The sequence below is a fragment of the Jannaschia formosa genome (assembly GCF_003340555.1).
GTDB lineage: Bacteria > Pseudomonadota > Alphaproteobacteria > Rhodobacterales > Rhodobacteraceae > Jannaschia > Jannaschia formosa.
The window spans coordinates 1-52,633 of the sequence record NZ_QPLJ01000025.1 but is presented as its reverse complement, the minus strand read 5'-3'; the positions used below and the strand labels follow the sequence as shown (position 1 = coordinate 52,633).

The 52,633-nt window shown below is 69.6% G+C and carries 47 protein-coding genes, 1 tRNA gene and 1 pseudogene; 15 read left to right on the top strand and 34 right to left on the bottom strand.

Features of this window, described 5'->3' with window-relative positions; all coding sequences use genetic code 11:
- The 5 genes from DR046_RS24930 to DR046_RS18745 all read right to left on the bottom strand — a co-directional run.
- On the bottom strand, positions 1-138 hold a 138-nt coding region (locus DR046_RS24930), incomplete at its 3' end, for a helix-turn-helix domain-containing protein (RefSeq protein ID WP_135227332.1).
- 417 nt (positions 139-555) lie between these two features.
- Positions 556-2,559, bottom strand: a complete 2,004-nt coding sequence (locus DR046_RS18760) for a UvrD-helicase domain-containing protein (RefSeq protein ID WP_115383907.1) — start codon at positions 2,557-2,559, stop codon at positions 556-558.
- The gene (locus DR046_RS18755) at positions 2,556-5,459 is read right to left on the bottom strand and encodes a site-specific DNA-methyltransferase (protein ID WP_115383906.1); all 2,904 of its coding nucleotides are present in this window, start codon (positions 5,457-5,459) and stop codon (positions 2,556-2,558) included. Before DR046_RS18755 ends, DR046_RS18760 begins: the two co-directional genes overlap by 4 nt.
- Complete coding sequence (locus DR046_RS18750) at positions 5,459-6,385, bottom strand: hypothetical protein (RefSeq protein WP_115383905.1); 927 nt, start codon at positions 6,383-6,385, stop codon at positions 5,459-5,461. The genes DR046_RS18755 and DR046_RS18750 overlap by 1 nt, the downstream gene beginning before the upstream one ends.
- A complete protein-coding gene (locus tag DR046_RS18745; RefSeq protein ID WP_115383904.1) occupies positions 6,382-9,438 on the bottom strand; it encodes a BPTD_3080 family restriction endonuclease in 3,057 nt (1,018 codons plus the stop codon). The genes DR046_RS18750 and DR046_RS18745 overlap by 4 nt, the downstream gene beginning before the upstream one ends.
- Positions 9,439-10,031: 593 nt before the next feature.
- On the opposite strand from DR046_RS18745, the gene DR046_RS18740 reads away from it, so the two are divergent.
- The gene (locus DR046_RS18740; protein WP_370816352.1) at positions 10,032-10,274 is read left to right on the top strand and encodes a TraM recognition domain-containing protein; all 243 of its coding nucleotides are present in this window, start codon (positions 10,032-10,034) and stop codon (positions 10,272-10,274) included.
- 349 nt (positions 10,275-10,623) lie between these two features.
- Here the strand turns inward: DR046_RS18740 and DR046_RS18735 are convergent, their stop codons facing one another.
- From DR046_RS18735 to DR046_RS18720, 5 genes and pseudogenes are all read right to left on the bottom strand, one after another.
- Positions 10,624-12,429 carry a site-specific integrase gene (locus DR046_RS18735; RefSeq protein ID WP_167767177.1) on the bottom strand — a complete coding sequence of 602 codons (1,806 nt, stop codon included), beginning with the start codon at positions 12,427-12,429 and terminating at the stop codon, positions 10,624-10,626.
- A gap of 24 nt (positions 12,430-12,453) precedes the next feature.
- A pseudogene (locus tag DR046_RS24925) lies at positions 12,454-12,615 on the bottom strand (DUF6538 domain-containing protein); the annotation flags it as partial.
- A gap of 157 nt (positions 12,616-12,772) precedes the next feature.
- Positions 12,773-12,847 (bottom strand) — tRNA-Gln (locus DR046_RS18730).
- A gap of 68 nt (positions 12,848-12,915) precedes the next feature.
- Positions 12,916-15,060, bottom strand: a complete 2,145-nt coding sequence (scpA, locus tag DR046_RS18725) for a methylmalonyl-CoA mutase (RefSeq protein WP_115383902.1) — start codon at positions 15,058-15,060, stop codon at positions 12,916-12,918.
- A complete protein-coding gene (locus DR046_RS18720; protein WP_115383901.1) occupies positions 15,014-15,964 on the bottom strand; it encodes a hypothetical protein in 951 nt (316 codons plus the stop codon). The genes scpA and DR046_RS18720 overlap by 47 nt, the downstream gene beginning before the upstream one ends.
- A 168-nt stretch (positions 15,965-16,132) precedes the next feature.
- On the opposite strand from DR046_RS18720, the gene DR046_RS18715 reads away from it, so the two are divergent.
- Positions 16,133-16,606: a DUF4174 domain-containing protein gene (locus DR046_RS18715; protein WP_115383900.1), complete on the top strand. Its 474-nt coding sequence runs from the start codon at positions 16,133-16,135 to the stop codon at positions 16,604-16,606.
- Between the two features lie 373 nt (positions 16,607-16,979).
- Here the strand turns inward: DR046_RS18715 and DR046_RS18710 are convergent, their stop codons facing one another.
- From DR046_RS18710 to DR046_RS18680, 9 genes are all read right to left on the bottom strand, one after another.
- A complete protein-coding gene (locus DR046_RS18710; RefSeq protein ID WP_115383899.1) occupies positions 16,980-18,998 on the bottom strand; it encodes an acetyl-CoA carboxylase biotin carboxylase subunit in 2,019 nt (672 codons plus the stop codon).
- A 120-nt stretch (positions 18,999-19,118) separates the two neighbouring features.
- On the bottom strand, positions 19,119-19,310 hold the full coding sequence (locus DR046_RS18705) for a hypothetical protein (protein ID WP_115383898.1): 192 nt from the start codon (positions 19,308-19,310) through the stop codon (positions 19,119-19,121).
- A 352-nt stretch (positions 19,311-19,662) separates the two neighbouring features.
- Positions 19,663-20,055 (bottom strand): hypothetical protein, encoded by a 393-nt coding sequence (locus DR046_RS18700; protein WP_115383897.1) that lies wholly within the window; start codon positions 20,053-20,055, stop codon positions 19,663-19,665.
- 69 nt (positions 20,056-20,124) lie between these two features.
- The gene (locus DR046_RS23790) at positions 20,125-20,268 is read right to left on the bottom strand and encodes a hypothetical protein (protein WP_167767176.1); all 144 of its coding nucleotides are present in this window, start codon (positions 20,266-20,268) and stop codon (positions 20,125-20,127) included.
- A gap of 237 nt (positions 20,269-20,505) precedes the next feature.
- Positions 20,506-20,637, bottom strand: a complete 132-nt coding sequence (locus DR046_RS24700) for a hypothetical protein (RefSeq protein ID WP_280652856.1) — start codon at positions 20,635-20,637, stop codon at positions 20,506-20,508.
- Positions 20,638-20,746: 109 nt separating this feature from the next.
- Positions 20,747-21,106 carry a DUF6497 family protein gene (locus tag DR046_RS18695; RefSeq protein WP_280652857.1) on the bottom strand — a complete coding sequence of 120 codons (360 nt, stop codon included), beginning with the start codon at positions 21,104-21,106 and terminating at the stop codon, positions 20,747-20,749.
- An 11-nt stretch (positions 21,107-21,117) separates the two neighbouring features.
- Complete coding sequence (locus DR046_RS18690) at positions 21,118-21,381, bottom strand: DUF7218 family protein (RefSeq protein WP_115383895.1); 264 nt, start codon at positions 21,379-21,381, stop codon at positions 21,118-21,120.
- A gap of 48 nt (positions 21,382-21,429) precedes the next feature.
- The gene (locus DR046_RS18685) at positions 21,430-21,792 is read right to left on the bottom strand and encodes a hypothetical protein (RefSeq protein ID WP_245191004.1); all 363 of its coding nucleotides are present in this window, start codon (positions 21,790-21,792) and stop codon (positions 21,430-21,432) included.
- Complete coding sequence (locus DR046_RS18680) at positions 21,789-23,321, bottom strand: acyl-CoA carboxylase subunit beta (RefSeq protein WP_115383894.1); 1,533 nt, start codon at positions 23,319-23,321, stop codon at positions 21,789-21,791. Before DR046_RS18680 ends, DR046_RS18685 begins: the two co-directional genes overlap by 4 nt.
- A 215-nt stretch (positions 23,322-23,536) precedes the next feature.
- Here DR046_RS18680 and DR046_RS18675 point away from each other — a divergent pair, with 215 nt between their 5' ends.
- Genes DR046_RS18675 through DR046_RS18665 form a run of 3 tightly spaced genes read left to right on the top strand, consistent with a single transcriptional unit; the run spans position 23,537 to position 26,706 of the window.
- Complete coding sequence (locus DR046_RS18675) at positions 23,537-24,751, top strand: multidrug effflux MFS transporter (RefSeq protein ID WP_115383893.1); 1,215 nt, start codon at positions 23,537-23,539, stop codon at positions 24,749-24,751.
- A gap of 49 nt (positions 24,752-24,800) precedes the next feature.
- The gene (locus tag DR046_RS18670; protein ID WP_115383892.1) at positions 24,801-26,177 is read left to right on the top strand and encodes a helix-turn-helix domain-containing protein; all 1,377 of its coding nucleotides are present in this window, start codon (positions 24,801-24,803) and stop codon (positions 26,175-26,177) included.
- A 58-nt stretch (positions 26,178-26,235) separates the two neighbouring features.
- Positions 26,236-26,706, top strand: a complete 471-nt coding sequence (locus DR046_RS18665) for an SRPBCC family protein (RefSeq protein ID WP_115383891.1) — start codon at positions 26,236-26,238, stop codon at positions 26,704-26,706.
- Positions 26,707-26,870: 164 nt separating this feature from the next.
- Here DR046_RS18665 and DR046_RS18660 read toward each other — a convergent pair whose 3' ends face one another.
- From DR046_RS18660 to DR046_RS18640, 5 genes are all read right to left on the bottom strand, one after another.
- Positions 26,871-27,527 carry a thermonuclease family protein gene (locus DR046_RS18660; protein WP_115383890.1) on the bottom strand — a complete coding sequence of 219 codons (657 nt, stop codon included), beginning with the start codon at positions 27,525-27,527 and terminating at the stop codon, positions 26,871-26,873.
- 64 nt (positions 27,528-27,591) lie between these two features.
- Positions 27,592-28,485 carry a DMT family transporter gene (locus tag DR046_RS18655; protein WP_245191003.1) on the bottom strand — a complete coding sequence of 298 codons (894 nt, stop codon included), beginning with the start codon at positions 28,483-28,485 and terminating at the stop codon, positions 27,592-27,594.
- 42 nt (positions 28,486-28,527) lie between these two features.
- On the bottom strand, positions 28,528-29,121 hold the full coding sequence (locus tag DR046_RS18650) for a LysE/ArgO family amino acid transporter (protein ID WP_115383889.1): 594 nt from the start codon (positions 29,119-29,121) through the stop codon (positions 28,528-28,530).
- A 48-nt stretch (positions 29,122-29,169) separates the two neighbouring features.
- A complete protein-coding gene (locus DR046_RS18645; protein WP_245191002.1) occupies positions 29,170-29,832 on the bottom strand; it encodes a DUF998 domain-containing protein in 663 nt (220 codons plus the stop codon).
- A 43-nt stretch (positions 29,833-29,875) separates the two neighbouring features.
- The gene (locus DR046_RS18640) at positions 29,876-30,616 is read right to left on the bottom strand and encodes a YebC/PmpR family DNA-binding transcriptional regulator (protein ID WP_115383888.1); all 741 of its coding nucleotides are present in this window, start codon (positions 30,614-30,616) and stop codon (positions 29,876-29,878) included.
- Between the two features lie 174 nt (positions 30,617-30,790).
- Here DR046_RS18640 and DR046_RS18635 point away from each other — a divergent pair, with 174 nt between their 5' ends.
- The 3 genes from DR046_RS18635 to DR046_RS18625 all read left to right on the top strand — a co-directional run bounded on the left by DR046_RS18635 (position 30,791) and on the right by DR046_RS18625 (position 34,405).
- Positions 30,791-32,569, top strand: a complete 1,779-nt coding sequence (locus DR046_RS18635; protein ID WP_115383887.1) for an SLC13 family permease — start codon at positions 30,791-30,793, stop codon at positions 32,567-32,569.
- Positions 32,570-32,646: 77 nt separating this feature from the next.
- The gene (locus DR046_RS18630) at positions 32,647-33,444 is read left to right on the top strand and encodes an MBL fold metallo-hydrolase (RefSeq protein WP_115383886.1); all 798 of its coding nucleotides are present in this window, start codon (positions 32,647-32,649) and stop codon (positions 33,442-33,444) included.
- 34 nt (positions 33,445-33,478) lie between these two features.
- Positions 33,479-34,405: an AEC family transporter gene (locus DR046_RS18625; protein WP_115383885.1), complete on the top strand. Its 927-nt coding sequence runs from the start codon at positions 33,479-33,481 to the stop codon at positions 34,403-34,405.
- A gap of 50 nt (positions 34,406-34,455) precedes the next feature.
- Here DR046_RS18625 and DR046_RS18620 read toward each other — a convergent pair whose 3' ends face one another.
- The 3 genes from DR046_RS18620 to DR046_RS18610 are packed head-to-tail and all read right to left on the bottom strand — an operon-like array spanning position 34,456 to position 38,582.
- The gene (locus tag DR046_RS18620; RefSeq protein WP_115383909.1) at positions 34,456-36,681 is read right to left on the bottom strand and encodes a hybrid sensor histidine kinase/response regulator; all 2,226 of its coding nucleotides are present in this window, start codon (positions 36,679-36,681) and stop codon (positions 34,456-34,458) included.
- Between the two features lie 5 nt (positions 36,682-36,686).
- On the bottom strand, positions 36,687-37,859 hold the full coding sequence (locus DR046_RS18615; RefSeq protein ID WP_115383884.1) for an FIST N-terminal domain-containing protein: 1,173 nt from the start codon (positions 37,857-37,859) through the stop codon (positions 36,687-36,689).
- Between the two features lie 30 nt (positions 37,860-37,889).
- Positions 37,890-38,582 (bottom strand): LuxR C-terminal-related transcriptional regulator, encoded by a 693-nt coding sequence (locus tag DR046_RS18610; protein ID WP_167767178.1) that lies wholly within the window; start codon positions 38,580-38,582, stop codon positions 37,890-37,892.
- A gap of 206 nt (positions 38,583-38,788) precedes the next feature.
- Here DR046_RS18610 and DR046_RS18605 point away from each other — a divergent pair, with 206 nt between their 5' ends.
- On the top strand, positions 38,789-40,387 hold the full coding sequence (locus DR046_RS18605; protein WP_115383882.1) for an FG-GAP-like repeat-containing protein: 1,599 nt from the start codon (positions 38,789-38,791) through the stop codon (positions 40,385-40,387).
- A gap of 62 nt (positions 40,388-40,449) precedes the next feature.
- On the opposite strand, the gene DR046_RS18600 is transcribed toward DR046_RS18605, so the two are convergent.
- Positions 40,450-42,255 (bottom strand): PQQ-dependent methanol/ethanol family dehydrogenase, encoded by a 1,806-nt coding sequence (locus tag DR046_RS18600; RefSeq protein ID WP_115383881.1) that lies wholly within the window; start codon positions 42,253-42,255, stop codon positions 40,450-40,452.
- A 507-nt stretch (positions 42,256-42,762) separates the two neighbouring features.
- On the opposite strand from DR046_RS18600, the gene DR046_RS18595 reads away from it, so the two are divergent.
- Complete coding sequence (locus DR046_RS18595; RefSeq protein WP_115383880.1) at positions 42,763-43,737, top strand: ABC transporter substrate-binding protein; 975 nt, start codon at positions 42,763-42,765, stop codon at positions 43,735-43,737.
- 3 nt (positions 43,738-43,740) lie between these two features.
- Positions 43,741-44,424: an ABC transporter ATP-binding protein gene (locus DR046_RS18590; RefSeq protein ID WP_115383879.1), complete on the top strand. Its 684-nt coding sequence runs from the start codon at positions 43,741-43,743 to the stop codon at positions 44,422-44,424.
- A 43-nt stretch (positions 44,425-44,467) separates the two neighbouring features.
- Here DR046_RS18590 and DR046_RS18585 read toward each other — a convergent pair whose 3' ends face one another.
- The 6 genes from DR046_RS18585 to DR046_RS18560 form a co-directional block, all read right to left on the bottom strand.
- Positions 44,468-45,094 (bottom strand): hypothetical protein, encoded by a 627-nt coding sequence (locus DR046_RS18585; RefSeq protein ID WP_115383878.1) that lies wholly within the window; start codon positions 45,092-45,094, stop codon positions 44,468-44,470.
- A gap of 151 nt (positions 45,095-45,245) precedes the next feature.
- Entirely contained in the window at positions 45,246-46,031 is a 786-nt protein-coding gene (locus DR046_RS18580; RefSeq protein WP_115383877.1) for a lanthanide ABC transporter permease protein PedC, read from the bottom strand.
- Complete coding sequence (locus DR046_RS18575) at positions 46,028-46,741, bottom strand: lanthanide ABC transporter ATP-binding protein PedB/LutE (protein ID WP_115383876.1); 714 nt, start codon at positions 46,739-46,741, stop codon at positions 46,028-46,030. The genes DR046_RS18580 and DR046_RS18575 overlap by 4 nt, the downstream gene beginning before the upstream one ends.
- Before the next feature lie 6 nt (positions 46,742-46,747).
- Positions 46,748-47,170, bottom strand: coding sequence for a hypothetical protein (locus DR046_RS18570; protein WP_115383875.1), 423 nt, complete (start codon positions 47,168-47,170; stop codon positions 46,748-46,750).
- A 12-nt stretch (positions 47,171-47,182) separates the two neighbouring features.
- Positions 47,183-48,142, bottom strand: coding sequence for a YVTN family beta-propeller repeat protein (locus DR046_RS18565; protein ID WP_115383874.1), 960 nt, complete (start codon positions 48,140-48,142; stop codon positions 47,183-47,185).
- A 9-nt stretch (positions 48,143-48,151) separates the two neighbouring features.
- Positions 48,152-49,318, bottom strand: a complete 1,167-nt coding sequence (locus DR046_RS18560) for a lanthanide ABC transporter ABC transporter substrate-binding protein PedA1 (RefSeq protein ID WP_115383873.1) — start codon at positions 49,316-49,318, stop codon at positions 48,152-48,154.
- 141 nt (positions 49,319-49,459) lie between these two features.
- On the opposite strand from DR046_RS18560, the gene pedF reads away from it, so the two are divergent.
- From pedF to DR046_RS18540, 4 genes are read left to right on the top strand one after another with little or no spacing between them, the layout of a single operon-like run.
- On the top strand, positions 49,460-50,128 hold the full coding sequence (gene pedF, locus DR046_RS18555; protein ID WP_115383872.1) for a cytochrome c-550 PedF: 669 nt from the start codon (positions 49,460-49,462) through the stop codon (positions 50,126-50,128).
- Positions 50,125-51,045 carry a substrate-binding periplasmic protein gene (locus DR046_RS18550; RefSeq protein ID WP_306418058.1) on the top strand — a complete coding sequence of 307 codons (921 nt, stop codon included), beginning with the start codon at positions 50,125-50,127 and terminating at the stop codon, positions 51,043-51,045. The genes pedF and DR046_RS18550 overlap by 4 nt, the downstream gene beginning before the upstream one ends.
- 18 nt (positions 51,046-51,063) lie before the next feature.
- Positions 51,064-51,669, top strand: coding sequence for an SRPBCC family protein (locus tag DR046_RS18545; protein WP_115383871.1), 606 nt, complete (start codon positions 51,064-51,066; stop codon positions 51,667-51,669).
- Between the two features lie 31 nt (positions 51,670-51,700).
- Entirely contained in the window at positions 51,701-52,195 is a 495-nt protein-coding gene (locus tag DR046_RS18540; RefSeq protein ID WP_115383870.1) for a (2Fe-2S)-binding protein, read from the top strand.
- The last annotated feature ends 438 nt before the right edge of the window (positions 52,196-52,633 follow it).

Genomic DNA, 52,633 nt, shown 5'->3' with positions numbered 1-52,633 from the left:
CGCCTCGACGATCAAGACGAGCTCCGCCCGCTGCTCGGGGCTCAGCCGCGCGGGCGGCCCGGACCCGCGCCGGTCCGACAGGCCCTCCAGGCCCCCGTCGTTGTAGCGGTGGACCCAGTCCGTTCGGGGCTGAAACAGGCCACTGGCCTGTTTCCGGGACGCCCCTCACCGTCTGCCGGTCCATCCCGCAGGCCTCGGCGGCCGTCCTGCGATCCGCCCCCTCCAGAACCATCGCCAAGGCCAGCATCCGCCGAGCCGCCCGGGCATCCCGGCTCCGGGCAACCGCCTTCCGCAGCCCCGCCGCATCCAGATCATCCCGCGCGATCGCAACCGTCATCGCCATCCCTCCCGTCAACGAAAGAAGGGAATCACGGCCCGACAGCGCGCGCACCTCACAATCGAGTCAGGAAAGAGGGCCGTTGGTATAAGCGTTGCCTTCAGGAAACTGGCAGGGGGTGAAGAACTCGGCTCCGGAAGCTCAAGCTGAGTTCGTTGGCTGTCACAAGCTTCGCCGCCATGCGCACACGCTGAAGGACGGCGGGCAGATGGGAGTCGTTACGCTTCGGTGACGAGATCGATCAGGAAGTCCGAGACTGGCTCCACGCCCGAGATCCAGAGGTGGTCGCGCGCCCGTGTGGCGGCGACGTAGAGGAGGTGGCGCTCGGTCTCGAACACCTCGGCCATCGCGCGCTCATCCTCGGCTTCAAGCAGGCGGGCTTCGGAAGGAACGACGTCGGCATCGCAGGCCACAAGGATCACCGTCTGGAATTCCCGCCCCTTCGCATCGTGCATCAGCAGCACCGGAATAGGGTGGTTCGAGCCCTCGGCGACCGCTTCGCCCCGCGGAACCTCCGCCTCCGACCGGACCAGGATCGCGGCTCGGTCCGGGGACGCGCCTTCGGCCTTCCGGGCGGCCAGCCATGCGATGCATGCGCTCTTCTCGGCCTCGGGATCAGGAAAGCCGTTTAGGGCCGGCAGGGGACCGTGGAAGACGGAGGTGATCCCGGTCCTGTCCTCCTCCAGCCCGTCAGCCTCGACGAGGCGGCGCGGCAGCAGCGTCTCGGTCTGGATGCGGATCTCGTGGGAGGTGCGGTAGTTGACCTTGAGCGCTCGCGATCGGCCCCGGACGTCGACGCCGGCCCGGCTCCAGGGGAAAGGGGCGCGGAAGATGCGCTGTCCGATGTCTCCGGCGAAGAAAAGGCCGTTCGGCCGGTCTTTGGCCAGCGCTGCGAGGAGGGTGAGCTCAGGCGGGGAGAGGTCTTGCGCCTCGTCCACGATGACGTGATCGAAGGGCGGCGCGAGCTTGCCCGCGCCGAGGTCCGCGGCGACGCGGTGCATGGCGGCGGCAGGCGTCACTGCGCCCGCGTCGAGCAAGGTCGTCCGGGTGCGCTCGAAGATCGGCCAGACCGCGTCGCGCTTGCCAGCGGGGAGCCGGACGCCGCGGCCGAGGCGGGGAAGCTCGCGGTAGGTGTTAGCGTCCGTCACGTTCCAGGCATCGACGATCAGGCGCCATTCGGCCTCCAGGAAGTCGAGGTGCGGGGCGGCCTCGGCAGCCGCGGCTGCCGCCGACAGCGCCTTGGCGACCTGCGCGTCCGTGGCGAGCTGCAACTCGGGCGGCAGCAGACGCGCGACGACGTCGCGGACCGTCGCGACGTCGATCAGCGCGCGCCAGGCGGTGCCTGCGGCGAGGCGGTCGGTCTTGGCGGAGAGGTCGACGGCGAGGCTGTCGGAGAAGGTCGACAGCAGGACGCGTCCACCGGCGCGGGCCAGGCGCGCGGCGCGGTGGAGGGCGACGACGGTCTTTCCGGTCCCGGCCGAGCCGATCACGCGGGCGGGACCGGAGAAGTCGCGCTCGGCGAACTCCCGCTGGGCGGGGTGGAGGAAGATCGTCCACTCGTCCCATGGCGCGTCGAGGGCGGCGGCGAGCTCGGCCTGGTCGCCGATCAGGCGGAAGCGGCGGCGTGCATCGGGATGGTCGAGGCCGGTCGGGGCGTCGGGCGCGGGCGGCTCGGCCAGGGGCGGCTCCCCGGCGGCAGCGCGGAGGACGGCCTCCGCCGCCTCCTCTGGCAGGTGTCCCGCGACGTCGAGGACGGTTGCGTCGGTGGCCGCGAGCACGTCTTCGACCCAGTCCTCCGGCACGCCCCAGGAGAGGACCGTGGCAGCGTCGAAGCCGTTGATGACCGGCGGAAGTTCCGCGTCCACGAAGCGCTGGACGACGACGTCCTCGATGCGTTCGCGAAGCTCGACGATCTGCATCGCGCCGGTCTTCGGATGCACCTCGATCCGGCGCCGCTCCGCCCAAGCGTAGGCGTCGTCGTGATGGCCGACATAGGCGATCAGGGTCGAGCCGGTCGTCTTGTGGAGGATCAGGCGCAGGTCGCGGCTGACGCGGGCGGACCAGAAGTTCGGGTCCCGGGCATGGGTGATACGGTGGAGCGACAGACCCGGCATGTCCGGGTCCGTCTGCACGTCGAGGGCGGTGATCTTGGCCTGCTTGCGTTCGTCCTCGGTCAGCTTTCCGAGGGCCTTGGTGAAGCTGGTGGCGAGGGCGACGGTCATGTTGAGATGCGGAGAACCTTCATCACTTCGTCCCCCAAGTGGTTGACAACCTTGACCGCAATGCGGCCGCCGCGTGGCTTCGGGAATTGACGTGACGTCGTTCGCTTGAGGCTGTCCCAGGCGTCCTGGTCGACATCGGCCTTCAAGGCGGCGCGAATGGACTTGTAGGGGGTCTCGGCGCCGGGGAAGTAGGCCTGGCGGACGAAGAAGGCTTCGCCGGAATAGTCGGTGTCGATGAACCAGCAGGCGATCTCGTCGGGGGAGGTGGTGACGACTTCGCCCGTGGCGGGGCGGAAGATGTCAATGCCCTCGACGGCGACGCGGAGGAAATCTCCCTCTTCGATCAACCGGATATCCGGCTCACCAAAGACCGCGAAGAGGTTGCCGCCGCCGGCCTTCAGCTCGCCCGCCATGTGCAGGTCCGGGTGCATCCGGGCGTGCAGGACAGGGACGCGGCCGAGGCGGCGGAAGTCCTGGGCGCGGGCGTCGAAGTTGAAGGCGCAGGCGATCAGGACGTCGCAGCCCGCGTCGGCGGCCTCGGTCGCGGCCTCGACGAGGTCGGTGCGCGACACCGTTCCATATTCGGGGCCGAGGAAGATTCCGGCAGAGCGGTTAATATCCCCTTCACGGTAGGTGCCTTTCGCGGTGACGTAGAGACCGGGCCAGGTGGCGAGATCCTCGAATTCGATGCGATCCTCGCGACCGGCTTGGTGAACCCCTGATTTCAAGAGATTTTCCAGCATCGCCTCGCGGAAGGCGTCCTGGTCGGGGGCGGGGTTCGGCTCTGCGATCAGTTCGCCGTCCTCGTCGGTGACGGGGGTGCGATGGGGCGACAGGCTTTCGACGGTGAAGGGGCCGGCGACGCGGATTTTCTTCCTGTCCTCGAAGGGCTTGTCGTGAAGCACCTCGTAGTCGTCCTCCCTGCCCTTCTTCTCGATGGCAGCGTCGATGGCGCGCTGGCGGGCGATGCGGGCCTCCCAGAAACGGGCGTGCGATTTACGGGTGACGGACGGGTGATCCGCGTCGGATATGCGTCCGACGAGATCGGAGAGGTCGCGGGGCACCTCCCACTCCATCAGGCCGCCGGCGGGGGCGGGCTCGCCGGAGGGCATGGTGACCTCGCCGGCTTCGGTGAAGGCGATCTTCGTGCCCTTGCGGCCGCCCTGCGTCACCTCGAACGGGGTCGCGGGCGGGTCGGCGCGGAGGGCCGCGTTGAGGTCGGACAGGGCCTGCTCGACGGCGGGCTGGTGCCGCTCCCACAGGGTGTCGATGGCGGGGTTGTTGGCGATGGCCTTGAGGGTGATGTGGGGGACGCGCTCGCAGACGAAGCCCTGGGCGACGTCGCGTTCGTAGCGGGGGCGCTCCTCGGCGCGCGGGGAGGCCCAGCCCTCCTTCTCCATGCGGGCCTGGCCTTCGGGGGAGTCGCGCAGGAGGTAGGCGGGATACTTCGCGCCCATGACACGGGCGCGGGCGAGGGCGAGCGCCACGCGGGAGGTGTCGATGGCGATCCAGCGGCGGCCCCAGTGCTCGGCCACGTGGGCGGTGGTGCCGGAGCCCGCGGTGGGGTCGAGCACGAGGTCGCCGGGGTCGGTGGTCATGAGGAGGCAGCGTTGGATGATCTTCTCATTCGTTTGAACAATATAGACCTTGTCGGCAGTGAACGATCCTGTTCCGACGTCCACCCAGACGTTATTGATCGGAGCTACGTTGAAGTCGTCAAGCCTACGAACATATTGAAAGGTTGCATTCTTCGTCGTGAACAGCCGATTTGCCGCCTTCAATCGACTCATACCAACGATATTCGTCTTCCATCCACCCTTTCCAGGCTTTGATTTATTTCCTTGATGCGACACAGGGAAGAGCGCGCTTTCCGGAGAACTCTGGCTCGTAAGGTTGTCTGGGCGAAAAGTACTGCCACCAGTCTTAGCAGCGATATTCCCCGACAATTCAGCTTCGGTAGCATTTCTATATTCTCCGGAATAATCAGTAAAACGCTTGTAGAGCGATGCAGATGCCATATCAGCCTTCTCAAAGTAGAGTTGGCGATACTTCACGCGTTCTGCATCGCGTGAATACCAGAGGACTGAGTCATATACGCCAGCGAGAGTCAGCGTCCCACCACTGGGACTGCCTGCGCCGCTGGTCGTCTTGAGGACAATCTGGCTGACGAAATTCTCCTCCCCAAACACCTCGTCCATTAACACCCGCACCCGGTGGACGTTCTCGTCGCCGATCTGCACGAAGCAGGACCCGCTTTCCGTCAGAAGCTCCCGCGCCGCCACCAGCCGGTCGCGGAGATAGCCGAGATAGGAATGGATGCCGTCGCGCCAGGTGTCGCGGAAGGCGCGGACCTGCTCGGGCTCGCGGGTCAGGTGGTCCTTGTTGCCGTCCTTCACGTCGCGCGAGTTGGTCGACCACTGGAAGTTGGAGTTGAACCTGATCCCGTAGGGCGGATCGACATAGATCGCCTGCACCTTGCCGCGCAGCCCCTCGCGTTCGGCCAACGAGGTCATCACCTCCAGCGAGTCGCCCAGGATGAAGCGGTTCGACCATTTGCGGGTGTGGCGGTAGAACTCCACCTCCGCCTCGCGGTCCTCGTCGGTCAGGCCGAAATGGCCGAACAGGTCCTCCTCCCGCGCGCGCCCGGCCTTCAGGTCCTCGATCAGCGCCTTGGGGTGCACATGCTCCTGCACGTAGATGGGCGGCGCGTTCACTTCCAGCGGGCCGGTGCGCTTGCCGCGCCAGACGAGCTGCGGGTCCATGTCCGGGTCGCGTTGCGCGATGGCGAGCCGGATCGGCGCCTTGTCCTCGGGGCGCAGGACAGGCTCATGCTCGGCGGTGGGAATGTTGGCGGCCTGGGCGCCGTGGCTCAGGTGGGTGACGTTGTTGTCGTCGGGCATCAGGCGTCCTTCCCAATCGCGGCAGTGATCGCCTCCGCATAGCGGCGGCGCAGGGTTTCGAGCTGGTCGATGAGCTCGGGCCATGTGGCCTCGTCGTGCCAGGAGATGTCGACGCGCTCCCCCAGGATGTGGCCGGAGGGGTCGGACAGGTCGCAGGTCACGCCGAGGGCGTCCCCGATCTCTGCCCCGACATCGGCGAGGCGTCCGGCCGCCGACATCTTGTCGCCGTGGCGCCCGCCGACATAGGTCCCGCCTTGCCGCTCGCCGATCCAGGCGGAGATGCGGACGTCGCCGTCGAGCAGCGACTGGTAGTTGTTCCCGGACCGCGTGACCCTGAAGCCGAGCGCCCCGGCCTCCGGATGCCGGTCGAGATAGGCTGACCAGAACCGCTCCCTCTGGTCGCCGAGCGGGCTGTGCTCGCCGCTGGCCTGGCGGACCGTACGCTCCAGCCTGCGGTCCCAGCCATTGGGCTTCTCCACGATCTCGAAGACGGGAGCGAAGGGGCTGTCCCCGATGCGCACGACGCGCAGGCGGACGGCGAAGAAGGCGAAGCCGTCGGCCGTATGCTCGTTGAGCCAGCGGATCGCCGAGAGGTGCGGCTCGCGGAAGGCGGGGGCGATCCAGATCACGGTCTCGGCCTCGAGCCCCGCGAGGTAGGTCATGATCTGGCCGAGATGGGTGTGGTCCGTCGTCTCGAGCTGGTTCTCGATCAGCACCACGCCGCCGTCCTGGGGGTTCCGCGCGAGAATGTCGGCCGAGAAGGTCTCGACAGCGACCTCGGTTCCGGTCAGCTCCAGCGGGAGGCCGATCGCCTCGGAGAGGTGGTCGATGTTCCGGGCAAGCCAGGGGGTGAAGGCGTGGGCCTCGTGCGGCCAGGCCTCGCGCAGGGGCAGGTCGATGAGGCGGCCAAAGGCGATGTCGGTCATGCGGGGATCTCCTCGCCCAGCAGGGCGTCGATGGCGGCGTCGAGCTCGGGGCGGAAGTCGTGGATCGCGCGCAGCTCGGCGAAGTGCCAGCGGCCGTGGCGGCCCGTGCCGTTGATCGCGGGGATCCAGCGGTTGCGGATGGCCTGGGCCTTCAGCATCGCGTCGTGGTCGCGAAAGCCCTTCACCTCGACGATCAGGGTCGTCGGGTCCGGTGCGTCCAGGCGGATGAGGAAGTCCGGGCGGTAGCGCCGCGGCTCTCCGTCGGCGGTGTAAGGCACCTCGAAGCCGAGGTTGTGGTTCTTGGCGTAGGCGAGGACGCGCGGGTGGGCGTCGAGGATCTGCGCGAGCCGCACCTCCCACCCGCTGTCGCCGATCATCCAGTTGAGGTGGCTGCGGCGGGGGTCGGGCTGGTGCATGTGCTCGCGCTCGCCCACGTGGAAGGTGACGTCGGCGGTGCTGCCCTCGGGCGCGAAGCTGTCGAGGACGGGGCGGATCACCGGATCCCCGGTCGGCGCGTCAACGAGGGCGCCCATGAGCAGGTCGCAGACCTCCTCGGTGATCTGCCGGTAGAGAAGCTGCGCGGGCTTGGTGCCGCCCTTGAACGCGACATGCCCGTTCTTCGGGTCGAGCCACTCGCGCAGGATGCGCTTGGCCTGGAGGAAGAGATGCGGTTTCGGCGCGGCGTTGGCGTCGCGCAGCTTCTGCATGGCCCAGTAGGACGCGATCTCGAAGGCGATGGTCGAGGACCGGACGTCGTCGAGATGGTCGAGCGTCAGGTCGTGGCGCTCGCCGATGAGGCCGGCCATGCGGACCTCTGCGGGACCGACCTTCTCGGGGGTGAGTACGTAAGGCTCCAACCGGGAGAGGTCGACGGCGAGGCGCTCCGACGGAAGGTCGGTGCGGTAGCCGTCAACGCGCGGGAAGGTGATCTCGGCCTGCGCCTGCGCCGGGACGGCATGGACGTGGATCGTGCGGCGCGGCGGCTGGGGCGGCGACACGCGCGGCTCGCCGAGCGCAAGGCCGTCGATGCCCATGATGTCGGCATATTCGGTGCGGAAGAGGGGGCGGCCGTCGGGGTCCGTATGCTCGCCCGGCGCGTAGGACATCCGGCGGAGCGCGCGACCCATCACCTGCTCGCAGAGCAGGCGCGAGCCGAAGGCCCGCAGACCGAGGATGTGGGTGACATTGTTGGCGTCCCAGCCCTCGGTCAGCATCGAGACGGAGACGACGCAGCGCACCCCGCCGCCTAGCCTGCCCTCCTGCCCGATGGTGTTCATCACCTCGCGCAGCAGGTCGGTCTCGGTGATCGGATCGTGCTCGCCGCGGGTCTTCCGCTCGCGCTGGAAGGCGTCGATCTCGGCAGCGTGAGCCTGCTTGAAGGCGGCATCGACCGCGTCACCGGACTCGAGCGCGGCCGAGTCGATCAGGACCGTGTTGGGCCGTTCGAGCGGGTCGCCCGCATCGTCGTGGTTGCGGAATGAGGCGAGCGCGCCGTGCTGGTGGCGGATCGTGCCGTCCTCATCCGTGTACTCGTAGCCCGCGATGTAGTCACGCACGGCGCGGCTGACATTGGTGTTCGAGCAGACGACGATGAAGACGGGCGGGATGCTCATGCCGACCTTGCGCCACTCGGTATGGGTCTTCTCGTAGTGACCGTGCAGCGCGTCGAGGGCGGTCTTGACCTCGGACGGGAGCTTCTGCGGGTCGGCGTCCTTCTTCATGCGGGTCAGCTTCTTGCCGACCGCGCCCCAGAGGTCCCGGTAGATCACGGAGCCCGCGCCGGCGTTGTCGGAGACGGGCACGCGCGGCAGCTTCACGATGCCGGACTCGATTGCGTCCATGAGCGAGAAATCCGAGACGACCCAGGGGAAGAGCGTGCCCTCGGCCCAACGCGAGCCTGCGATGAAGAAGGGCGTGGCCGACAGGTCGTAGACGCCGCGCACGCCATTACGACGGGCGACGGCCTCAAGCCCGTCGAGCCAGAGCCGTGCGTCCTCGACGTTCTGCCTGGCCTCCTTCAGCGCGTCGCCGGTGAGTTGCTCCGGCTCCGCTTGGGGACGGGGGCGATAGCAATGGTGAGCCTCGTCGTTGAGCACCACGATGTCGCGCATGTCGCCCACGACGCGCTGCACCATCTCTCCCTCGGTCTCCGCCGTCTCCAGCGGGGCGCCGTGCCCCTCCAGCGCGCGGCGCGTCCCCGAGGCGGCGTCGAAGCGGTCGCGGCGCTTGAATGCGTGGAAGTTGATGATGACGATCCGGGCCTTCTCCATGTCGCGTCGCAGTTCCGCCGGGATCAGGCCGATCTTGTCGTAGGCGTTCTGCGGATCGTTCGGTTGCAGCACGCGCAGCCGGTCCTTGATGGTGATTCCGGGCGCGACAACGAGGAAGTTGCGCGAGAACCGGCTGCCGCCCTTGCCCCTGGCGGCGTTGAGCGCCTGCCACGCGATCAGCATCGCCATGACGGTCGTCTTGCCCGCCCCGGTGGCAAGCTTGAACGCGGTCCGCAGCAGGTCCGGCGGCGTGGCATCGACCTCGGCGCCCTCAGACAGCAGCGCGATGTTGTTGCCGATCGCGAGCCGATCGAGGAACCACCGGCCGGTCTTGCCCGATCGCGGCGCAACCTCGGCGAGCCAGATTGCGGCCTCCACCGCCTCGAGTTGGCAGAAGAAGGGCCGGATCGGTCGGGTGGCATCCGCCTGGATCGCGCGCCAGTGGCGGAGAAGGTTCTGCGTGACGGGCGAGACGCGCCAGTTCGCGGGGTCTGGAATCCCGCGCCAGAGGTGGAGTTCGCGCCGAAGCCGTTCCACGAACGGGGATGGGTCGATCGCGGTCCGCGCGGTCTCGTGTCCATGCCCCTCGAAAAGCGAGCCGGTCGCGGCCGCGCGGTGACCGGGCGCGACGCTCGGCAGCGCCGTGGCGAGCTTCGAGCCGCGGCGGTCGTCGATGATCCGGTGGGTCGGCCGATCGTCCTCATCGAGCTCCCAGTGACGGGACGGCGCGGCGTAGGGGCTGTTCAGGATCGGGCGGTCGAAGAAGTCGTTGGGTGTCGTCATTCCAGATCCATATCCAAGTCGCGGCAGCCTCACCGCCGGGCGAACGTCGAGTTCGCTCCAACTTGCTTCAGTCAAACAGCTTCTGAAGCGTCAAGCCAGCCCGGGAAGCCGCTCTCAAAGCACTGGAAACGAATTGGTGACGGACATGCCCGTCACTATCCCGAAGGACACGAGGTGTCGTCACGCAGTCCTCTCGCCGAAGTGGGGTGGTCGCCGCTACCTTTCGCTGTTAGGCGAGAGCTTCACCGGCATTCGAAGTCTCGCCGAACGGTCCGGGATACCAATCGCTGTCGTCGGGGGGCCTCGGGCGGGAGGCCGAACCTCATGAGCGCTTCGCCAGAACCCGACTGGACGGCGACCGCGGCCGCCCCAGGGGCCATGCGTACCTCGGCCCGCCCGTGCGGGAGGCCATGAGCTTCCCCGCGGCGCCCAGACAACTGCGCCGGGCGCTCGCGACCATCTCGCGGCTACGGGTACGCGTGCTTCGCATCCTGTCGTCGCGCCGCCGTCTGCGGTGCCGAGGGCAGGGCCCGAGACCGAGCCGTTCCGGCGGATGCGAAGTCGACGGGCTGGACACGTGGGGAGAGTGACGCGTGGCCAACACCCGCCGCGCGCCACACGAGAACGCAGACGTGAAGTTCTACCTCACGGGGTCCGACGAGAAGACGGTGGAGGAGCTGTCGAAGGCCGCGGGCCGGACCATCAAGCGCGTCGTCACCCGCTCCCGCGCGATCGGCCGCAACCGGTTCGAGGGCCGCAGCCTGTCCGAGCGCACCGAGGAGGTCGCGCTCCTGCCCGAGGACAAGGCCCGCCGCATGCCGCTTGGCGACTTGTGATCGTGGTCGACGCGCAGATGCCGGTGCGGGCGAAGCGCACCAGTACTTCGCGGACCGCTACTTCCGGCACATCCACGCCGCGCAGGGCGGGGCGGTGCCGTTTCCGAGGGTGGAGGTGCGGCGGAGGGTGGAGCCGGAGGGCCGCACGGGGGAAGCTGCGCCCTCGCGATCGTCGAAGGGAGCGCTGAGCCTCTGGGCTTACCACCGTCCGGATAAGCGACAGAGGTCGGGTCACTTCGAATAAAAGACAAGCCCGAATTGATATCTGATCCCCAATCCCAATGAAAATTAGCGCAGAAGTCGACGACGGGTTCCCGGGAAAAGGGTTTGATCAGGCACTAATCGTCAATCAGAACCATCTGGGAAGCGCATGTACAGCTTCGGCGATCTTCTCCAGGGGAAGCCGCTTCGTGTAGCGGCCATCCGTTTCACCTTCGGGGGTGTGACCGACGAGGGCCGCAACCACCAGCTTCGGAACGTCGGTTTCCTGGCGAAGGTACGTGATGACCGTATGCCGAAATGAATGAAAGGTCTTGCGCTTATCGCCTTCACCCATAGCCGCAATCTTGGTCTTCTGCCAGCGCTTGTACAGATTTGCACCGAACGTTTCGGCGGCGGACGTGGGCCGAAGTTCGGGAAACAAGTCAGCTTCCCCGTCCGCGGCCAGCGCCCTTACGTAATCGCCCAAGCCAAGCTCGAGGAGCCTTGAATGGATTGGGATATCTCTCTGGGATGAGCTATTCTTCAAGCCGCGGTTCGGATTCGGCCTGATGGCAAGGTAAGGGATCGGGCCGTCGAGATGGACCTCGCAGACCCGCATACCCATCAACTCCTCGCGTCGCGCACCGGTGTAAGCGGCGAGGAGCGGGCCCCAGTAAAGACCGTCCTGAATGATTTCCCGACCGGGCTCGTTCCGTCGGCTCGCCCCCTTGCAGCCGGACCAGACAGGATGGCGCGAAAGCTTCGCAAGATCATCTTCGTTGAACGCCTCGCGCACGGAACGGGCATCGCGGCGATCTTTTGCTCGCAGGTCGGCAAGCTCGATCTGCTCCGCCGGGCGCATGCTGCGGCCACCGGCGTATCTCAGCAACCGCTTGAGATGACCAAGGTTGCGATTCACGGTACTTGCCGACAAGCCGACCTCCTCATCGGGCAGTTCCTCTGCCCGCTCGACGAGTTCGCGAAGCGACCGCTTCCGGTCGGCGGGACTGCGGCCGTAGATCTTCGGCAAGCAAGCCAGCAGGTCGACGTAATGACCCACGTCGGCCTGGGTCAAGTCAGCCAAGCGCTTGTCACCGATCGCCTCGACGAACTGGGTAAGCACGGCCCGGCACTGCCGGCGCTCCTTGCCGACGGACTTCTCCGCCGCCTCTGTCCGGCCTTCGGGGAACTCCTTTGCGATCATCGCTTCGACCAGCTTGCTCAGCTGATCCTTCGGCAGCGTCTCCTCATCCGTGACCGTGACTTCATCCGTAACCGTGACTTCCTCCTGGTTTCCGAGGGTCCGCCCTTCGGCAGCGTCAGGAAGATCTGCGCGTCGACCTTCAGTGGAGACTTCGCCAAGATTCATCATGCTTGGCGATGGACTTGAGCCGCCGGCTGCTGCCTGAACCTTCACACCGGCTGCGGTCGACGCGCAGCGTTCGAGGTCACCCTCCACCGCAACCGCCCTATTGAGGACCAACTCATCCCCGATCAGCGGCCCGGTCGCCTTGATCCGGTCCATCCGTCCGAGCGCATGCGCCTGCGCGGACAGGTGCAGGTACTGCAACACCCGCGTCTCACGCTCGTCGCGCGGCGCCCGACCGAGCGTGGACAGGGCCGTCCGGGCGACGTCGTCCTGCGAGTTCGGATCGATGAGCCAGTCGACGAACCGCGTGAGGGCGGCTGGCACCTGCGCGATCTCGGCTGGACCCAGCCCCTCCTCGGCCAGCCGCCGCTCATCTTCCGGAAGAAGGATCGCCGCCGTGCCGCGTGCAGACACGATCTCGGCGGCCGCCTTGCGGACCCGCTCCGAGGACGCCCGAGCGAGCCAGTCCCCCGGCGTCAGGTCGATCGGCTCGACATGACGCTCCGCCCGGATTCGGGCGGTCTCGGCGGCGACGATGGCCGAGAGGAAGCGCTGGGCCTCGATATGGGACAGCTGTCCGTGCATCACACGGGGGAGGTACGTCTCGGATTTCCAGGTCAAAAGGGCCGACAGGCGGAGACATGTGGATAACTCCCGCGTCCGGAGGCTTACTTGCAGGAACCGCTGCGCCTCCCCTCTGGCACGGCGCGGCACCCTGCGGCGCCACACGTAGACCGCTCCGCGTCGCTGGACGTGCGCCGGTAGCCTCATCGTTCCGTCTCCCCGTCAGGGGCCGGCGAGAGTGTCAGGCGTCTCTCGGATCAGAGGCAGTCTCGCACCCGTGTATCACACCCATGTATCGCAGTGGGGTGACCTGGGGTGGCGAAGCGCCACTTTTCCGATCCAAATCAAAGCCTTATGGAAGGTCTGGCTGGGGTGGTAGGATTCGAACCTACGACCTGCGGTACCAAAAACCGTTGCGCTACCACTGCGCCACACCCCAACCGTGCGGCGGGAGATATGACAGGGCCAAGGGCGTCGCAAGAGGAAAATCCCTTGCGACGCCCCGGATCACGCCGCGGCGCGCGCGGTGCGGATCAGGGACAGGATGTCGCGCGCGGCCTCGGGAATGTTGGTGCCCGGGCCGAAGATCGCGGCGACACCCGCCGCCTTCAGCTTCGCATAATCCTGCTGCGGAATGACGCCGCCGCAGATCACGATGATCTCGCCCGCGCCCTGGTCGCGCAGCGCCTGGATCAGCTTGGGAGCGAGCGTCCTGTGACCCGCCGCCTGGGACGAGATGCCGACCACGTGGACGTCGTTGTCGATGGCGTCCTGCGCGGCTTCCTCGGGGGTCTGGAACAGGGGGCCTACGTCGACATCAAAGCCGATATCGGCAAAGGCCGTGGCGATCACCTTGGCGCCGCGGTCGTGGCCGTCCTGACCCATCTTGACGACCAGCATCCGGGGCCGCCGCCCCTCCTCCTCGGCGAAGGCTTCGACATCCTTCTGGATCGCGGCGAATCCCTCGTCGCCCTCGTAGGCGGCGCCGTAGACACCGGCCAGCGTCTTCACCTCGGCGCGGTGACGCCCGAAGACCTTCTCCATGGCCATGCTGATCTCTCCTACGCTGGCGCGGTGGCGCGCGGCCTCGACGGCGGCCTCTAGCAGGTTGCCGCCTTCGGAGGCCCGGCGGGTCAGTTCATCGAGCGCAGCGATGCAGGCGGCCTCGTCGCGGGAGGCGCGGATGCGCGCCAGCCGGGCGACCTGGGATTCGCGAACCTTGTCGTTGTCGATGTCGAGGATGTCGATCTCGTCCTCGGTCTCGCGGCGGTACTTGTTGACGCCGACGATGACGTCCTCGGCGCGGTCGATCTTGGCCTGCCTCGTGGCGGCGCTCTCCTCGATGCGCAGCTTGGGCATGCCCGACGCGACGGCCTTGGTCATGCCGCCCATCTCCTCGACTTCCTCGATCAGCTTCCAGGCAGCCTCGGCCAGGTCGTGGGTCAGCTTCTCGACGTAATAGCTGCCCGCCAGCGGATCGACGACGTTGGTGACGCCCGTCTCCTCCTGCAGGATCAGCTGCGTATTGCGGGCGATCCGGGCCGAGTTCTCGGTCGGCAGCGCGATCGCCTCGTCGAAGCTGTTGGTATGCAGCGACTGGGTGCCGCCCAGCACCGCCGCCATCGCCTCGTAGGCGGTGCGGATGACGTTGTTGTAGGGATCCTGCTCCTGAAGGCTGACCCCGCTCGTCTGGCAATGGGTCCGCAGCATCGAGGATTTCGGGTTCTTCGGCTCGAACTCCGCCATGATGCGGTGCCAGAGCAGGCGGGCGGCGCGCAGCTTGGCCGCCTCCATGAAGAAGTTCATGCCGATGGCGAAGAAGAAGGACAGCCGCCCGGCGAAGCGGTCCACGTCCATGCCGCGCGCGATGGCGGCGCGGACGTATTCGCGTCCGTCGGCCAGGGTGAAGGCCAGTTCCTGCACCAGATCCGCGCCCGCCTCCTGCATGTGGTAGCCGCTGATCGAGATGGAGTTGAAGCGCGGCATCTCCTCGGCGGTGTATTCGATGATGTCCGCGATGATCCGCATCGAGGGCTCAGGCGGATAGATGTAGGTGTTGCGGACCATGAACTCCTTCAGGATGTCGTTCTGGATGGTCCCGGAGAGCTGGGCACGCTCGACCCCCTGCTCTTCCCCGGCGACGATGAAGTTCGCGAGGATCGGGATGACCGCGCCGTTCATCGTCATCGAGACGGAGACCTTCTCCAGCGGGATGCCATCGAACAGGATCTTCATGTCCTCGACCGTGTCGATGGCCACGCCCGCCTTGCCCACGTCACCCTCGACCCGCGGGTGGTCGCTGTCGTAGCCGCGATGGGTGGCGAGGTCGAAGGCGACGGACACGCCCTGCTGCCCGGCGGCGAGGGCCTTGCGGTAGAAGGCGTTCGATTCCTCGGCGGTGGAGAAGCCCGCGTATTGGCGGATCGTCCAGGGACGGCCGGCATACATCGTGGCCTTGACGCCCCTCGTATAGGGCGCCTCGCCCGGAAGGGTGCCCAGGTGGCGCACGCCCTTCAGGTCGGCCTCGGTGTAGACGGGCTGGACGTCGATCCCTTCCAGCGTCCTCCAGGTCAGGTCCTCGGGCCTGCGGTTGCGCAGTTCGGCCTCAGCCAGCCGCGTCCATCTCGCCTTCGGGTCGTCGTGCTCTGACATCGGTGCGTCCTTTCCTGTCGCGGGGCGGGGCCTCTTCGGGCCGCCGTGTCACGAAATCCGCCAGCCCGTCCGCGCCCGCGCGCAGCCAGGCCAGATCCTCGGCATGGGCGGCGCGCAGCGCAGCCCGGTCATCCGGATCGAAGGGGGCGTAGACGCCGCCGACCCCGGGCAGGTCCGTCATGCAGCCCTCGTCGCGCAGGCGCGCGCGCAGCGCGTCCAGCGTCGGCGCGGCCATCAGGTGCGGCGCCGGGCCATCCCCGGCCGGGGGCGCGCCGGTCAGCAGGGCAAAGCCCGCCGCCGGGCGGGCGGCCATCTCCTCATGGGTCCAGACGGTCAGCCGGGCCTGCGGCACGGCGCGGGCGATGTCCTCGACGACGTGGCGCCAGCCGCGACGCGCGCGCAGCACCGCGTCCAGCGTCGCCCGGTCCGGCGGGGCGAAGCCGCGCCCCATCAGGAAAGCGAAGGCCGAGCCCCACCAGGTGTCGGGCGCACGGACCGAGAGGCAGACATGATCCACCCCCGGCAGCGCCGAGGCCAGCCGCGCGAGGCGCGGACCCACGGTCGGGTAGAGTCGGGCCAGAAGCAGGTTCTCGCGCAGGCTGCCCAGCATGTTCTCGTCCGAGATCAGCAGCCGGGTGATCCCGTCGGCGGCCAGGGCGTCGCGGCGCATGGCGATCCTCCCGGCGGCACGATGCGCCCGGATCTCGCGCGCAGGGTCGGGGCGGCCAGGGTCGCCCACGAGCCCGGTCATCAGCCCCGAGCGCGTCTTGCGCGGCGGCCAGACCGCCATCCCGCGCGCGGCCAGCGCCTCTGCCTCCCGCTCCAGCAGGGCCTGAAGCGATTTCGTGCCGGTGCGATGGGCGCCCAGATGCAGGGTGATCGGGGGAACTCGGGTCAGCGGCATCGGGGCACCTCCGGCGGGGCTGCAGGACCGCTCCGGCCTAGCGCCACGCCCCTTCTCAGAGGGTTAAAAGAAGAATTGACCTCGAATCCTGCGGCAAACGGGCCCGGAGCCTTCGCCGCGAGCAGCCCGCCCCCTATATCAAATGACAAACGAGGGAACAGAACCGACATGCGCATCGCGACAGCCATCATCGCCAGTCTCGGCCTGACCGCCCTGCCCGCCTTGGGCCAGGACCCGGATTCCGTCGAAGCCGCCTGGCTGGCCGATCCCACCCGCATCTTCGACGCGTCCGAGATCGACCTGGACGAGCTGCAATGGATCGCACGGCCGGTCGTCGTCTTCGCCAATTCGCCCCGCGACCCGGCCTTCGTGCAGCAGATGGAGGAGCTCGTGGCCGAGTTCGACCGGCTGGTCGAACGCGACGTGATCGTGATCGTCGACAGCGACGCGGATTCCGGCTCCTCGGCGCGCGAGCGGTTGCGTCCGCGTGGCTTCATGCTGGTGCTCATCGGCAAGGACGGTGAGGTCAAGCTGCGCAAGCCGCTGCCTTGGAGCGTGCGGGAAATCTCCCGCAGCATCGACAAGACGCCGATGCGCCAGCGCGAGGAGGCCGAGGGCCGCGACGGACGCATCGACGGCTGACGGGCCGGGCGGCCCGCCACCCGCCCGGCCAGATGCCGCGGAAGACGGTCCGCGTCCTGGTCCGATCGCCGATGACGCCCGGCAGTTCCCGCCCCTCGGCTGTCGGCACCCCATCCTCGCCCAATGATCCCCGCTCCGCATTCTCCTCCGGCGGCGTCTCGGCGCCCCCGACCTTGGTGGCGGAGTGTCCGGCGTCGCCCGTCTGATCGGAGGTCATTCTCGGCTCCCTTGCGGTCGCACGGCGCCTCGGCGGCAAGGAGAGTAGCGCGGATCGCACCGGGGGAAGCCACCTGCGACCAGAGGGAAAAACGTGCACCGGCCCGCCCCGTCGGGGCGGGCGCGTCGGGAGGCGCCGGGAGGCGGCGCACGTCCCTCACTCGAATTCGAGGATCACGTCGTCGACGGCGAGGCTGTCGCCCGCGGCGGCGTTGATCTTGCTGACGATGCCCTTGCGTTCGGCGCGCAGGATGTTCTCCATCTTCATCGCCTCGACCACGGCCAGCGCCTGCCCCTCCTGCACCTCGTCGCCCTCGGCCACGTCGATGCGCACGACGAGGCCCGGCATCGGGCAGAGCAGCAGTCTGGAGGTGTCGGGCGCTTCCTTCACCGGCATGAGATCCGCCAGCTCCGCATGGCGCGGAGAGCGGACATGCACGACCAGGTCGGCCCCACGCGACCGGATGCGGAAGCCGCCGACGACCTTTCCGACCTTCAGCACCAGAGGGGCCCCGCCGACGGTCATCCGCGCCAGCCGGTCTCCCGGCGTCCAGTCGCCCTCGACCCGCATCGTCTGCCCGCCGATGGTCACGTTCGCGCCGCCGCGGTCGGCGGTCATCGTCGCCTCGAAGCGGTGCCCGCCCAGCGTCACCACCCAGTCGGAGCCGACGACCCGCTCGTGATTGTCCATCCGGCCCGAGACGCGCGTGCGCCGGATCTCGGCCACCCGGTGCATCGCGGCGCAGGCGGCGGCGATGCGGGTCAGGTCCGCCTCGGGCAGGTCGGCGCCCTCGAACCCGTCCGGGAACTCCTCGGCGATGAAGGCGGTGGTCATCCGCCCCTCGACGAATTTCGGATGGTCCATGACGGCCGAGAGGAAGGGCAGGTTGTGGCCGATCCCCTCGACCTCGAACCCGTCGAGCGCGGCGCGCATCCCCTCGATGGCCGCCATGCGATCCGGCCCCCAGGTGCAGAGCTTGGCGATCATCGGATCGTAGAACATGCTGATCTCACCGCCCTCGTAGACGCCCGTGTCGTTGCGCACGACCGGCGCCTCCGGCACGACGCCCGGCAGGTAGTCCGGCGTCTCCTCCGGCGGGCGGTAGCGGGTCAGGCGGCCGATCGAGGGCAGGAAGCCGCGATACGGATCCTCGGCATAGAGCCGGCTCTCCATCGCCCAGCCGTTCAGCTTCACGTCGTCCTGGGTGAACGCCAGCGTCTCGCCATCCGCCACGCGGATCATGTGCTCGACAAGGTCGATCCCGGTGATGAGCTCCGTCACCGGATGCTCGACCTGCAAACGCGTGTTCATCTCGAGGAAGTAGAAGTTGCGGTCGCCGTCGACGATGAACTCGACGGTCCCCGCGCTGGCATAACCCACCGCATGGGCGAGCGCGAGCGACTGCTCGCCCATGGCGCGGCGCGTCTCGGCGTCGAGGAAGGGCGAGGGCGCCTCCTCGATGACCTTCTGGTTGCGCCGCTGGATTGAGCATTCCCGCTCACCCAGATAGACGCCGTTGCCATGCTGGTCGCACAGCACCTGGATCTCGATATGCCGGGGCTGGGTGACGAACTTCTCGATGAACATGCGGTCGTCGCCGAAGCTGGCCGCCGCCTCGTTCTTCGAGGCCTGGAAGCCCTCGCGCGCGTCGCCGTCGTTCCAAGCGATCCGCATGCCCTTGCCACCGCCGCCCGCGCTGGCCTTCAGCATCACCGGATAGCCGATCTCGCGGCTGATCTTCACCGCCTCGTCGGCATCCGCGATCAGGCCCATATGGCCCGGCACGGTCGAGACGCCGGCCTCGGCGGCGATCTTCTTGGAGGTGATCTTGTCGCCCATCGCCTCGATGGCGCCCTTGGGCGGGCCGATGAAGGCGACGCCGGCGGCGTCCAGCGCCTCGGCGAATTTCGCATTCTCGCTGAGGAAGCCATAGCCCGGATGCACCGCCTGCGCGCCCGTCTGGCGGATCGCGTCCATGATCTTGTCGATCACGATATAGGACTGGTTGGCGGGGGGCGGGCCGATATGGACGGCCTCGTCGGCCATCCTGACATGCAGCGCATTGCGGTCGGCATCGGAATAGACCGCCACCGTCTTGATGCCCATCTTGCGGGCCGTCTTGATGACGCGGCAGGCGATTTCGCCCCGGTTGGCGATCAGGATCTTGTCGAACATGCGGTCCCCTCGGCGCCGGGGCGGTCCCGGTCGGTTCTTGGTCTTGACGTGAAAAGGGGCCGCCCGGTCCTCGGACCGGGCGACCCCGAAAGCGATGCGGCGGGCCCGAAGGCCCGGATGTCAGCGGATGCGGCCGCCGACGACGGCAGAGGTGCCGCCCAGGACGGCGCCCTCGACGCACTGGCCGTCGCGAATGATCTCGCCCGCGACGCAGCCGAGCCCGGCGCCGACGGCGCCTCGGCCGACGTCCTGCTGGGTGACGCAGGCGGACAGGGTGAGGGCGAGCACGGGAAGAGCGAGAAGGCGATACATGGGCGGTCTCCGGTAGATGGCAATCTACGCGGTAACGCATCCCCGGCGCCGATGGTTTCCACATTCGCGCCGCATGACGCGGGGTCGCGCAACAATCCGCCGAGCGCGCCCGGCGCCGACCAGGGCCTCACAGGAAAGAGCCCGGGCCGCGACCGATCCTGTCGGACCGGCCACTGCCCGGGAGAGGAAGGGGTACGGTTCCACGTCTGCCCGGCGGCGCAGCGGCGCGAATGGCCGCATGTCGACAGGCGCGAGTCGACCCTGACCGGCCATTCCCCGCCTCGGAAGCCGGACAGCGCGCCGGGCGCGAAATCGGCGGGACATGGCCCAACGACGGGGCGGCTGCGCGAAATCATGCCGAGTCCTCGTCCCAGACGTCGTCCCAGTCGGCATCCTCGGGCTGCTCGAAGATCTCGGGGAAGGCCGCCCGCGCCGCCGACTCGTCGACGCGCAGCAGCGCCTCGTAGGAGGTCGGGTCGAAGGGATCGTCGACGGCCACGACCTCGCGCCCGAAGAGCCAGGACAGCCGGCCGGCGTCGAGATTGCCGCGCTCGAAGGGCTGGTCGCCGAAATGCTCCCAGAGGGCGGCGAGGAAGGCCGCGTCGGCGCGGCGGTCGAGCGCCTTGCGGTCGCGATACCGCTCCCGCCGGGTGATCGGCGTGGCGCCCTTGGGATTGCCGCGCCGGATCGTGAACTGGAGGTCGGTCGAGGGCAGACGCCCGGGGAAGCCGCGATGCTTCAGCATGGGCGCCCCCGGACGGAGGCGGCCGAAGGCCGGATCGGGGCGGGGAAGGTCGTCCCCCGCCCCGGAGATTCAGTACTTGCCGCTGACGGGCTCGGCCACGACGGGCGCCGGCTCGACGATGACGATCTCTTCGGGCTGCGGGTTCGAGACGAAGCATCCCGCGAGCAGCGAGAGAGCGGCGAGGCCGGCGCAGGCCTTGATGATGGTCGACATTCCAGTCTCCTGACGTTGACGGGCGGCGCCGGGGTCTCAGCCCCGACGCCGCCCGTGATTTCGATCGCGTCCTTGCGATCTGTCAGGATCATATCGCGGCATTTCGCGGTGCGATACGGATGCCCCAAAAAGGCCCCGATTGTTTCGAGGCGACGTGTCCGGCCCGCACCAAACCCGGCCCGAGGGCGGGATTGTTGCAGGACGAGCGACGGCCGGGCGGCCGCCGCTCCGGCCCGCTCAGAACTTGGTGGAAACCGGTTCGGGCTGGACGGTCGGGACGAAGACGGTGTCGTCGTCGGTATCCGCGCCGCAAGCGGCCAGCGTGACGGTGACGCCGAAGACGGCGGCCAACTTGATGATGTTACGCATAAGTCTCTCCTTGTTGTGCAGACAAAGGTGCGTGTGCGGCACGCACCCCCACCCTCGGCAGGCTGCGACGGTCCAACGCAGTCACGCAAGCTTTTGTTGCAAGCCGGCATCAAAAGTTCTCCGGGACGCAGGCGCCGTCGAGGATGGAATAGACGGAGACGTATCGAGTCGCTTCCCGATCGGTCTCTCCGCGAGGGACGGGCCGGTCCATCAGGTCCAGCACGACCGTGTCCGACCGGGCGTAGCCCAGCGCCGCGACCGGCACGCCGTGGGTCTGGCAGAGCCGGTCCATGTCGGCCTGCGCAGCGTCGATGCCGACGCCGCCACCGGGCGCGATCCCCGGCGCGATGAAGCGCAGCACCGCCTGGGTCCCCTGCCCCTCGACCCGCTCCCACAAGACCTGCCACAGGACGAGCGGCTGGCCCGAGGGCACACCCTCCGCGCCCGCAGGCGCCGAAGCGAGGGCCAGGAGTGTCGCGCTCAGTGCGAGCGCAAGGCCTCGATGAGCTCGTCCTTGGTCATGTCCGACCGGCCCTCGATGTCGAGTTCCTGCGCGCGCCCGTAAAGATCGTCCTTCGACCAGTCCTGGTAGGCCGGGGATTTGCCGCCCTTGTGCGAGGGGTGCTGTTGGTCCGAGGCCTGCGCATTCGCGATCCGCGCCGCCTTCTCCTTCGACGCGCCGTCGTCGCGCAGCGCCTCGTAGGTCTCGTCGTCCTTGATCTGCGGTCCGTGATCCTTGGTCATGACGTCCTCCTTTACGGAGAAAGCGTCCCAGCCCGCCTTGCGTTCCCATCACGCCGTCCTCCGATGCGCCGCGGACCGGGTCCAGGCGGCGCGGCAGTGCGGGTCCTGCAGCAGATCAATGATGCGCGCGGGCAAGTCGGGCGGCCTCCTCCCGTCCACCCGACCGCCCGCGCGCACGCAGCAGAGGCCGTTTGCGCGCACGACCTCCACCGCAGGCGAAAATCCTCGCAAATCCTGTAACATGCGCCAGAGGTCCTGTCGAACGGCATGTGCCAGCCGGCGGCGCCCCAGATCGGGCATCCGCGCGCTGGCGGCGACGTCCCAGCGCAGCGGCAGGCGGCGGGTCAGGGCATAGGCCGGACCCTCCCGCCGCTCCCACCAGCCGCGGCCGTCGGGGCGCCAGTCGCTCACAGCGGAATCGTGTCGTGCTTGCGCCACGCCCGCTGCGCCCGCTTGTGGCGCAGCGACGCGAAGGCGCGCGCCACCCGCTTGCGCGTCGAGTGGGGCATGATGACCTCGTCTATGAAGCCCTTCTCGGCGGCGACGAAGGGATTGGCGAAGCGGTCCTCGTAATCCTTCGTGCGGGCGGCGATCTTCTCGGGTTCCCCCGCCTCGGAGCGGTAGAGGATCTCGACCGCGCCCTTGGCCCCCATCACCGCGATCTCCGAGGTGGGCCATGCGTAGTTGAAGTCCGCGGCGAGATGCTTGGACGACATGACGACATAGGCCCCGCCATAGGCCTTGCGGGTGATGACCGTGACCTTCGGCACCGTCGCCTCGCCATAGGCGAAGAGCAGCTTGGCGCCGTGCTTGATGACGCCGCCATATTCCTGGCCCACGCCCGGCAGGAAGCCCGGCACGTCGACCAGCGTCAGCAGCGGGATCTCGAAGGCGTCGCAGAAGCGGACGAACTTGGCGGCCTTGCGGCTGGAATCGATGTCGAGACAGCCCGCCAGCACCATCGGCTGGTTGGCGACGACGCCGACGGAGCGACCCTCGATCCGAATGAAGCCGGTGAGGATGTTGCCGGCGAAATCGGCCTGGAGCTCGAAGAAGTCGCCCTCGTCGGCGATCTTCTCGATCAGCTCCTTCATGTCGTAGGGCATGTTCGGGTTGTCGGGGACGAGCGTGTCGAGACTCTCCTCGATCCGGCCCGGGTCGTCGAAGAAGGGACGCACGGGCGGCGCCTCGCGGTTCGACAGCGGCAGGAAGTCGACGAGGCGGCGGACCTCCGCCAGGACCTCCACGTCGTTCTCGAAGGCGGCGTCAGCCACGCCCGACTTCTTCGTGTGGGCGGACGCGCCACCCAGCTCCTCGGCCGTGACCACCTCGTTGGTGACGGTCTTCACCACGTCCGGGCCGGTGACGAACATGTAGGACGAATCCTTCACCATGAAGATGAAGTCGGTCATCGCCGGGGAGTAGACCGCGCCACCGGCGCAGGGACCCATGATGACGCTGATCTGCGGGATCACGCCCGAGGCGTCGATGTTGCGCTGGAAGACGTCGCCATAGCCGGCGAGCGACGACACCCCCTCCTGGATGCGCGCGCCGCCGGAATCGTTCAGCCCGATCACGGGCGCGCCGTTCTGGATCGCCATGTCCTGGATCTTGCAGATCTTCGCGGCATGGGTCTCGGAGACCGACCCGCCCATGACGGTGAAGTCCTGGCTGAAGACGTAGACGAGCCGGCCGTTGATCGTGCCCCAGCCGGTCACGACGCCGTCGCCCGCCGGCTTGTCGGCGGCCATGCCGAAATCCGTTGCCCGGTGGGTGACGAACATGTCGAATTCCTCAAAGCTGCCGGCATCGAGCAGCAGCTCGATCCGCTCGCGTGCGGTCAGCTTGCCCTTGGCGTGCTGCGCGGCGACGCGACGCGCGCCGCCCCCGGCCCGGGCCTCGTCGCGGCGCGCCTCCAGCTGGTCCAGAATGTCGGTCATGGCGGCCTCCCTTTCCCTCGTGACAGGGGCTACGACGTCGCGACGGGGGAAGAAAGCGGGTTTCAGAATATTTGCAAAGGTCGGGATATTCCATTCGAGGCAATCGCAAATCAGCATAGCCTCGCGATCCGGTCTGCCCGCTTCGCACAATGGCCTGTGCGCAAAGCGGAATGGACAGGATGGACACCGGGGCGTAGCGGACCACAATGGCCACAATGACCGACATCCCCGCCTCGCCGGCGCGCAAGCCCCCGCACATCCTCACGCTCGTCGCGCTGGTCAGCCTGTCGACGATGGCGATGAACATCTTCCTGCCGTCGCTGCCCTCGCTCGCGGTCTGGTACGAGACCGACGCGCAGACGGTGGCGCGGGCGGTGACGCTGTTCCTCGCGGTGAACGCGACGCTGCAGCTGGTCATCGGCCCCCTGTCCGACCGCTTCGGCCGCAGGCCCGTCATCCTCGGCGGACTCGCCATCTTCACGGTGGCCTCGGTCGGTTGCGTCTTCGCCCCCGACGTCGAGACCTTCCTCGCCATGCGCATGGTCCAGGCCAGCGTCGTCGTCGCCATGGCGCTGAGCCGCGCGGTCATCCGCGACCTCTATGAGCAGGACAAGGCCGCGTCGATGCTGGGCTACGTCACCATGGGCATGTCGGTCGTGCCCATGATCGCGCCCTTCTTCGGCGGCTGGCTCGACGGCGCCTTCGGCTGGCAGGCCAGCTTCTGGGTCATGGCGATCGGCGGCGTGGCGATGTTCGCGCTGACCTGGGTCGACCTGGGCGAGACGGCGCCGATGCGCGGCGGCTCCTTCCGCGCGCAGGTTGCCGAGTATCCCGAGCTTCTGCGCTCGCCGCGCTTCTGGGGCTACTGCCTGACCTCGGCCTTCGCCTCGGGCACCTTCTTCGCCTATCTCGGCGGCGCGCCCTTCGTGGGGTCGCAGGTCTATGGCCTGTCGCCCGTGGCGCTGGGCGCCTTCTTCGGCGCGCCCGCCGTGGGCTACCTGGTCGGCAACGGGCTGTCGGGGCGCTTCTCGCAGCGGTTCGGCGTCGACGCGATGATCCTGACCGGGGCCGTCGGGCAGGCGGCGGGGCTCGCGCTCCTGCTGGTGCTGACGATCCTCGGATTCGACTCGCCTTACGTCTTCTTCGGACTGATGTCCTTCCTCGGCCTCGGCAACGGGCTGGTGCTGCCCAACGCCACGGCGGGCATGCTGTCGGTGCGGCCGCACCTGGCGGGCACGGCCTCGGGCCTCGGCGGCGCGATGATGATCGGGGGCGGCGCGCTCCTGTCGGAGCTGGCGGGGCACCTGCTGGCGCTGGGCGGCGGCGCGCTGCCGCTGATCGCGCTGATGGTGGTGTCGGGCTTCATCGCCGTGGGGCTGGTGCTGCTGACGATCCGGCGCAACCGGCGGGTGGGACAGGCGAGCGGCTGACGCTAGAAGGGGCTTTGCAGGGCGCGGCGCCCGTGGCACCCCCTCCGGCATGGCGACACAGAAACTCTATGCCGGCGCGAAGCTGCGCGAGGTGCGCACGCGGATCGGCCTGACCCAGACCGAGTTCGCGGCCCGGATGGGCGTGTCCCTGCCCTATCTGAACCAGATGGAGAACAACAACCGCCCGGTCTCGACCACGGTGGTGCTGGCGCTGGCGCGGGAGTTCGGCTTCGACGTGACCGAGCTCGGCGGCGGCGACGAGGCGCGGCTGGTCTCCGACATGCGCGAGGCGCTGGCCGATCCGGTCTTCGCCGATGCCGTCCCGACCGCCGACCTGCGTCTGGCGGCCGCGAACGCCCCGGCGCTGGCCCGTGCCTTCCTCGCGCTGCACCGCGCCTATCGCGACGGGCACGAGCGGCTGGCCTCGCTGGACGCCGCGCTGGGGTCCTCGGGCATGGCCGCGCCGAGCCCCTGGGAGGAGGTGCGCGACTTCTTCCACTATTGCGACAACTACATCGACGCCATCGACTGCGCGGGCGAGCGTCTGGCGGGCAAGTGGCCCGATCTCGACGCCGGACTCGCCCGCTTCTGGGACGACCGCAACGTCCGCGTGCGGCTGGAGGAGACGGACCGGCTGCGTGTCTTCGACATGCGGGAGGGACGGCTGACCTTGTCGCGCCGGGCGGACGTGGCGACGCAGCGGTTCCAGCAGCTGCATCAGGTCGCGCTGGTCGCCCATGGCAAGCTTCTCGACGCGACGCTGGACCTCGCCCGCTTCTCCTCGGACGATGCGCGGGCGATCGCGCGCACCGGGCTTGCCAACTATTTCGCGGGCGCCGCGCTGATGCCCTACGGCGCCTTCCGCGCCGAGGCGGATGCGACGCGCCACGACCTCGAAGCCTTGGCCCGCCGCTTCGGCGCCTCGCTGGAGCAGGTGTCGCACCGGCTCTCGACGCTGCAGCGGCCGGGCGAGAAGGGCGTGCCCTTCTTCTTCGTCCGGGTCGACCCGGCGGGGCAGATCACCAAGCGGCACTCGGCCACGCGGCTGCAATTCGCGCGGTTCGGGGGCGCCTGCCCGCTCTGGAACGTGCATGCCGCGTTCGAGACGCCGGGCCGCTTCCTGCGGCAGCTGGCCGAGACGCCGGACGGCGTCCGATACTTCTGCCTCGCACGCGACGTCTCGCGGTCGGGCGGAGCGTGGCGGGCGCCGATGCGGCGCCACGCCATCGCGCTGGGCTGCGAGCTGCGCCATGCGGGTCGGATCGTCTATGCCGACGGGCTGGACCTGACCGGCAGCTTCGATCCCATCGGCATCTCCTGCCGGATCTGCGAGCGCGCCGCCTGCCCCCAGCGCGCGGTCCCCCCGCTGGAGCGGCCGCTGCGCATCGACGCCAACGACCGAGGCGTGTTGCCCTACGACTTGTGACCTACTTGGCGGGGGCGGCGGCCTCTGCGAAGACGGGCCCAGCCTAGGAGGGACTGACATGGAACTGAACGGAACCCGCACCATCGCCGCCCCGCGCGAACTCGTCTGGGCGAAGCTGAACGATCCGGAGACGCTGAAGGCCTGCATCCCCGGCTGCGAGGAGCTGACGGGCTCGCCCGGCGAAGGGTTCGAGGCCACCGTGAAGCAGAAGGTCGGCCCGGTGAAGGCCACCTTCAAGGGCGCCGTGACGCTGGAGGACGTGAACGCGCCCGAGAGCTACCGCATCGTCGGCGAAGGCAAGGGCGGCGTCGCGGGCTTCGCCAAGGGCGCCGCCGACGTGACTCTGGCCGAGGTGCCCGAGGGGACGGAGCTGACCTACGCGGTCGAGGCCAAGGTCGGCGGCAAGCTGGCGCAGCTCGGCTCCCGGATCGTGGGCGGCTTCGCGGCGAAGATGGCCGACCAGTTCTTCGAGACCTTCAAGAACCAGGTCGAGGATGGCGCGCCCCGCGCCCAGGACCCCGTCACCTGAGCGGACCCCGTGCGGACGGGGCATCGAGCCCCGCCCGTCCGGGGCGCTGACGCGCCGCGCCCTCCGTCCCCCGATGGTGCCGAAGGCCGAGAGCAGAGGGGGCTCCGCCCCCGCGCGCAGAGCGCGCCCCCCGGCATATTTGAAGAGACATCGAACGAGGGGCGTCAGCCCCGCGGCGCGCGCCACCCGGCGGCCCGGGCCTCGGCTTCGGAGCAGAACCAGCGCTCGCCCTTGGCGGGATCGATCCGGGTGGCGTCGTAGCTGCGGCTGCCGGGGACGTGGTAGATGTGGCCGGAACCGGAAATGTTGCCCTTGATCTCGCATGATCCGGGCGCGGTCTCGGCGACGGGCGATGCGCGCTGACCGGCGCGCCATTCGGCCGGGTCCTGCATCTCGTAGGCCCAGAGGCCGCGGCCGAAGAGGATCGCGGCCTTCTCTTCCTCGGCATAGGTGAGGTCGTCGCGATAGGTGCGCGCGAGACCGCGGTCGACGAGATCGGCGCCGATGTCGCGGCCTGCGACCTCGCAGGTGGCGAGTAAGCGGCCGTAGCGGTCGCGGCCCTCGGTGGCGCAGACGGCGCGGCGGCCCTCGTAGAGCGCGCGGGCGGCGGCGGTAGCGAGCGCGCCGCAGGCCAGCTCCCGCGCGCCGCCGCGACAGGTCTGCGCGTCCTCTGCGGCGTCGATCGCCAGCAGGCGGATGGTGGCGGAGGCGCCGATATCGATCGTGTCGGCGTCGATGACGCGGATCGGGCCGGACAGCGTCTGGGCGGCGGCCGGAGCAGCGAGGACCAGGGCGAGGAGAAGTGAACAGAGGCGGAACATGCCCCGTCATGGGACAGCGACTCGGCCCCGTCCACAAGGAAGTTAAGAAACCGTTAATACGTGGCTATTTGGTCGCGACATGCGGCGGGGTCGTGATCCGGCGCAGCCGCGCCTCGCGCCAGGCGATGAAGCTGACCGAGGCGATGATGATCCCCGCCCCGAGGATGACGAAGGCGTCCGGCGGCTCGTCGAAGAGCGCCCAGCCCAGGAGCACCGCCCAGACCATCTGCAGGAAGGTCACCGGCTGCGTCACCGCGATGGGCGCCGCCGCGAAGGCCCGCGTCATCGTGTAATGTCCCGTGGTCGCGAAGCACGCGACGAGGAACATCCAGCCCAGATCCGCCAGCGCCGGCGGCGTCCAGACCGCCCAGGCCATCGGCGCGAGGCCCAGCGTCACCGTCAGCGACAGGACCGCCACCACCAGCGCCGCCGGATGCCGGTCCGAGAGCGGCTTGGCGCAGAGATAGGAGCCCGCGAAGAGCAGCGCCGTCCCGAGCATGGCCAGATGCCCCGTCTCGATCTCGCGGAAGCCGGGGCGCAGGATGACGACGACCCCGACCAGCGCCGCGAAGACGGCGGCGAGACGCCGCGCGGCCAGACGCTCGCCCAGCAGGAGCGCGGCGCCGAGCGTGACGTAGACCGGGTTGAGGTAGTTCATCGCCGTCACCTCGGCGATCGGGATCTGCGTCATCGCGTAGAACCACAGCGCCACCCCGAGGCTGTGGCAGACCCCGCGCAGGCCGAAGAGCCCCAGGTCGCGCCGGTCGATCCGCGCGGTCCGGATCGCGCCGATTGCCGGGATCAGGAAGACGAGCCCCAGCAGGTAGCGCAGGAAGGCCGCCTGCGCGGCGGGCAGGTCCTGGGCGGAATGCTTCACGACCGCCGTGACCGCGATGAAGCAGGCGCCCGTCGCGATCATCCAGAGGATGCCGATAAGGGGACGCGGCTCGGACGACATGGGGCGGGGGATGCGCCCTTCCGCGGGCGGGGGCAAGGGGGCTCAGCCCAGCACGAGCCCCAGCGCGATCAGCCACATGACGAGGCCGATACCGGCATCGAGCATCCTCCAGGCCGAAGGCCGCGCGAAGACGGGCCGAAGCAGCGTCGCGCCGTAGCCCAGCGAGAAGAAGAACGCGAAGGAGGCGGTGACGGCGCCCGCGCCGAAGCGCGTGGGATCGGGCGACTGGGTCGAGACCGATCCGAGCAGGATCACCGTATCGAGATAGACATGGGGGTTGAGCCAGGTCAGCGCGAGGCAGGTCGCGACCGCCTTCGCCCGGCTGCCCGCCGCCTGCCCCGCCTGCAGCGCCGCGCCCCCGCGCCAGGCCGCGAGGAAGGCGCGGGCGCCGTAGGCCAGCAGGAAGGCCGCGCCGCCCCAGCGGAAGGCGGGGACGATCCAGGGCGCCGCCTCGACCAGCGCACCGAGTCCCGCGACGCCCGCCGCGATCAGGAGCGCGTCCGACAGCGCGCAGGTCAGCACGACGGCCAGAACATGCTCGCCGCGCAGCCCCTGGCGCAGGACGAATGCGTTCTGCGCGCCGATGGCGAGGATCAGGGAGAGGCCGAGCCCGAAGCCCGAGAGGAAGGCGGTCATCGCGCGAGCAATGCCCCGGCCGCGCGGTCCGCGCAACGGGCCGGTCCGTCAGCCCCGGCCCCGTGCCTCCAGCGCCCCGGCCCGGCCCAGCAGGACGCGGGCCAGCGAGACCACGAAGACGAAGGTGAGCAGCCCGAGCAGGCGCTCGTAGAGGCCATCGATGTCGGTCGGCAGGAAGAAGAAGACCGGCGCCGAGAGCGCCCAGACCACGGTGATGGCCTTGCAGATCACCCCGTAGGCCGGGCGGATCACGGCGGCGCCCCGGGACATGCTCCAGGGGATCACGGCGAAGGCGGCGTAAAGCACCCAGACGAGATAGATATGGATGACGAAGCCGTCGTTGTCGCCGTCGCCATATTCGTTACGCGCGCCGACGAGGAAGACGATCAGGCCGGCCAGCAGCAGGCCGTAGATGCCGATCGTCCAGCCGGGCCCGCCCAGATGGGAATGGGCCGCGCCGATGGCCAACGCCAGCAGCGCGGCGGAATAGGCGTAGATGCCGGTATCGACGATGAGCTCGTAGCGCCCTGCGCCGAGGTCGCTGATCGTGTCGGCGACCCAGTCGTGGCCGGGGACGACAAAATCCGCGATCAGGATCGAGACGGCGAAGATGAGGGGCCCGGCGAGCGCGATGGCCGCCATGCCGCGGAGGATGTGGGTCCGCTCGGGCAGCGGGTCGCCCGGCCTGTCTGGAAGGTTCTTCGGTTGCACGGGGAGGCAACTTCCGCCCCGCGCCCTGGTTCCCCTGCGCGGCTCAGAGCTGAGCCATCACCGCGTCGCTGGCCTCGAAATTGGCGGTGACGGTCTGGACGTCGTCGTCATCCTCCAGCGCCTCGATCAGCTTCATCAGCGCGGACATGCCCTCGAGGTCGAGTTCCGTCGTGGTCTGGGGTCTCCAGACCAGCTTGGTCGACTCGGCCTCGCCCAGCGCCTCCTCCAGCGCGGTCGACACGGCGTTCAGGTCGGTGTCGGCGCACCAGATCACATGGGACTCCTCATCCGATTCGACGTCCTCGGCCCCCGCCTCGATGGCGGCCATCATCACGTCGTCCTCGGACCCGGCCGAGGCCGGATAGACGATCTGCCCCATGCGGTCGAACATGAACCCGACCGAGCCGGTCTCGCCCAGGTTGCCGCCGTGCTTGCCGAAGGTCGAGCGGACGTTCGACGCGGTCCGGTTTCGGTTGTCGGTCATCGTCTCGACGATGATGGCGACGCCGTTCGGGCCGTAGCCCTCGTAGCGGATCTCGTCGTAGTTCTCGGCGTCGCCGCCCATCGCCTTGGCGATGGCGCGCTCGATGTTGTCCTTCGGCATCGAGTTCGACCGGGCTTCCTTGACGGCGAGCCGCAGGCGCGGGTTCTTGTCGGGATCGGGGTCGCCCATCTTGGCGGCGACGGTGATCTCCTTCGAGAGGCGGCTGAAGATCTTGGCCCGCAGCTTGTCCTGCCGGCCCTTGCGGTGCTGGATGTTCGCCCATTTGCTGTGGCCGGCCATGACGGGGTCCTTCGGTCCTGAATGTCGGGTCGGGGGTCTATACAGCCCGCGCCCGGCCGCTTGCAATCCCGGCTGCGCGGCGCCGAAGCGGGCGGTTGCGAGATGGCTGGAAACCTCGTGCCCCTTTATCGCGTTAAGCGCCGGGGCCCACGCTCCGAAGGACCCGGAGACCGCATGACCCCCGACCAGACGATCCTCTTCGCCCTCTTCGGCGGCGTGTTCGCCATGCTGCTCTGGGGGCGCGTGCGCTACGACATCGTGGCCTTCTCGGCGCTGCTGCTCGGCGTGATCCTGGGCGTGATCCCGAAGGAGGACGCCTTCTCCGGCTTCGGCCACCCGGCCACGCTGGTCGTGGCGCTGGTGCTGATCGTCTCGGCGGGGCTGGTCCGGTCGGGCGCCGTGATGCTGATCACCAAGACGCTGATCGACAGCCGCCGTCGGATCGGCACGCATATCGCGATCATGGGCGGGGTCGGCGCGGTGCTGTCGGCCTTCATGAACAACGTCGCGGCGCTGGCGCTGCTGATGCCCGTCGACATCGCCACCGCGCGCAAGGCCGGGCGGTTGCCCGGCGCGACGCTTATGCCGCTCAGCTTCGCGACGATCCTCGGGGGCATGATCACGCTGATCGGCACGCCGCCCAACATCATCATCGCGGGCATCCGGCGCGACCAGCTGGGTGAAAGCTATGCGATGTTCGACTTCGCCCCCGTCGGCGCAACGGTCGCGCTGGTCGGGCTGGTCTTCGTGGCGCTGATTGGCTGGCGGCTGATCCCGCGCGTCGGCGGCAAGTCCGAGGGCGGCGAGGGCGACGACGTGGCCTACTACGTGGCGGAGCTGACCGTGCCCGACAACAGCGCCCGCATCGGCGCGCCCCTGCGCGAGCTGACCGGCGCCGCCGACGATGTCGGAGTTCAGGTCGTGGGCCTGGTGCGCGACGGGCGGCGCCTGTTCGGCTCGGCCCGGGACGTGCCGCTCAAGGCCGGGGACTCGCTGATCCTCGAGGCCCGGCCCGAGGATCTCGACGAGTTCCGGGCGAGCGAGGCCCTGACCTTCGCCGACAACCGCCGGATGAGCCTTCTCGACGCCGCCGAGCAGGGGCTGAGCCTCGTCGAGGTCGTCGTCCCGGAATCGAGCCGCATCCGGGGCAAGACCGCGCAGTCGATCGGACTCGCCTGGCGGCAGCGCACGGTGCTGATGGGCATCTCGCGCCGCGGCAAGCGCATCACCGAGCGGCTGCGCCGCGAGCCGATCCGTGCCGGCGACCTGTTGCTGCTGCTTGTGCCGACCGAACAGGCCGAGGACGTGGTCCGCTGGCTGGGCGCGCTGCCGCTGGCCGACCGGGGCCTCGCCGTGACCGAGAACCGCAAGATCTGGCCCGCCATCGGCATCTTCCTCGGCGCCGTCACCGTGGCGAGCTTCGGGCTGGTCGACCTGACCGTCGCGCTGGGCGTCGTCGTGGTCGTCTACGCCCTGGGGAAGATCGTGCCTCTGCACGAGTTCTACGATCATGTGGAATGGCCGGTCGTGGTGCTGCTGGGCTCGATGATCCCGCTCGGCGCCGCGCTGGAGGAGGCGGGCGGCACCCAGCTCATCGCGAACGCCCTAACCGGCCTGGTCGACGGGCGGGCGGCCTGGCTCGCGCTTCTGGTGCTGATGGTGGTGACGATGGTGCTGTCGGCGGTTCTCAACAACACGGCGACGGCGATCGTCGCGGCGCCTGTCGGGATCGAGATGGCGGAGATGATGGGCGTCTCGCCGGACCCGTTCCTGATGGCCGTCGCGGTCGCCGCCTCCTGCGCGTTCCTCACGCCGATCGGGCACAAGAACAACACGCTGATCCTGGGTCCCGGCGCCTACCGCTTCGGCGACTACTGGCAGATGGGCCTGCCGCTCACGGTCGTGGTGATCGCGGCGGGACTGCCGGCGGTGCTGTTCTTCTGGCCGCTCTGAGCGGCGCTCCGCGACGGAGCGGGCCAATTCGCCGGTGGAGCCTTGCCCCCGGCCCGCGCCCGGCGCATGAACCGGCCATGGCCCGACTGCGCTTCACCATTCTCGGCTGCGGCTCTTCCGGCGGAGTGCCGCGCCTGGGCGGCCATTGGGGCGCCTGCGACCCCGGGAACCCGAGGAACCGGCGGCGGCGCTGCTCGATGCTGGTCGAGCGGATCGGCCCGGACGGCATCACCCGGGTGCTGGTCGACACCTCGCCCGACATGCGCGAGCAGCTGCTCGACGCGGGGATCGGCGAGCTCGACGGGGTCGTCTGGACCCATGCCCATGCCGATCATGTCCACGGGATCGACGACCTGCGGATGATCGTCTTCAACCAGCGGCGGATGCTGGACGTCTGGGCGGACGACGTGACCTATGCGTCGCTGCGCACCCGCTTCGGCTATGCCTTCGAGACACCGCCCGGCTCCTCCTACCCGCCGATCCTGACGCGGCACCGGCTGGACGGGCCGACCACCATCGAAGGCGCGGGCGGGCCGGTCACGGTCTCGCCGATCCAAGTCGGCCACGGCGATATCGACGCGCTGGGGCTCAGGATCGGCGACCTGGCCTACATGCCGGACGTGAACACCATTCCCGAGGGCGCGGAATGGCTGCTCTCGGGGCTTCGGATCTGGGTGCTGGACGCGCTGCGCCGGTCGCCGCATCCCTCGCACCTCTCGCTGGGCGAGGCGCTTGGCTGGATCGAGCGCATGGCGCCCGCGCGGGGCGTGCTGACCAACCTGCACAACGACCTCGACTGGGCCACGGTCGATGCCGAGACGCCCGCCCATGTCACCCCGGCCTGGGACGGCATGGTGCTGGAGCTGGACGGCTGATGCGGCTGGTCCCACCCCGCCGGACCGGCTGAGGATGCTCGACGTCCTCGCCGTCACCGTCCCGGTCTTCCTGATCATCGGGGCGGGCTACCTCGCCGTCTGGCGCGGGTTGTTCTGCCAGGCCCAGGTCGACGGGCTGATGGTCTTCACCCAGCGCTTCGCCATCCCCTGCCTGCTGTTTCTCGCGGTGGCGACGCTGGACCTTGCGCGCGGGTTCGACTGGCGGCTGCTGACCGCCTATTACTCCGGCTCGCTCGTCTGCTTCGTGGCGGGCATCCTCGGCACGCTCTGGTGGCTGAAGCGCGGGGCCGAGGACGCGGTGGCGGTGGGCTTCGCGGCGATGTTCGCCAACACGGTCCTTCTGGGCCTGCCCATCTCCGAGCGCGCCTTCGGCGCCGACAGCCTCGCGCCGAATTACGCGATCATCGCGGTGCATGCGGCGTTCTGCTACTTCGTCGGCATCGCCACCATGGAGGCGGTGCGGGCGGGCGGCGCGGGCCTCATCGGCGGGGCGCGGACGGTCGCGCGGACGATGGCGACGAATTCCCTGATGATCGGCGTGGCTCTGGGGCTTGCGGTCAACCTGACCGGCCTGCCACTGCCCGGCCCGGCCGAGGAGGCGGTGCGCCTGATCGCCTCGGCCGCCCTGCCCGCGGCGCTGTTCGGGCTGGGCGGCGTGCTGGTCCAGTACCGGCCCGAGGGCGATGCGCGGGGGATCGCGCTGTGCTGCGGGATCGCGCTGCTGCTGCACCCGGCCTGGACCTGGGGAATTGGGCGGCTGCTCGGGCTGGACCAGGGGCAGTTCCGGGCCGCCGTGGTGACGGCGGCGATGGCGCCGGGGGTGAATTCCTACCTCTTCGCGGCGATGCACGGGCGGGCGGTGCGGATCAGCGCCTCGTCGGTGCTGATCGGGACGGCGGCGTCGGTCGTGACGGTCTCGGGCTGGCTGCTGGTGCTGTAGGGCATCGCGCGCGGGCGCCCACGGAACGGGCCGGAGCGGGACGGCGGGCGTCAGCGCCGCGACACGGCCGCCGGCGCGCCGCCGCCCTCGACCAGCCGCCGCATCGTCTCGGCCAGCGCCTCCGGGGCGACGGGCTTCGGCAGGAACGGCACGCCCCGCTCGGCGCAGGTCGCGGCGATGCCGCTGGCGCGGTCGGCCGAGATCAGGATGGCGGGCACGGCGGGCGCCTCGGCGGCCATGACCCCGATGAAATCCAGCCCGGACATCGCCCCATCGAGCTGGTGGTCGACGAGGAACAGGTCGGGGACCACGTCCACCTCGGCCAGAAGCGCCAGCATCTGCTCGGCGCTGTCGGCCTGGATCACGTCCGAGCCCCAGCCCTCGATCATGAGGGTCAGCGCGCGGGCCATGCCCTCGTCGTTCTCGAGCAGCGCGACGAGCACGTCCGGGGGACCACCGCGCCGAGCGGGCGCGGCGGGCACGGCCGCCCGGCGTTCGTCGCCGATCACCTCCGCGGCGATGGAGAAGCAGCTCCCCTGCCCCGCGTCCGAGACGAGCCGCAGTTCGTGCCCCAGCATGGTGCAGGCCCGGTCGACGATTGCGAGCCCCAGCCCGATGCCGTTCGCGCCCGAGCGGGAGGGGGCGAGTTGCCGGAACTCCTCGAAGATGACGGACTGCTGGTCCCGAGGGATGCCCGGCCCCTCGTCCCAGACTTCGATGCGCGCCCGCCCGCCCGCGCGCCGCACGCCCAGCAGGACCCGGGTGCCGTCGCTGTGGCGGATCGCGTTCGCCACGAGGTTCTGCACCACGCGCCGCAGCAGGACGACATCGCTCTCGACCACAAGCGAGCAGGGCACGACCCGCAGCACGATTCCCTTCTCGGCGGCGAGCGCCGTCATCTCGCTGCGCAGGCTTTCGAGGATGGTGCCGAGGCGCGCGCGGCCGATGGTGAACTCCGCCCGCCCCGACTCCAGCCGCGAGATGTCGAGCAGCGCGTCGATGATGGTCTCGACCGAATGCAGCGCCGAGACGACCTTGCCCGCGATCTCGCGCTCGGGCGCCTCCTTCGCCCGCTCCTCGAGGGAGGCGGCGAAGAGCTTGGCGGCCGACAGCGGCTGCAGCAGGTCGTGCCCGGCGGCGGCCATGAAGCGGGTCTTGGTCGCGTTGGCGCGGCGCGCCTGCTCCAGCGCCTCGCCCAGCTCCTCGGTGCGGGCGGCGACGCGGCGCTCGAGGCTCGCGGCCATGTCGCGCAGCGCGCGGGCGGTGGCGCGTTCCGCCGTCACGTCGGTGAAGCTGATGACGAAGCCGCGATCCGGCATCTCCTGGGCGAAGACGGTGAAGCTGCGCCCGCCCGCCCGCTCCACCTCGAAGGTCAGCGGACGCCGGGGGCGGCGGCGGGCGGCCCAGGCCTCCAGCGCCTTGCGGTCGACCTCTCCGGTGTAGCGGAAGGTATCGCCGATCCGGTCGAGCAGGTCGTCGAAATCCATGCCGACGATCTCGTCGCCAAGCGAGCGGCCCAGCAGCGCCGCCATCTCGGCGTTCCAGCCCATCAGCCGCCCGAGCCGGTCGAAGATGACGACCCCCTGCGCGATATGGTCGAGCGTGGCGCGCACCATCCGCGCCTGACGGTCGATCAGCCGCTCGGATTCGCGCCGCTGCAGCCGCATGGTCTGGGTGATGTCGGTCTGCAGGATCACCGTGCCGCCATTGCTGGTGCGCTGCTCGGAGACCTGGATCCAGCGGTCGAAGGCGAGCCGGACGTTGAACGTGGTCCGGCTGTCGGAATGGCGGCGCATCCGCCGGGTCTGCCAGTCCTCGGCGCTGCTGCCCTCGGGCAGCTCCAGCTCCGGCGAGCGGGAGACGCGCTCGACATAGTCCTCGAAGGGCAGGCCCGGCTTCAGCGCCGCGGCGACGTCCTCCATCTCGCTGCAGAAGCGGGAATTGTGCAGGACCAGCCGGTCCTCGGCGTCGAACAGGGCGAAGCCCTCCTCGACCGTCTCGATGGCGCCGGCGAGGTTGGCGCGCGCCGCCTCGGCCTCGGCCATGGCGTCCGACAGCCGGGCGTTCGATTCGTGCAGCAGGTCCAGCGTGCGCTCGAGGTCGGCGGTGCGGTCGCGCACCTCCGCCTCCAGCAGCGAGGCGCGCTCGAACTGGGAATAGGCGTGGCTGGCAGGGTTCTGCGGCTGCTCGACCCGGCGCATCAGCGCCTCGGCGATCCGCTGGAGCTTCTCGTTCTGCCGCTCGAGCGAATCCCGCGGATCGACCAAGCCCAGCATCGGCGTCACGAGGTCCCCGCCTCGGGCACGAACAGGATGACGCCGGTCATCGTCTGGTTCAGGTGCATCGGCCCGATCTGTTCGCCATAGGTCGAGAAACCGTGGACGCGGTGGCGGGCCAGCACCTCCGAGACGGCGGTGGACTGCTGCGTCCGCTCCGCCTCGATCCGGCGCAGGACGCAGTCGCAGGCGAGGATCCCCGCCGGCCGCGCCCGCCCTGACAGTCGCGAGAGCGTCGCGTCCAGATGCGGCGCCATCGGCTGCGCCTCGGCCACGGTCAGGACCATGCCCTCGTCGATGGCCGAGAAGAAGACCAGCTCTCCGGCCTCGTTGACGCGCTGGATGGCGCGGACATGGTGCCTGTCACCCAGCCGGACGACGACCGGGTGGGAGGCGAAGGTGAACTCGTCGAGCTGCTCGGGGTCCATGCCGACGAGCCGCGCGTATTCGCGCGCGGCGGGCTCGGCGTTGATCTCCTTGACGATGCGCCGCTCGGGGTCGGCGCGGGTGACGACCATGCGGGCCTCGCCGGGGCGCAGGTGGTCGAGGCTGAAGACCTCGACCCGGTAGTCGGTGGCGACGAAGGTGACGACGGCGGCATCCTCCAGCACCCGCCCGTCGACCGCGATCTGGGTGCGCTGGAACCGCGTCCCGTCCCCCGCCGAGCCGCCGAAGAGGGGCACGCGCCCGAGGGCCGGCGCCAGCGCCGCGGCCAGCATGTCCTCGCGCAGCGACAGCCCGTCGACCATCATGAAGGCGAACTGCTCGGGCAGGTGCGGCGCCTCGGTGGCGAGGCCCATCCGCGCGGCCAGCAGGTCGCGCGCGATCTGGCCGGCATCGAGATGCGAGAGACCCTCGACCAGCACGGACCGGCTGGTGAAGCGGCTGGCGGGCAGGCCGATGACGAGGATCCCGTGCTCGGCATAGCCGCGGGAGCCGAGCGCCCCGGCGGTGGTGCAGCCCACGACGGGCAGGTCGGGCAGCGCGGTCGACAGCTCCCGGACGAGGCGGGCCAGGTCGGTCTCGGGGGCGGCGAAGACCAGCGCGCGGTCGAGATCCACCCCGCCGATCCGGGCGGCGATGCGCGCCGCGGGGTTGGGTTCGGATGCGTCGAGCTCGACCGTGACGAACGCGTCGACGGCCGCCGACGGGGTCTGGCCGCCGTAGGGCAAGTTCACTGGTCGTTCCTCCCGGCTGGAAGGATAGGATCAGGTCCCGGATCTTGGCAAGACGGCGCGGAACTGCGCGTCCTGCGCGACGAGGACGGCCTGCGTCCGGGACCGGACGCCCAGCTTGCGCATGATCGCGGTGACATGCGCCTTCACCGTGGTCTCGGCGATAGTCAGGTCATAGGCGATCTGCTTGTTGAGCTTGCCGTCGCAGATCAGCTCCAGGATGCGGCCCTGCTGCGGCGTCAGGCTTGCCAGCCGCTCGACCGCGCGGTCGGAGGGGTCCTCCTCGGCGGGAACGAAGCTGTCGGGCAGGTAGGTGCCGCCCTGCTCGATCGCCTCGAGCGCGGCCTTGAAGACCGCGCGGGGCGAATGCTTGGGCACATAGCCCGCCGCCCCGGCCTTCAGCGCGGCCGAGACGATCTTGTTGTCGGTCATCGACGAGACGACGATCACCGGCGCGCCGCCCGCGCTCTGCCGCGCGCGGATCAGGCCGTCGAAGCCGGTGGCGTCGGGCAGGTTCAGATCCAGCACCACCAGCGCCGGGCGCCCGCCCCCGTCCAGCCGGTCGAGGCCCTCGGCCAGGGTCGAGGCGGTGACGACCGACCAGTCGGGCGCCACGGAGCGCAGCGTCATCTCGAGCGCGTCGCAGAAGAGCGGGTGGTCATCGACCACGAGCGCCCAGCTTCCGCGCGCGGCGGCCTCGGGCCGTATTTGAGCATCGATCGTCATGGCGTCGAGCATAACAGCCCGCCTCCGTCCGGCACCATATGCTTAGGTCTTAGTCCGGCGCGGGCGGCGGGGCACAGGACCAGGCCGCCCCGGCCCCCCGCGCGTTAACGTTGACCGAAACAATCGCCCCTCGCCGGGACGCGGTTCACGCCGATTTAACGGCTGCCCGGTCATGCGGACGGCCTGACGCAAGGCGAGGCCCCGCGATGACCGACGATCCGACCAGGGCCAGGTTGCCGCTGTTCCCCAATTCTGTCGTCTCGAACGACATCGACTTCATCCGGGCCGGCGATGCCGACGCCTATCTCTGGACCCGCTTCCTCGGCCGCTCCCGGCAGGAGATGCCGCGCCCCGACCGCGACGCGCTGTTCCAGGACGGGGTCTGGGTCTTCGAGATGAGTTTCTCGGACGGCGCGCGGGTCGAAATCTTCGCCGACGGCGACTTCGCGACCCTGGCAGAAGCCGAGGCGGAGGTCGCCCACATGCAGGGTCCCCTGGGCAAGCTGCCCGGCTTCATGCGGCAGGAGCTGTCGCATGTCGTGCTCAACATCGGCGACCACGGCGCCTTCGCCGAGGCCAGGCAGAACTTCTTCGTGGTCTCGACCGCCAACATGCGCACGCGGCGCGCCGCCAACGACATGGAGGAGACCTTCTTCCACGAGGCCGTGCACGCCGCGCTCGACCGCGACTGGCTGGGTAGGGCAGCCTGGAAGGACGCGCAGGCCGCCGACGGGGTCTTCCTCACCGACTATGCCGCGTCGCGCCCCGAGAAGGAGGATCTGGCCGAGACGTCCCTGTTCTACTACGCCTACCGCTTCTTTCCTGGTCGGCTCGACGCGGGCATTCGCGATGCGATGGCCGAGCTGATCCCCGCCCGCATCGCCTTTCTCGACGGCCTGTTCCTGCCCGGTGGCTGGGCTTCCGTGGTGGACGACGCCCCGCGCTTTGCCGACGCCCGGTCCTGGAGCGAAGGACGAAACACCTGGGGATTCTGGGACACCCAGAACTGGATGGCGGGCGACTTCGACGGCGACGGGTCCGACGACGTCCTGGCCAGCTACAAGTCAGGGACGACCGTCAAGCACCGCGTCTATCTGTCCGACGGGACGGGCAGCTTCTCGTATGCCAGTTCCTGGAGCGACGGCCGCTCGACCTGGGGATTCTGGCGTGACCAGGAATGGAGGACCGGCGATTTCGACGGCGACGGCGCCGACGACGTCCTGGCCAGCTACGAGTCCGGGGCGACCGTCAAGCACCGCGTCTACCTGTCCGACGGCGCGGGCAGCTTCTCGGATGCCCGCTCCTGGAGCGAGGGCCGGGCGACCTGGGGATTCTGGCGGGACCAGGAATGGATGACCGGCGATTTCGACGGGGACGGCGATGACGACGTGCTGGCGACCTATCGTGCGGACGGGCAGACGAAGCACAGGGTCTACCTCTCGGACGGCACGGGAAGCTTCTCGAACGCCCGCTCCTGGAGCGATGGCAGGGGCACCGGCGCCTTCGACGCTGGCCAGACCTGGCGCAGCGGCGATTTCGACGGGGACGGCAGCGACGACGTGCTCGCGACCTTTGCCGACCGGGGCGAGGTCCGGCACCGGGTCTTCCTGTCGGACGGAACCGGCAGCTTCTCGGACGCGCAGGACTGGAGCGGGGGCGCCGCGGCCTTCGCGCCGGAGCAGCGCTGGATGACCGGCGATTTCGACGGCGACGGCGACGACGACGTTCTGTCGAGCTTCGGCGAGGGCGGGCGCGCCGCGCTTCGGGTCGAGACGTCACCCGGAGCGGACGCCTTCCTGTTCTGACCCCCGGACACGCAAGCACGCCCCCCAAGGGGGCGTGCCGCGGTCCGACGGGGAGGGCCGGATCAGTTCGAGGTCTTGATGATCGGCTGGCCGTCGCCGTCGATATTGGCGAGCTGCTTGGGCAGCTTGAAGGTCCAGAGCATGCCGCCCTGGTTGAGGTAGTTCACCTTCGACGCGACCTCACCGCCCCAGAGCGGCACGGCCCCGCCCCAGCCCGAGATGACCGTGACGTACTGCTCGCCGTCCTGCTCCCAGGTGATCGGCTGGCCGACGATGCCGGAGCCGGTCTGGAAGGACCAAAGCTCCTCGCCGGTCTCGTCGTCGAGCGCGATGAACTTGCCCTCGGGCGTGCCGGTGAAGACGAGGCCGCCGGCCGTGGTCATCACCCCGCCCCAGAGCGGAGCCTCGTTCTTGTACTCCCACACCGTCTCGCCCGTGTCGGGGTCGATGGCCTTGAGCGATCCGATATGGTCCTCGTAGTTCGGCTTGATGGTGAAGCCCGCGCCCAGGTAGGCGGCCCCCTGCTTGTAGCTGATCGGCTCGTTCCAGATGTCCATGCCCCACTCGTTGGAGGGAATGTAGAAGTTGCCGGTGCGCTGCGAGAAGGCCATCGGCATCCAGTTCTTGCCGCCAAGGAACGAGGGCGACGCGAAGATCACCTCGCCCTTCTGGCCGTCGGTGCTGGCCGAGGGATCGCCCGGGCGGTTCTCCTCGACGAAGATCGGGCGGCCGGTCTCGTCGATGCCTTCCGCCCAGGAGATGTCCTTGACGAAGGGCACGGCCGAGACGAAGGCGCCGTCCTCGCGGTTCAGGACGTAGAAGAAGCCGTTGCGGTCGGCCGTGGCGTAGCGTGCGTTCCCCTCGCGGTCGGTATAGGCGACGACCTCGTTGACGCCGTCATAGTCCCAGCCCTCGCGCGGGGTGGTCTGGAAGTGCCACTTGATCTCGCCCGTGGCCGGGTCGATGCCGAGGCGCGAGGCGGCATAGAGGTTGTCGCCCGCGTTGCCCTCGGTCGGGGTGCCGGCGTTGCGCAGGTGGCTGTTCCAGGGCGCGGGGTTGCCGGTGCCCATGACGATCGTGTCGGTGTCGGCATCGTAGGAGCCGCCGAGCCAGGTCGCCCCGCCGCCGGTCTTCCACATGTCGCCCGGCCATGTCGCGTTGAGCGTGCCGGTCATCGTGCTCTCTTCGCCGTTGAGCGTGCCCATGTGGCCCTCGATGACGGGCCGGGTCCAGACCAGCTGGCCGGTCATGGCGTCGCGCGCCTGCACCTCGCCCACGACCCCGAACTCGCCGCCGGAATTGCCGGTGATGACGAGGCCGTTCACGATCATCGGCGCGGCGGTATAGCTGTAGCCCGCCTTGTAGTCGGCGATCTTGTCGCGCCAGACCACGTCGCCCGTGTCCTTGTTGAGCGCGACCAGCCGCGCATCCAGCGTCCCGAAGATCACGAGGTCGCCATAGAGCGCGGCACCCCGGTTCACCACGTCGCAGCAGGGCAGGATGCCCTCGGGCAGGCGGGCGTCGTATTGCCAGAGCTCCTGTCCGGTCTCGACGTCGATGGCATAGAGGCGGGAGTAGGAGCCGGTGATGTACATCACCCCGTCATGGACCAGCGGCTGCGTCTCCTGCCCGCGCTGCTTCTCGCCGCCGAGGCTGAAAGCCCAAGCCGGAACCAGGTTCGACACGTTGTCGCGGTTGAGCGTGTCGAGCGGCGAATAGCGCTGCAGGTGGCGGCCCATGCCGTTGGTGACGACGTCGCCCACCGTCTCGGTGTCGTTGGCGATCATCTCGTCGGTCACTTCGGCCTGCGCGAGGCCGAAGCCCAGGGCAAGGATGCTGGCCGTCGCGGCCAGGGTGATGCGTCTCATTGTCGTCCTCCCGTTTGCGGGTCCTCTCCGGACGGCATGGTCCGGCCCTGGCCGGAGTATCGGCGCCGGGCGCACCTTGCGGAAACCGGACCTTGGTCTTACGACCATCGTCCGGCCGTGGCGCGCGGGGGACGGCGGCTCGCTCCATGCGGTGTTTCGTGTCATCGTCGCTATCGGATCGCGTCTCTCCTGCCCTCTCGCCATGCTCGGCCATGCCGAACGGGTCGCGCTCTCAGGCCTGCTGGTGCAGCGCCGTCCCGACGGGGTGCGCGAAGACCCGGGCCGGAGCCTCGCGCCGGGACGCGCCTCTGCGCTACACCGTTCTCACGAGCCCCGGACGGGGCTGCCCCGTCTGGACCGGCCAGCCGATCAACGGCTATAGGGACATGCCCGACCCGGTGGAGGCCGAGGACACCGCGGTCCAGCCAGAGCGGCTTTGCCCGCCTTTGGTCGTATTCCGCCCTTCGACGTCTTCGCTAGGCTGGGCCTCGAAACGGGAGGACGACCATGACCTGCATGCAGAAGATCGCGGCCGCGGCGGCCGCGGCGACGCTCTGGGCCGGAACCGCGCTGGCAGACCTGCCGGTGCTGCGGGCCGCGGTGCTCGAATTCGGAACCGTCAACTGGGAGCTGGACACGATCGGCACCCACGGGCTCGACCAGGCCAACGGCTTCGACCTGGAAGTCCAGGGCATGGCCGGCGAAGCCGCGTCCCGCACCGCCTTCCAGGGCGGGGCGGCGGACGTGATCGTGGCCGACTGGCTCTGGGTCGCGCGCCAGCGGGCGGCGGGAAAGGACTACGTCTTCATTCCCTACTCGCGCGCGGTGGGCGGGATCATGGTTCCGGAAGACAGCCCGATCGACAGCCTCGACGACCTCGCCGGCGGGAAGATCGGGATCGCGGGCGGGCCGCTCGACAAGTCCTGGCTGATCCTCCAGGCCTACGCGGCCGAGACCGTCGGCATGGACCTCGCCGCCGAGACCGAGCAGGTCTTCGGCGCCCCGCCGCTGATCTTCAAGACCGCGCTGCAGGGCGAGACCGACGCGGCGATCAACTACTGGCACTTCATGGCCAAGATGAAGGCCGGCGGCATGCGCACGCTGGTCGACGTGTCCGACGCGGCCGAGGCCCTGGGCCTCGACCCGAACACGCCGCTCCTGGGCTATGTCGTGAAGGGCGAGATGCTGCGCGAGAGCCCCGAGCTGGTCGATGGCCTGGCCGCCGCCTCGCGCGCGGCGAAGGCGATGCTGGCCAGCGACGACGCCGAATGGGACCGCCTGCGCCCCCGCATGAACGCCGAGGACGATGCGCAGTTCGCCGCGCTGGTCGAGGGCTATCGCGCGGGCATCCCCGACGAGGGGCCGGTCGACGAGGCCGCCGCCGCGCGCATGCTGGAGCTGATGGCCCGGCTCGGCGGCGAGGAGCTGATCGGCGACGCGACCACCCTGCCGGCCGGCACTTTCCACACGCCCGGAACCTGAACCATGGGTCTTTCGGTCGAGATCGACGGCCTGTCCCGGGGCGGCACCGCCGTCCTGGGCCCGATCTCGCTGACCGTCGGCCCGGGCGAGGCGGTGGCGCTGGTCGGCCCCTCGGGGATCGGCAAGACGTCGCTGCTGCGCGCGATCGCCGGGCTGGGCGCCGCGCCGCCGGGCCGGATCGAGGCGTCGGGGCGCATGGCCTATGTCTTCCAGGAGCCGACGCTGCTGCCCTGGCGGCGCGTGCTCGACAACGTGGTGCTGGCGACCGGTGCCGACCGCGCGGCCGCGCGCCGCGTCCTGGGCCAGGTCGGCCTGGGCGGGCGTGACGACGACTGGCCCGGCGCGCTGTCGCTCGGCCAGCAGCGGCGCCTCAGCCTCGCCCGCGCCTTCGCCGCCGAGCCCGACCTGCTGCTGCTGGACGAGCCTTTTGTGTCGCTGGACGCCCGCCTCGCCGACGAGATGATGGGGCTGGTCGAGGCCTTCCGCGCCCGCTCCGGCGCGGCGATGCTGATGGTGACCCATGCCACCGCCGAGGCGGAGCGGCTTGCAGACCGGATCGTCACCCTTGCCGGCCGTCCGGCGACGATCGAGCGGATCACCCGGATTTCGCGCTCCGCCCGGCCCACGCGAAACGCGCCACGTCTGGCCGTGATCGACGGGTCGGGCGGCTACGGCGCCGCGCGCTGACGCGGGGCCGCCACGCCCTCCGTCTCGACCGGCGCGACCGTCGTCAGGATCGGCGGGGACCGGACCCCCGCCACCTGCGCCACAGCGCAAGCCCCGCCAGCGCCCCGCCCAACATCGTCAGCGACCCGGCGAGTGGCACCGGCACCGGCGCCATCCGCCGCGGCAGATCACCCGCGATCTCCCACAGGAAGGGGCCGCGAAGACTGCCCTCGACGATGGAATGGCCGTCATGCTCCGTGCTCCAGCCGCCGAAGACGTCGTATTGCCGGACCTCGTCCCGGCTGTAGAAGACGTGGGGATGGTCGTCGGCGTAGTAGATCTCCCAGTCGGTCACACGGTAGGCCGCGTCGAAGGTCATCCGCCCCTCGATGAAGCAGCAGTTGCGCGTGATGTCGGTGACCAGGGGCAGACCCCTCGGCAGCCCGCCCTCGGTGCGAAAGGTCAGCGTCCGGTCACGGACAAGAGCCGGCATCGCGGAGGCGTCGAACTCGATGAAGAAGTCGAAATCCCCGCTGAGCGACCGCGTCCGGATCTCGGCGATCTCGTACCCGCCATCCCCGGTCGGCCGGTAGCGCGTCTCGACCAGCTCGAGCGGATTGACGTCGAGCGAATAACGCACGGTCGACGCGGCCGCAGCCGTCGCCGCGCACAGCACGGCGAACGCCGTCAATACGGATCTCAACATCGCACCAGTCCCATCGCGGGCGGCCCTGCACCGGCCACCGCGCCGAAGCATGCGACGTCGCATCGCACCCTGTCCAGCGCGCCATCCCGCGAATTCGCCCGACCCAGTGCCGCGCCGGGGCGCGGGTCCGGCGCGCTCAGCCCCGCCTCATCCCCCGCGCCGGGTCGTAGCCCCAGAGAGCCAGCGCCCCGAAGGCCAGCATGGCGAGCGAGGTCCAGAGCAGCGCCCAGCCGTTCCAGTCGAGATAGAGCGCGAAGCGGATCAGCTCGACCGCGTGGGTGAAGGGGTTCGCGGCGCAGATGTCGTGCAGAAGCTCCGACGATTCCGCCATCTTCCACAGCGGGTAGAGCGCCGAGGACAGGAAGAACATCGGGAAGATCACGAAGTTCATCACGCCCGCGAAGTTCTCGAGCTGCCGGATGAAGGAGGACAATGCGAGTCCCAGCGCGCCCAGCATCAGCCCCGCGAGGACCAACGCCGGAAGTGCTGCGACATAGCCCCAGAGCGGCAGCACGATGCCGAAGGCCGCGGCGATGGCGAGGAAGACATAGGCCTGCAGCACCGAGATCGCCGTCGAACCCATCAGCTTCGCCAGAAGCAGCCACCAGCGCGGCAGCGGCGCCGTCAGCAGCACCTTCATCGATCCCATCTCGCGGTCGTAGACGAGGCTCAGCGACGATTGCATCCCGTTGAACAGAAGGATCATGCCCAACAGGCCCGGGACGATGTAGGTCTCGTAGGTGATATAGGTCTGGTAGGGCGGCGTGATCGACAGGCCCAGCGCCGCGCGGAAGCCCGCCGCGAAGACCAGCAGCCAGACCAGCGGGCGCACCAGCGCGGCGACGAAGCGTTCCCGCTGGTGGACGAAGCGCAGCGCCTCGCGGGCGACGACGGCGCGGAGCGCGATCAGCGCGGCTCTCACGACGCCTTCCCCGTCGCCGCGAGGAACCAGTCCGACAGGGGCGCCCCCCGCGTGACCTCGGCCACGCCGCCATCGGCCAGCTTCTCGCCCCGGTGCAGGACCACGAGATGGTCCGCCGCCCCGACCTCGTCGGTCAGATGCGTCGCCCAGAGCACGGCCAGCCCCTCGCGGGCCAGGTCGTGGACATGGGCGGTGATCGCGGCACGGGACGCCGCGTCGAGCCCCACCGTCGGCTCGTCGAGCAGAAGGACCGAAGGGTGATGCAGCAGCGCGCGGGCGATCTCGGTCCGGCGGCGGTGGCCGCCGTTCAGGGCGCGGACCTTCTCGCCCGCCCGCTCCCGCATCTCCAGCCGGTCGAGCGCCGCGTCGATCCGGGTGCGCGCCTCGCGACCGGCGAGCCCGCGGAGGGCGGCGAAGTAGCCGAGGTTCTGGCGCACGCTGAGATCGAGGTCGAGCGTCGGCTGCTGGAACACGATGCCCATTCCGGCCAGCGCCGCGCGGGACGCGCGCGCCATGTCGTGCCCCGCGACCGCGACCCGGCCCGACCCCGGACGCAAGAGGCCCGCAAGCAGTGCGAAGAGCGTCGACTTGCCCGCCCCGTTCGGCCCGAGCAGCGCCGTGAACCGGCCCGCCGGCGCCGCGAAGCTGACGCCGTCCAGCGCCCGCTTCTCGCCATAGGCATAGGTCAGGTCCTCGACCGAGAGCGTCACGCGTCCCTACTCGATCGTGATCGAAAGCCGCTGCGACTCGCCGGTCGAACCGGGGACGCTCAAGCTGTAGCTGCCCGGTTTGATCGCGATGAAGCCGACTTCCATCACCCCGGCCTCGTCGAACTCCACCGAATCGAGGCCGAGCGGCCGGATCTCCAGCCCCTCGACGACGATCTCGTCGATCCAGATGGCACGGAAGAACTCCGATCCGACCAAAGCGAGCTCCTGGCTGCCGTCGGCCTCGATCTCGAACTCGTAGTAGGTGCCGGATTTCAGGACCCAGGGGGCGTCGGCCAGCGGCATGCCCGCGGACAGGGTGATCGGCGGCAGGTCCTGCTTGTTGCCCGAGGACAGCAGGCCGGCGAGGCCCAGCTCATGCGCGCCTGCGGGAAGCGCCATGACCAGCGCGAGCGGAAGGATGCGGATCATCGGTCTGTCCTTTCAGTCGGTCGGGCGGAAGGCGGCGCCCCAGGGGAAGCGGCCGACCTTGATCGTCTTGACCGGCTCGCGCGCGGCGACGTCGATCACGGTCACGTCGCCCGAGACGCCGTTCGTGGTGAAGAGCAACGAGCGGTCGCGGTTGAACTCCATGTGCCAGACGCGGCGGCCGACGAGGATGTAGTCCTCGACCTCGTAGGTCTCGGCGTTGACGACCGCGACGTGGTTCGACGGCCCGAGCGCGACGAAGGCATGGCTGTCGCCATTGGCGAACTCGAAGCCCACAGGCTGCACCCGGTCGGGATGCACGCCCTGCACCTCGAAGTCGATTTTGGCCTTCTCGGCCTGCGTGGCCACGTCGAAGACCGTCACGGTGCCTCCGATCTCGGACGAAACCCAGAGCTCGCTCCCCTCCTTGACGAACTCGGCATGGCGGGGGCGCGAATCGACCAGCGTGTTGGCGAAGAGCTGCTGCGTCCCGGTGTCGATCCAATGCGCCATGTTGGTCGTCTCGGAGGTGGTGATGGCGATCTTGCCGTCGGGCGAGACGGCCATCCCCTCGGGCTCGATCCCGACGTCGATCTGGGCGACGACCCTCCGCGTCTCGGTGTCGACGACGGTGGTGATCGCGTCGTCCTCGTTGGCGATGTAGAGATGCCGGTCGTCGGGATGCAGGACGAACTGCTCGGGGTCCTCGCCGGAAGGCAGGTCGTGCAGGATCTCGCCCGTCTCGGGGTCGATCACCTGCACCGCGTCGTCGTCGGAGGCGCAGAGGTAGAGCACCGAATGATCCTTCGAGAAGGTGATCCCGCGGGGACGCGCGCCGACGGGGATGGTGCGCACGACCTCCAGCGTCTCGATGTCGATGACGCTGATCGTGTCGTCCTTCTCGTTGCTGACCCAGATCTCGTCGGCGGCGGCGGGCGATACGGCGCAGAGCGCGATGAGGCAGGCGCGAAGCATTCGGGTCTCCTATCGGAAGGCGGTGCAGGCGGATTCGGGTTCATCCAGCCCCAGCGTGTCGAGCTCGGTGCGCTGATGCAGGAAGCCCTCCAGCGGGGCCGAGGCGACCAGCGCGCGGGGATGGACCAGCGGGATCGGCTGGCGCAGCTGGCCGTTCCAGGCGCGGAAGGTCAGCGGGCGGCCCTTGAAGCCCGCCAGTTCGAAGGCGTCCGACAGCAGGAAGGCGCGGATCGCGGCCGGGTCGGCGGCGCCGGTGCGGGTGACGGCCTCGCCGATGCTGCGGGTCGCGGCCCAGGCGGCCCAATCGACCGGCTCCATCCCCCGATCCGCAAGCTCCGTGAAGCGGTTCTGGAGCTGCACCGCGCCCCATTGCTCCACGACGGGCGCCCAAGTCTGGGCCGTGAGCCCCTCGGAGCCGGCGACGGGCCGCGGCTCCCAGGTGTTGTAGAGAAGGTAGCGACCGAAATCGCCCAGCTCGTCGGCGACCAGCAGCGCGTCGTAGTCGCCGAAGCCCTGGGTGAACAGCGGCACCTCGGCGTTGGCGTTGCGGCGCATGTCGGCGTCGAAGGCCCATGTCTTGCGGTCCGACAGCCGCAGCCCGAACTTGGCGAGGCTGCGTTCCAGCGCGGCGGCATAGGCGGCGTCGGCGGCGTGCTCGCCCTCGACCAGCACCAGGTCGTCCCAGCGGCGCAGGACAAGGAACTGCGCCAGCGCGTCTGTCCGCATGGCGGTCGAAGGCACGGTATGGAGCAGGTTGGCCCGGCAGGAGGCGTCGCGCAGCGCGGGATCGCCTTCGGAGACGTTGAAGATCAGCGCGCCCTGCGCCTCCGGCAGGTCGGCGATGGCCAGCAGCGCCTCGGTCGGCCCGTCGACGATCAGGAAGGGCGTCTCGGCCAGGGCCGCGCGGGCGGCGGCGGCGATGTCGCCGTCGACATCGACCGTCGATACCTCCAGCTCGTAGGTCTGGCCGAGGAAGCGCCCCGTGGTGGCGTTGTCGTCGCGGCCCAGCCGCGCGCCGTCGGCGCCCAGCCCCTCGGGCCGGGTCTCCAGCTCCGACAGGATCGGAGGCGGCGGCACCTCGACGGTCAGGTGGTGCACCCGGACCTCGACGGCGCCCGCAGGCCACGCGAGGCAGAAGGCCGCCAGAAGCGGCGCGAAAAGCGAGGTTCCTCCCATGGCGGGAAGCTTGTCGGCGGCGCCCCCGACGGGCCATCGCGACCTTGGTCGCAGGCCCCATCCCGGCGATCTGCACCTAAAGTCCAATGGCGGCCCCGGGCCCCGCTGACCTACCCCTGACCCATCAACCGGGAGGGAAAGATGACCATTCGCAGCACCGTCCTCGTCGCGACGCTCGCCGTCGCGGGCCTGGCCCACGCCCATGGCGACGTGGCCCCGCAGGCCGTCGACACCTCCACCCTCCCGGCGGTGGGCGAGGAATGGCTGACCGAGAACCCCTACCGCGCCGAGGCCGCCGGCGACGAGGTCTGGGCCGAGGCCATCCGCGTCGGCGCCTCGGGCTACAACCAGAACTGCGCGCGCTGCCACGGGCTCGAGGGCGTGTCCGGCGGGCTCGCCCCCGACCTGCGCTTCCTCGAGGCCGAGGAATACGGCGACGAATGGTATGTGGAGCGGTTCCGCGACGGATACACCCAGAACGGCATCACCAAGATGCCCGCCTTCGGCGAACTTCTCGGACAGGAAGCCGCCTGGGCGATCCGCACCTATATCGAGACGCGGCCCGACGATCACGCGATGACCGAGGCCACGCCGGAGCTTTCGGACCTGCGCGACGCGCTCGCCGACGGCTCGGCCGACACCGGCGCGACCGCCGCCCGCCTGCGCGAGATCGCCTCGGGAATCGAGACCCTGTCGGGCGCGCCCATTGCGGACAGCGCGGCATGGCGCGCGGCCAACATCCTTGAAGCCGGCGACGATGCGCAGGCGGCCGCCGAGGTGCTGACCATCGGACTGTCCGCCGCGAAGTGACCCTGCGCCGCCGGACACCATGGCGCCGTCTCGCGGCCCTGCTGCTGGCCCTCTCGGCCATGCCCGGCGGCGCGGCCGCGCAGGACCCCTGTGCGGACCACATCCCCCAGGCCAGGCCGCAGAACGCCAGCCGCGACATCGTCGGTCAGGACATCGACGCGATCCAGGAGCGCGGCTACATCACCATCGCCGTCTACGAGGACTTCCCCCCCTATTCGTGGATGGAGGAGGGCGAGCCCACCGGCATCGACGTCGACATCGCCCGCCTGATCGCCGACAGCCTGGGCGTCGAGGCCCGCATCAAGCTGGTCGATGCCGCCGAGACGCTGGATGCCGACCTGCGCAACAACATCTGGCAAGGACCCGTCACCGGCGGGGGCGTGTCCAACATCATGATGCGGGTCCCCTACGACGCCCGCTTCGCCTGCCGGGTCGAGCAGGTCGTCTTCACCGGCCAGTACGCCGCCGAAGAGATCGCCATCGCCTACGGCCTGTCGGAATATCCCGAAGACCCGCCGACGCCGCCCTATTTCCGCTTCGACACCGTGGCCGTCGAGAACGACTCGATCGCCGACTTCTATCTCGGCGCCTTCCCGGGCGGGCAGTTGCGCGACCAGGTCCGGCGCCACCCCACGATGGCCGAGGCGATGGCGTCCCTGAACGCGGGCGAGGTGATGGCCGCGATGGGGCCCCGCGCCCAGCTTGAATATCACGCCGACCCGGCGGAGACGGGCGTCCACGTCCCGCCCCTGCCCGGCTTCGCCGTCGGCAGATGGGAACTGGGCGTCGGCATCCATTTCGCCTACCGTCCCCTTGCCTATGCGGTGGACGACGCGATCTGGGCCGCGCTGGACGACGGCCGCATCGCCGCGATCCACGCCGCCTACGGCGTCACGCATCTGCCGCCGAACCGCTGAAAAGAGGGGAACCACCCGATGAAGATGACCGGAACACGAACCATCGCGGCCCCGCCGGCGACCGTCTATGCCGCGCTTCTGGATCCCGAGGTGCTCCGCGACAGCATCCCCGGCTGCACCGAGCTGACCGGCTCCGCGCAGGAGGGGTTCGACGCCGTGGTGACGCAGAAGGTCGGCCCGGTGAAGGCGACCTTCAAGGGAAGGGTCCAGATCGACGACCAGAACCCGCCCAACGCCCTGCACCTCTCGGGCGAGGGCAAGGGCGGCCCGGCAGGCTTCGCCAAGGGCGGCGCGACCGTGACGCTCGCCGCCGTAGCCGAGGGCACGAAGCTCGACTACGACGTGGACGCGTCCGTGGGCGGCAAGATCGCCCAGCTCGGCGCCCGCGTGGTCGACGCCTTCGCCGCGCGCATGGCCGACCAGTTCTTCACCCGCTTCCAGGAGAAGGTCGACGGCTCCGCGGCCGAACCGGCCGCCGCAGCCTCCGACCCGGCTCCCGACCCCGCCCCCGTGCGCAAGCCGGAGCCCGCGAAGGAGCCGTCGATCCACGAAGCCACCAGCAAGACGCCGCCGCACGCGCCCGAGCCCGAGAAGAAGAGCTGGCTCAAGCGCATCTTCGGCTGATCCGACAGACAGAACGACAGGGAGAAAGAACATGGCACAGACAGTCACCTTGACGGTGAACGGCAAGCTTCGGAGTGCGTCTTCGGAGGGGCGGACGTTGCTTGTGGAGTGGTTGCGGGAGGGGTTGCGGCTGACGGGGACGCATGTGGGGTGCGACACCAGCCAGTGCGGGGCCTGTCTTGTGCATGTGGACGGGGCGCCGGTGAAGGCGTGCTCGGTTCTGGTGCAGGACATTGCCGGGTCGGAGGTGACGACGATCGAGGGGATGGCGGAGGCGGATGGGAGCCTCGGCACGATCCAGGCGGCGTTCCGGGAGCATCACGGTCTGCAATGCGGCTTCTGCACGCCGGGGATGGTGATGGCGGCGGCGTCGCTGCTCAAGGAGAACCCGAAGCCGACGGAGGCCGAGGTGCGGCATTATCTCGAGGGCAACATCTGCCGCTGCACGGGCTACCACAACATCGTCAAGGCGGTGCTGGCGGCGTCGGGCCAGGAGGTGGCGCCGCCGGCGGTGGCTGCCGAGTGAGGCCGGGCCGGTCGGGCGGGGTCTTCCCGTCCGTCCAGCCGGCCGGGGCCCGGGCGTCCGCACCGCCCGGGCCCTTCCGGGGGCGCGGAGGAGGAGCCGCGCCCCCGTCCCCGCCCGCCCGTCCCCACCCGCCCGTCCCCGCCCGCCTGACGCGGGGCAAGGGGGAGCGGGTCCGATCCGGTCCCGGGCGGGCGCGGGACGACCAGGAGATCCGGGGGCAGGCGCGCGGCGCCGCCTCCGGGCAGATCAGGGCCCGCGAGGACCCGAGCATATCAGGGCCTTCCGGCCCGCGCATATCAGGGCCCGCGAGGACCCGAGCATATCAGGGCCCGCTGGGACCCGAGCACATGAGGGAGAGAGACGACATGCCGAAGGATACCGGGATCGGGGCGAGCCCCAGGCGGCGCGAGGACGCGCGTTTCCTGACGGGCAAGGGGC

Coding starts and splice junctions, on each gene's coding strand:
- DR046_RS18630 (WP_115383886.1), top strand. CDS start 32,647: ATGGCCCGACTGCGCTTCACCATTCTCGGCTGCGGCTCTTCCGGCGGA.
- DR046_RS18690 (WP_115383895.1), bottom strand. CDS start 21,381: ATGACCAAGGATCACGGACCGCAGATCAAGGACGACGAGACCTACGAG.
- DR046_RS18670 (WP_115383892.1), top strand. CDS start 24,801: ATGGCGACACAGAAACTCTATGCCGGCGCGAAGCTGCGCGAGGTGCGC.
- DR046_RS18570 (WP_115383875.1), bottom strand. CDS start 47,170: ATGATCCGCATCCTTCCGCTCGCGCTGGTCATGGCGCTTCCCGCAGGC.
- DR046_RS18650 (WP_115383889.1), bottom strand. CDS start 29,121: ATGACCGCCTTCCTCTCGGGCTTCGGGCTCGGCCTCTCCCTGATCCTC.
- DR046_RS18560 (WP_115383873.1), bottom strand. CDS start 49,318: ATGGGAGGAACCTCGCTTTTCGCGCCGCTTCTGGCGGCCTTCTGCCTC.
- DR046_RS18610 (WP_167767178.1), bottom strand. CDS start 38,582: ATGACGATCGATGCTCAAATACGGCCCGAGGCCGCCGCGCGCGGAAGC.
- DR046_RS18665 (WP_115383891.1), top strand. CDS start 26,236: ATGGAACTGAACGGAACCCGCACCATCGCCGCCCCGCGCGAACTCGTC.
- DR046_RS18640 (WP_115383888.1), bottom strand. CDS start 30,616: ATGGCCGGCCACAGCAAATGGGCGAACATCCAGCACCGCAAGGGCCGG.
- DR046_RS18750 (WP_115383905.1), bottom strand. CDS start 6,385: ATGACCGACATCGCCTTTGGCCGCCTCATCGACCTGCCCCTGCGCGAG.
- DR046_RS18755 (WP_115383906.1), bottom strand. CDS start 5,459: ATGCCCGACGACAACAACGTCACCCACCTGAGCCACGGCGCCCAGGCC.
- DR046_RS24700 (WP_280652856.1), bottom strand. CDS start 20,637: ATGCGTAACATCATCAAGTTGGCCGCCGTCTTCGGCGTCACCGTCACG.
- DR046_RS23790 (WP_167767176.1), bottom strand. CDS start 20,268: ATGTCGACCATCATCAAGGCCTGCGCCGGCCTCGCCGCTCTCTCGCTG.
- DR046_RS18565 (WP_115383874.1), bottom strand. CDS start 48,142: ATGCTTCGCGCCTGCCTCATCGCGCTCTGCGCCGTATCGCCCGCCGCC.
- DR046_RS18710 (WP_115383899.1), bottom strand. CDS start 18,998: ATGTTCGACAAGATCCTGATCGCCAACCGGGGCGAAATCGCCTGCCGC.
- DR046_RS18600 (WP_115383881.1), bottom strand. CDS start 42,255: ATGAGACGCATCACCCTGGCCGCGACGGCCAGCATCCTTGCCCTGGGC.
- DR046_RS18700 (WP_115383897.1), bottom strand. CDS start 20,055: ATGCTGAAGCATCGCGGCTTCCCCGGGCGTCTGCCCTCGACCGACCTC.
- DR046_RS18735 (WP_167767177.1), bottom strand. CDS start 12,429: ATGCACGGACAGCTGTCCCATATCGAGGCCCAGCGCTTCCTCTCGGCC.
- pedF (WP_115383872.1), top strand. CDS start 49,460: ATGACCATTCGCAGCACCGTCCTCGTCGCGACGCTCGCCGTCGCGGGC.
- DR046_RS18545 (WP_115383871.1), top strand. CDS start 51,064: ATGAAGATGACCGGAACACGAACCATCGCGGCCCCGCCGGCGACCGTC.
- DR046_RS18760 (WP_115383907.1), bottom strand. CDS start 2,559: ATGACCGTCGCCCTCGCCACCAGCTTCACCAAGGCCCTCGGAAAGCTG.
- DR046_RS18720 (WP_115383901.1), bottom strand. CDS start 15,964: ATGCCGCTGACCCGAGTTCCCCCGATCACCCTGCATCTGGGCGCCCAT.
- DR046_RS18590 (WP_115383879.1), top strand. CDS start 43,741: ATGGGTCTTTCGGTCGAGATCGACGGCCTGTCCCGGGGCGGCACCGCC.
- DR046_RS18605 (WP_115383882.1), top strand. CDS start 38,789: ATGACCGACGATCCGACCAGGGCCAGGTTGCCGCTGTTCCCCAATTCT.
- DR046_RS18655 (WP_245191003.1), bottom strand. CDS start 28,485: ATGTCGTCCGAGCCGCGTCCCCTTATCGGCATCCTCTGGATGATCGCG.
- DR046_RS18715 (WP_115383900.1), top strand. CDS start 16,133: ATGCGCATCGCGACAGCCATCATCGCCAGTCTCGGCCTGACCGCCCTG.
- DR046_RS18705 (WP_115383898.1), bottom strand. CDS start 19,310: ATGTATCGCCTTCTCGCTCTTCCCGTGCTCGCCCTCACCCTGTCCGCC.
- DR046_RS18635 (WP_115383887.1), top strand. CDS start 30,791: ATGACCCCCGACCAGACGATCCTCTTCGCCCTCTTCGGCGGCGTGTTC.
- DR046_RS18595 (WP_115383880.1), top strand. CDS start 42,763: ATGACCTGCATGCAGAAGATCGCGGCCGCGGCGGCCGCGGCGACGCTC.
- DR046_RS18675 (WP_115383893.1), top strand. CDS start 23,537: ATGACCGACATCCCCGCCTCGCCGGCGCGCAAGCCCCCGCACATCCTC.
- DR046_RS18745 (WP_115383904.1), bottom strand. CDS start 9,438: ATGACGACACCCAACGACTTCTTCGACCGCCCGATCCTGAACAGCCCC.
- DR046_RS18540 (WP_115383870.1), top strand. CDS start 51,701: ATGGCACAGACAGTCACCTTGACGGTGAACGGCAAGCTTCGGAGTGCG.
- DR046_RS18660 (WP_115383890.1), bottom strand. CDS start 27,527: ATGTTCCGCCTCTGTTCACTTCTCCTCGCCCTGGTCCTCGCTGCTCCG.
- DR046_RS18620 (WP_115383909.1), bottom strand. CDS start 36,681: ATGCTGGGCTTGGTCGATCCGCGGGATTCGCTCGAGCGGCAGAACGAG.
- scpA (WP_115383902.1), bottom strand. CDS start 15,060: ATGTCAGAGCACGACGACCCGAAGGCGAGATGGACGCGGCTGGCTGAG.
- DR046_RS18625 (WP_115383885.1), top strand. CDS start 33,479: ATGCTCGACGTCCTCGCCGTCACCGTCCCGGTCTTCCTGATCATCGGG.
- DR046_RS18680 (WP_115383894.1), bottom strand. CDS start 23,321: ATGACCGACATTCTGGACCAGCTGGAGGCGCGCCGCGACGAGGCCCGG.